At 37.2% G+C, this 57,671-nt stretch carries 58 protein-coding genes and 2 pseudogenes (2 of these 60 running past the window's edge); 54 read left to right on the top strand and 6 right to left on the bottom strand.

Annotated features, from left to right (window positions below):
• From ACSVDH_RS16985 to ACSVDH_RS16895, 19 genes are all read left to right on the top strand, one after another.
• Positions 1-577, top strand: partial view of a sulfite exporter TauE/SafE family protein gene (locus tag ACSVDH_RS16985; protein WP_439251436.1) — the 3' portion only. 314 nt of this gene lie to the left of the window's left edge; 577 of the gene's 891 nt are visible here — the last part of the coding sequence; its start codon lies off the left edge, out of view; it ends in the stop codon at positions 575-577.
• Positions 578-706: 129 nt separating this feature from the next.
• Positions 707-1,252, top strand: coding sequence for an NADPH-dependent FMN reductase (gene ssuE, locus ACSVDH_RS16980; protein ID WP_439251435.1), 546 nt, complete (start codon positions 707-709; stop codon positions 1,250-1,252).
• 123 nt (positions 1,253-1,375) lie between these two features.
• Positions 1,376-1,540, top strand: a complete 165-nt coding sequence (locus ACSVDH_RS16975; RefSeq protein WP_299095607.1) for a Fur-regulated basic protein FbpA — start codon at positions 1,376-1,378, stop codon at positions 1,538-1,540.
• Between the two features lie 166 nt (positions 1,541-1,706).
• The gene (locus ACSVDH_RS16970; RefSeq protein ID WP_439251434.1) at positions 1,707-2,078 is read left to right on the top strand and encodes a hypothetical protein; all 372 of its coding nucleotides are present in this window, start codon (positions 1,707-1,709) and stop codon (positions 2,076-2,078) included.
• A gap of 760 nt (positions 2,079-2,838) precedes the next feature.
• Entirely contained in the window at positions 2,839-3,027 is a 189-nt protein-coding gene (locus ACSVDH_RS16965; protein WP_299095603.1) for a YezD family protein, read from the top strand.
• Between the two features lie 251 nt (positions 3,028-3,278).
• Positions 3,279-3,917 (top strand): class I SAM-dependent methyltransferase, encoded by a 639-nt coding sequence (locus tag ACSVDH_RS16960; protein WP_439251433.1) that lies wholly within the window; start codon positions 3,279-3,281, stop codon positions 3,915-3,917.
• Between the two features lie 60 nt (positions 3,918-3,977).
• The gene (locus ACSVDH_RS16955; protein ID WP_439251432.1) at positions 3,978-4,901 is read left to right on the top strand and encodes a PLP-dependent cysteine synthase family protein; all 924 of its coding nucleotides are present in this window, start codon (positions 3,978-3,980) and stop codon (positions 4,899-4,901) included.
• Between the two features lies 1 nt (position 4,902).
• On the top strand, positions 4,903-6,042 hold the full coding sequence (locus ACSVDH_RS16950; protein ID WP_439251431.1) for a bifunctional cystathionine gamma-lyase/homocysteine desulfhydrase: 1,140 nt from the start codon (positions 4,903-4,905) through the stop codon (positions 6,040-6,042).
• A 390-nt stretch (positions 6,043-6,432) separates the two neighbouring features.
• Positions 6,433-7,200 carry an IclR family transcriptional regulator gene (locus tag ACSVDH_RS16945; RefSeq protein WP_439251430.1) on the top strand — a complete coding sequence of 256 codons (768 nt, stop codon included), beginning with the start codon at positions 6,433-6,435 and terminating at the stop codon, positions 7,198-7,200.
• Between the two features lie 64 nt (positions 7,201-7,264).
• Positions 7,265-8,164 (top strand): fumarylacetoacetate hydrolase family protein, encoded by a 900-nt coding sequence (locus ACSVDH_RS16940; RefSeq protein ID WP_439251429.1) that lies wholly within the window; start codon positions 7,265-7,267, stop codon positions 8,162-8,164.
• Positions 8,165-8,219: 55 nt separating this feature from the next.
• The gene (gene gucD / locus ACSVDH_RS16935; RefSeq protein WP_439251428.1) at positions 8,220-9,689 is read left to right on the top strand and encodes an alpha-ketoglutaric semialdehyde dehydrogenase GucD; all 1,470 of its coding nucleotides are present in this window, start codon (positions 8,220-8,222) and stop codon (positions 9,687-9,689) included.
• 355 nt (positions 9,690-10,044) lie between these two features.
• Positions 10,045-10,365 carry a UxaA family hydrolase gene (locus ACSVDH_RS16930; RefSeq protein WP_439251427.1) on the top strand — a complete coding sequence of 107 codons (321 nt, stop codon included), beginning with the start codon at positions 10,045-10,047 and terminating at the stop codon, positions 10,363-10,365.
• Complete coding sequence (locus ACSVDH_RS16925; protein WP_439251557.1) at positions 10,352-11,518, top strand: UxaA family hydrolase; 1,167 nt, start codon at positions 10,352-10,354, stop codon at positions 11,516-11,518. The genes ACSVDH_RS16930 and ACSVDH_RS16925 overlap by 14 nt, the downstream gene beginning before the upstream one ends.
• Before the next feature lie 230 nt (positions 11,519-11,748).
• Positions 11,749-12,024 (top strand): hypothetical protein, encoded by a 276-nt coding sequence (locus ACSVDH_RS16920; RefSeq protein ID WP_299090034.1) that lies wholly within the window; start codon positions 11,749-11,751, stop codon positions 12,022-12,024.
• 30 nt (positions 12,025-12,054) lie between these two features.
• On the top strand, positions 12,055-12,216 hold the full coding sequence (locus ACSVDH_RS16915; RefSeq protein WP_299090031.1) for a hypothetical protein: 162 nt from the start codon (positions 12,055-12,057) through the stop codon (positions 12,214-12,216).
• Positions 12,217-12,551: 335 nt separating this feature from the next.
• Positions 12,552-12,689 (top strand): hypothetical protein, encoded by a 138-nt coding sequence (locus tag ACSVDH_RS16910; protein ID WP_299090028.1) that lies wholly within the window; start codon positions 12,552-12,554, stop codon positions 12,687-12,689.
• A 162-nt stretch (positions 12,690-12,851) separates the two neighbouring features.
• Positions 12,852-13,682, top strand: coding sequence for a sugar phosphate isomerase/epimerase family protein (locus ACSVDH_RS16905; protein WP_439251426.1), 831 nt, complete (start codon positions 12,852-12,854; stop codon positions 13,680-13,682).
• Between the two features lie 298 nt (positions 13,683-13,980).
• Positions 13,981-14,229, top strand: a complete 249-nt coding sequence (locus tag ACSVDH_RS16900) for an HPr family phosphocarrier protein (RefSeq protein ID WP_439251425.1) — start codon at positions 13,981-13,983, stop codon at positions 14,227-14,229.
• A gap of 308 nt (positions 14,230-14,537) precedes the next feature.
• Positions 14,538-14,933: a hypothetical protein gene (locus ACSVDH_RS16895; RefSeq protein ID WP_439251424.1), complete on the top strand. Its 396-nt coding sequence runs from the start codon at positions 14,538-14,540 to the stop codon at positions 14,931-14,933.
• A gap of 82 nt (positions 14,934-15,015) precedes the next feature.
• On the opposite strand, the gene ACSVDH_RS16890 is transcribed toward ACSVDH_RS16895, so the two are convergent.
• Positions 15,016-16,377 (bottom strand): MATE family efflux transporter, encoded by a 1,362-nt coding sequence (locus ACSVDH_RS16890; protein WP_439251423.1) that lies wholly within the window; start codon positions 16,375-16,377, stop codon positions 15,016-15,018.
• Between the two features lie 424 nt (positions 16,378-16,801).
• Here ACSVDH_RS16890 and ACSVDH_RS16885 point away from each other — a divergent pair, with 424 nt between their 5' ends.
• From ACSVDH_RS16885 to ACSVDH_RS16820, 14 genes and pseudogenes are all read left to right on the top strand, one after another.
• Positions 16,802-18,184: a sulfatase family protein gene (locus tag ACSVDH_RS16885; protein ID WP_439251422.1), complete on the top strand. Its 1,383-nt coding sequence runs from the start codon at positions 16,802-16,804 to the stop codon at positions 18,182-18,184.
• 111 nt (positions 18,185-18,295) lie between these two features.
• A complete protein-coding gene (locus tag ACSVDH_RS16880; RefSeq protein WP_439251421.1) occupies positions 18,296-19,795 on the top strand; it encodes an ABC transporter substrate-binding protein in 1,500 nt (499 codons plus the stop codon).
• Between the two features lie 110 nt (positions 19,796-19,905).
• Positions 19,906-20,853 carry a carbohydrate ABC transporter permease gene (locus ACSVDH_RS16875; protein ID WP_439251420.1) on the top strand — a complete coding sequence of 316 codons (948 nt, stop codon included), beginning with the start codon at positions 19,906-19,908 and terminating at the stop codon, positions 20,851-20,853.
• Between the two features lie 19 nt (positions 20,854-20,872).
• A complete protein-coding gene (locus ACSVDH_RS16870) occupies positions 20,873-21,700 on the top strand; it encodes a carbohydrate ABC transporter permease (protein ID WP_299090010.1) in 828 nt (275 codons plus the stop codon).
• Between the two features lie 130 nt (positions 21,701-21,830).
• Complete coding sequence (locus ACSVDH_RS16865; protein ID WP_366945185.1) at positions 21,831-21,956, top strand: helix-turn-helix domain-containing protein; 126 nt, start codon at positions 21,831-21,833, stop codon at positions 21,954-21,956.
• 266 nt (positions 21,957-22,222) lie between these two features.
• A complete protein-coding gene (locus tag ACSVDH_RS16860; RefSeq protein WP_439251556.1) occupies positions 22,223-22,537 on the top strand; it encodes a sensory rhodopsin transducer in 315 nt (104 codons plus the stop codon).
• Positions 22,538-22,624: 87 nt separating this feature from the next.
• The gene (locus ACSVDH_RS16855) at positions 22,625-23,647 is read left to right on the top strand and encodes a Gfo/Idh/MocA family protein (protein WP_439251419.1); all 1,023 of its coding nucleotides are present in this window, start codon (positions 22,625-22,627) and stop codon (positions 23,645-23,647) included.
• Entirely contained in the window at positions 23,644-24,468 is an 825-nt protein-coding gene (locus ACSVDH_RS16850; RefSeq protein ID WP_439251418.1) for a sugar phosphate isomerase/epimerase family protein, read from the top strand. Before ACSVDH_RS16855 ends, ACSVDH_RS16850 begins: the two co-directional genes overlap by 4 nt.
• 6 nt (positions 24,469-24,474) lie before the next feature.
• On the top strand, positions 24,475-25,875 hold the full coding sequence (locus ACSVDH_RS16845; protein WP_439251417.1) for a sulfatase family protein: 1,401 nt from the start codon (positions 24,475-24,477) through the stop codon (positions 25,873-25,875).
• A gap of 162 nt (positions 25,876-26,037) precedes the next feature.
• Positions 26,038-27,057 carry a Gfo/Idh/MocA family protein gene (locus ACSVDH_RS16840; RefSeq protein ID WP_439251416.1) on the top strand — a complete coding sequence of 340 codons (1,020 nt, stop codon included), beginning with the start codon at positions 26,038-26,040 and terminating at the stop codon, positions 27,055-27,057.
• 109 nt (positions 27,058-27,166) lie between these two features.
• On the top strand, positions 27,167-28,084 hold the full coding sequence (locus tag ACSVDH_RS16835; protein WP_439251415.1) for a helix-turn-helix domain-containing protein: 918 nt from the start codon (positions 27,167-27,169) through the stop codon (positions 28,082-28,084).
• 471 nt (positions 28,085-28,555) lie between these two features.
• A pseudogene (locus tag ACSVDH_RS16830) lies at positions 28,556-28,750 on the top strand (GMC oxidoreductase); the annotation flags it as partial.
• 146 nt (positions 28,751-28,896) lie between these two features.
• Positions 28,897-30,684: an oligoendopeptidase F gene (gene pepF, locus ACSVDH_RS16825; protein WP_439251414.1), complete on the top strand. Its 1,788-nt coding sequence runs from the start codon at positions 28,897-28,899 to the stop codon at positions 30,682-30,684.
• A 183-nt stretch (positions 30,685-30,867) separates the two neighbouring features.
• The gene (locus ACSVDH_RS16820) at positions 30,868-31,383 is read left to right on the top strand and encodes a DUF3189 family protein (protein WP_439251413.1); all 516 of its coding nucleotides are present in this window, start codon (positions 30,868-30,870) and stop codon (positions 31,381-31,383) included.
• A gap of 52 nt (positions 31,384-31,435) precedes the next feature.
• On the opposite strand, the gene dat is transcribed toward ACSVDH_RS16820, so the two are convergent.
• Positions 31,436-32,302 carry a D-amino-acid transaminase gene (gene dat, locus ACSVDH_RS16815; RefSeq protein WP_439251412.1) on the bottom strand — a complete coding sequence of 289 codons (867 nt, stop codon included), beginning with the start codon at positions 32,300-32,302 and terminating at the stop codon, positions 31,436-31,438.
• A gap of 363 nt (positions 32,303-32,665) precedes the next feature.
• On the opposite strand from dat, the gene phoD reads away from it, so the two are divergent.
• The 7 genes and pseudogenes from phoD (at position 32,666) to ACSVDH_RS16780 (ending at position 39,223) form a co-directional block, all read left to right on the top strand.
• Positions 32,666-34,420 carry an alkaline phosphatase PhoD gene (gene phoD, locus ACSVDH_RS16810; protein ID WP_439251411.1) on the top strand — a complete coding sequence of 585 codons (1,755 nt, stop codon included), beginning with the start codon at positions 32,666-32,668 and terminating at the stop codon, positions 34,418-34,420.
• 41 nt (positions 34,421-34,461) lie between these two features.
• Positions 34,462-34,680: a twin-arginine translocase TatA/TatE family subunit gene (locus ACSVDH_RS16805; protein WP_299089985.1), complete on the top strand. Its 219-nt coding sequence runs from the start codon at positions 34,462-34,464 to the stop codon at positions 34,678-34,680.
• Between the two features lie 150 nt (positions 34,681-34,830).
• The gene (locus tag ACSVDH_RS16800) at positions 34,831-35,244 is read left to right on the top strand and encodes a GNAT family N-acetyltransferase (protein WP_439251410.1); all 414 of its coding nucleotides are present in this window, start codon (positions 34,831-34,833) and stop codon (positions 35,242-35,244) included.
• 90 nt (positions 35,245-35,334) lie between these two features.
• Positions 35,335-35,860: pseudogene (locus tag ACSVDH_RS16795) on the top strand (methyl-accepting chemotaxis protein); the annotation flags it as partial.
• Positions 35,861-36,186: 326 nt separating this feature from the next.
• Positions 36,187-36,438 (top strand): DUF3892 domain-containing protein, encoded by a 252-nt coding sequence (locus ACSVDH_RS16790; protein WP_299090051.1) that lies wholly within the window; start codon positions 36,187-36,189, stop codon positions 36,436-36,438.
• 284 nt (positions 36,439-36,722) lie between these two features.
• Positions 36,723-37,607: an AraC family transcriptional regulator gene (locus tag ACSVDH_RS16785; protein WP_439251409.1), complete on the top strand. Its 885-nt coding sequence runs from the start codon at positions 36,723-36,725 to the stop codon at positions 37,605-37,607.
• Positions 37,608-37,720: 113 nt separating this feature from the next.
• A complete protein-coding gene (locus tag ACSVDH_RS16780) occupies positions 37,721-39,223 on the top strand; it encodes an alpha-glucosidase/alpha-galactosidase (RefSeq protein WP_439251408.1) in 1,503 nt (500 codons plus the stop codon).
• 147 nt (positions 39,224-39,370) lie between these two features.
• On the opposite strand, the gene glsA is transcribed toward ACSVDH_RS16780, so the two are convergent.
• Both glsA and ndk read right to left on the bottom strand, forming a co-directional pair.
• Positions 39,371-40,300, bottom strand: coding sequence for a glutaminase A (gene glsA / locus ACSVDH_RS16775; protein WP_439251407.1), 930 nt, complete (start codon positions 40,298-40,300; stop codon positions 39,371-39,373).
• 115 nt (positions 40,301-40,415) lie between these two features.
• Positions 40,416-40,871 (bottom strand): nucleoside-diphosphate kinase, encoded by a 456-nt coding sequence (gene ndk, locus ACSVDH_RS16770; protein ID WP_439251406.1) that lies wholly within the window; start codon positions 40,869-40,871, stop codon positions 40,416-40,418.
• A 239-nt stretch (positions 40,872-41,110) separates the two neighbouring features.
• On the opposite strand from ndk, the gene ACSVDH_RS16765 reads away from it, so the two are divergent.
• A complete protein-coding gene (locus tag ACSVDH_RS16765; protein WP_439251405.1) occupies positions 41,111-42,097 on the top strand; it encodes a ring-cleaving dioxygenase in 987 nt (328 codons plus the stop codon).
• 99 nt (positions 42,098-42,196) lie between these two features.
• On the opposite strand, the gene gdhA is transcribed toward ACSVDH_RS16765, so the two are convergent.
• On the bottom strand, positions 42,197-43,579 hold the full coding sequence (gdhA, locus tag ACSVDH_RS16760; RefSeq protein WP_439251404.1) for an NADP-specific glutamate dehydrogenase: 1,383 nt from the start codon (positions 43,577-43,579) through the stop codon (positions 42,197-42,199).
• Positions 43,580-43,750: 171 nt separating this feature from the next.
• Between gdhA and gltC the strand changes: the two genes are divergently transcribed.
• From gltC to ACSVDH_RS16745, 3 genes are all read left to right on the top strand, one after another.
• On the top strand, positions 43,751-44,668 hold the full coding sequence (gene gltC, locus ACSVDH_RS16755) for a glutamate biosynthesis transcriptional regulator GltC (RefSeq protein WP_439251403.1): 918 nt from the start codon (positions 43,751-43,753) through the stop codon (positions 44,666-44,668).
• Positions 44,669-45,019: 351 nt separating this feature from the next.
• Positions 45,020-46,075 (top strand): M14 family zinc carboxypeptidase, encoded by a 1,056-nt coding sequence (locus ACSVDH_RS16750; protein ID WP_439251555.1) that lies wholly within the window; start codon positions 45,020-45,022, stop codon positions 46,073-46,075.
• 151 nt (positions 46,076-46,226) lie between these two features.
• Entirely contained in the window at positions 46,227-46,418 is a 192-nt protein-coding gene (locus tag ACSVDH_RS16745; protein ID WP_439251402.1) for a YbxH family protein, read from the top strand.
• A gap of 87 nt (positions 46,419-46,505) precedes the next feature.
• Here the strand turns inward: ACSVDH_RS16745 and ACSVDH_RS16740 are convergent, their stop codons facing one another.
• Entirely contained in the window at positions 46,506-46,679 is a 174-nt protein-coding gene (locus tag ACSVDH_RS16740) for a hypothetical protein (RefSeq protein ID WP_299089962.1), read from the bottom strand.
• 193 nt (positions 46,680-46,872) lie between these two features.
• Between ACSVDH_RS16740 and ACSVDH_RS16735 the strand changes: the two genes are divergently transcribed.
• From ACSVDH_RS16735 to ACSVDH_RS16690, 10 genes are all read left to right on the top strand, one after another.
• Positions 46,873-48,048 (top strand): GntR family transcriptional regulator, encoded by a 1,176-nt coding sequence (locus tag ACSVDH_RS16735; protein ID WP_439251401.1) that lies wholly within the window; start codon positions 46,873-46,875, stop codon positions 48,046-48,048.
• Positions 48,049-48,239: 191 nt separating this feature from the next.
• On the top strand, positions 48,240-49,415 hold the full coding sequence (locus ACSVDH_RS16730; RefSeq protein ID WP_439251400.1) for a GntR family transcriptional regulator: 1,176 nt from the start codon (positions 48,240-48,242) through the stop codon (positions 49,413-49,415).
• Positions 49,416-49,991: 576 nt separating this feature from the next.
• Positions 49,992-51,308, top strand: a complete 1,317-nt coding sequence (locus ACSVDH_RS16725) for an ABC transporter substrate-binding protein (RefSeq protein WP_439251399.1) — start codon at positions 49,992-49,994, stop codon at positions 51,306-51,308.
• Between the two features lie 74 nt (positions 51,309-51,382).
• On the top strand, positions 51,383-52,321 hold the full coding sequence (locus ACSVDH_RS16720; protein WP_299089951.1) for a carbohydrate ABC transporter permease: 939 nt from the start codon (positions 51,383-51,385) through the stop codon (positions 52,319-52,321).
• 16 nt (positions 52,322-52,337) lie between these two features.
• Positions 52,338-53,171, top strand: coding sequence for a carbohydrate ABC transporter permease (locus ACSVDH_RS16715; RefSeq protein WP_299089948.1), 834 nt, complete (start codon positions 52,338-52,340; stop codon positions 53,169-53,171).
• 39 nt (positions 53,172-53,210) lie between these two features.
• Positions 53,211-54,089, top strand: coding sequence for a sugar phosphate isomerase/epimerase family protein (locus ACSVDH_RS16710; protein ID WP_439251398.1), 879 nt, complete (start codon positions 53,211-53,213; stop codon positions 54,087-54,089).
• 22 nt (positions 54,090-54,111) lie between these two features.
• The gene (locus ACSVDH_RS16705; protein WP_439251397.1) at positions 54,112-55,218 is read left to right on the top strand and encodes a Gfo/Idh/MocA family protein; all 1,107 of its coding nucleotides are present in this window, start codon (positions 54,112-54,114) and stop codon (positions 55,216-55,218) included.
• A 60-nt stretch (positions 55,219-55,278) separates the two neighbouring features.
• Entirely contained in the window at positions 55,279-56,253 is a 975-nt protein-coding gene (locus tag ACSVDH_RS16700; protein ID WP_439251396.1) for a Gfo/Idh/MocA family protein, read from the top strand.
• Between the two features lie 24 nt (positions 56,254-56,277).
• Entirely contained in the window at positions 56,278-57,375 is a 1,098-nt protein-coding gene (locus ACSVDH_RS16695) for a Gfo/Idh/MocA family protein (protein WP_439251395.1), read from the top strand.
• A 280-nt stretch (positions 57,376-57,655) separates the two neighbouring features.
• A protein-coding gene (locus tag ACSVDH_RS16690) for a phosphotransferase (RefSeq protein WP_439251394.1) crosses the window boundary here: on the top strand, positions 57,656-57,671 show its start. It continues 1,019 nt past the right edge of the window; 16 of the gene's 1,035 nt are visible here — the first part of the coding sequence; the start codon lies at positions 57,656-57,658; its stop codon lies beyond the right edge, outside the window.

Here is a 57,671-nt window from a genome sequence, read left to right as displayed (position 1 = left end):
TTTTCTGTTATTATTAGGTGTTTATGTACTTATAAGATTTCTTTTTAAGTTTCGTCAAATTGAAGGAAAAGAAAGAGTTACCTTATCACGAAAAAAATCAATTCCATTAGGATTAATTGCAGGCTTTGCTGATGCAACAGGAGGGGGAGGATGGGGTCCGATCGCCACACCTGTCTTATTATCACAGAAAGGAATGAGTCCCCGCAAAGTCGTTGGCACAGTTGATACAAGTGAATTTGCTATTGCAGTTTCTGCGACACTAGGCTTTTTGATTTCCTTAGGATGGGAAGAAGTCAATTGGTTATGGGTTGGTGCCTTAATGGTGGGCGGCATTATTGCTGCTCCGATTGCAGCATGGCTCGTTCAAAAAATACACGCTCAATTAATGGGTGTCCTTGTCGGCGGATTTATCATTTTAGTAAATGCAAGAACAATCTTACAAACATGGGTTGAAAATACTGCCGTTTATCCAGCAGTTTATATAGGAATTACGATTCTCTGGATTATAGGTATTGTATATGTGTTATTAAAAATAGGAAACGGTAAAAAAGATCAAAAAATCGAATTAGATTCATAAGCCGACTAGAAAGCTAGAGGCTCTCAGATTATGTGATTCCTATTACGTAAAATGGGAGTCTTTTTGCAGATGCTTTTTGTGATATAGAAAGGAAAACTACTTAAACTATATAAAAAGGAGAGGATTTAATTGGCAAAAGTAGCTATCATTACAGGTGCACCTAATGATCATTCACGTTTAAATGGCATATTAAATTTTGCAATTACTACACTTGGAAAAGAAAAGATTTCCTTTGATATTATTAAAGTTCATACATTGCCAGCAGATGATTTATTAACCGCTAAATTTGATAGTGAGGTAATAATTAATGCTAATAGAATAGTAGAAAAAGCAGAAGGAGTTATTGTTTTAACACCAGTATACAAAGCATCGTATTCCGGGATCTTAAAAACCTATCTTGATTTACTTCCTCAGAAGGGTTTTGAAAACAAGATTGTTCTCCCCCTTGTTTTAGGAGGATCATTTGGTCACCTCTTGGTAATTGAATATGCATTAAATCCCGTCCTATCCTCATTAGGAGCTAAACACATCGTAAATGGCGTATATACAATTGATCATCAAATAGAACGTGTCGATAAAAATCAATTCTCACTTCATGAAGAGGCTCAACAAAGATTAAACAAAGGTCTGGAGTCATTTATCAATACGATAAAAAAAGATGAGATTGTTTATTAACGATATGTTTAGTTATTTTTTGTAAATGATACATGGAACTAAACCAACTGGATAACTAGAGGTTAAATGTACTGTAAGTCTCTTTGATTTAAGAAATACGAATATTAAGGGGAGGTACAATCAATGAGCCAGTTGCGCGAAGCAGTTTTTCGCAGAAAAGAGAAATTAATTCAAAAGCTATTAGCGTTAGGAATTTATAAAAAGGAAGAACACCATTTATATGAATTAACATTATCTGAAATTGAAACAGAATACCTCAATGAAATAAAAAGGAAAAAGCCTAACTGAAAACAAAAGAGCTTGGTTAGAATCATTAAATAAAGTTATGTTCATTCTTTCATTATATAACTTGGATGGATAAGCAGGTCGTTTTCAAGTGGACATGGAAGACCATTTAACCGGGAACAACGCCTACTTTAACTACCTAATAAATCCGGAAGGAGGATATTTTTATATGGCAAAAAATAATTTAAGCATATTTGATATACCTCAGGACAAAAGGAAAAAGAGCTTGCTAGAAAATGAGTATTTGAATTTGCCTGATTTAAGCTTTTATAACAGATGCAAACAGCAATTTCATATAAATAAAGGGGTATACAACACAATTGATAACTGGTTTTATGAATACGGCATTATACATGTCGTTTATAGACGAATTTACATTTTAGCTTTTTTGGGATTTGTAAAAGAAAACAGTCCTGAGTTAGACTCCCATAAATTTATTAGATTTGGCCATGGCGGGCTGACTATGAAACTAAAGGAGTTTACATCCGCCTATTTCCGTTATAAAGAAAATGGTTATACAGATATTTTTTCTATAAAATAATGTGACTAGATGACTAAGGACAGGGCTAAAACAAGAATCGAAAGAGGGAAAATAAAACGAGAAACTTTATTAAGGATCAGCTGCAATAGACCATTTTCAAGGATAGAAAGTATGTCCTTGGAAAAATAAATCACCTCAAAATTCCGACTAAATTGATAAGATAAATCAATGTTATTCAGATGATGATGGTGATGAACAAGCTTATTCCTTATATGTCGAGTTATTTGGAGAAAGGAACTAGAAAATTAAATAATTTCGTTAAAATGAAGCGGCTGTCTCAAAAGGAGTAATCTTTTTGAGACAACCTCTCTCTTTGGTGGAGAATGTTGTACTATCCAAAAAAAGTTGTTCAAAAGAATTTTAAGGAAATTTTTTGTTTTTTGTGGTTGATTTATCCATTAATACATAATATGATTATTGAAAAACAAATATATCCTATCGTAATACTTGGTTTTATACTGTTGCAAACATACTCAAATATATTTCATTATATCATTCTATTATCCATAACAATTTATTAAAAATAATTTAATGTTGACCTAGTTACTCGACATTAAAAGGAAAATGAAATCAATATCTTTGAGGTGATACGTAACTTTGAAGGTCCATTATTACAAAATATAAACCATGTCTGTTAGAACAAGGAATTAATACCACTTTGGTCTTTAGTTAGAAATACCATGGCATATGTACTCGAACACACAACCCGTGAAGATTTACTTCTAAACCATATTTTTTTTTTTGGAAGGGGAGAACCTCATTGTCTACAAAAAATAAGATCGATCAAGAAATCATCGATAAAATTATTTCGCTATTGGAAAATATTGAATATGGGACGGTGCAAATCACTGTCCATGATTCACAGGTAACACAAATCGAGAAAGGCGAGAAATATCGATTTGCCTTAAAGAAAGGCAGTGAGAAGCTAAAACGCATAAATGGTCATTAGTTTTTTACGTGTTTACACATCAGATGTATTTTTCCTTCGAAAGACTAACTTAAATAATACCAATTATTTGAGTTAGTCTTGTTCCTCTTAAACTATATTTTCTTACATAAAATCATTTTTCCAACGCTCACTGAAAAATAAAACGTGACAGTTTTAAAAGGCCATCATCAAACTAAACGAAGAACCGTTTTGTTCATAAAATCATACTATACCTATATGATTAATCAATATACGCTGAATAGGTGATAAATATGGGTAGAGAATTTATTGAACTTTTTGATGAATGGTCAACATCGTATGACAATTCAGTCACAGGAAATGAAATTGAATATCGGGAAGTATTTAAAGACTACGAGCACATTCTTGAGAGAGTTGCAAAGCTTTCGTATGGCCATGTATTAGAGTTTGGTGCAGGGACAGGAAACCTGACGAAAAAATTATTTGCATTAGGATGTAAGGTTACAGCGATTGAACCGTCACACGCAATGAGAATGATAGCTAATGATAAATTAAATGGAAAGGTAAAAATAGTTGATGGTGATTTTTTGCATTTTCCAAAGCCTGAATATGTTGATTCCATTGTAAGTACGTACGCATTTCACCATTTAACAAATGAAGAAAAAGCAATAGCAATTGATGGATTTCAAAGACTATTAAAACCAGGTGGGAAATTGGTATTTGCGGATACGATCTTTACGACTAACGATGATTATAAAAAAGCGATTAAGGAAGCAAAAGCGGCAAAATTCTTAACACTTGCTGAGGATTTACAGAGGGAATACTATACAACCATTCCTTTCATGCAACAAACTCTTGAAATGAATAATTTTCAAGTTACCTTCCATAGATGCAATCGGTTTGTCTGGATTATTGATGCTGTAAAAGTTTAGCATACAAGTAGATTTGATTCTCAGGAAAGTTATAAATCTATAAAAAAGAGGTGTGACTTGATGAAGGTAGTTCACAGCATTCACGAATTAGTCGGTCAGACCCCAATGCTGGAAATAACACAGTTTCCAATTCCTAAAGGAGTAAGGATCTTCGCAAAGTTAGAATTTTTTAATCCTGGCGGAAGTATTAAGGATCGGCTGGGACAAGAACTCCTGAATGAGGCACTAAAAAGTGGTGCACTTAAAGAAGGCGGGACTATTATTGAAGCCACTGCAGGGAATACCGGAATTGGTTTAGCCATGGCAGCAGTAAATAAAGGAATTAACGTGATCTTTTGTGTTCCGAAAAAATTCAGTTTTGAAAAACAAGAATTAATGAGAGCGCTTGGAGCAACCATTATCAATACCCCGACAGAGCTTGGCATGGAGGGAGCGATTGAAAAAGCGAAAGAGTTAAGAAATGACATTCCAGATGCTTATTATGCGAACCAATTTGAAAACCCTATAAACCCAGTTGCTTATTATAAAACATTGGCTCCTGAAATTTGGCAGCAGCTTAATGGAAAGATTGATATTTTAGTAGCTGGTGCTGGTACGGGAGGAACGTTTATGGGAACAGCAAGGTATTTAAAAGAAAGAAATCAGAGGATAAAAACAGTCATTGTTGAACCAAATGGTTCCATCTTAAACGGCGGACCGCCTGGCCCTCACAAAACAGAGGGCATTGGAATGGAATTTCTTCCATCTTATATGGATCGAAGCTACTTCGATTCTATTTATACAATTGATGATAAGGATGCTTTTTCTATGGTTAGACAACTGGCGGTTAAAGAGGGATTGCTTGTTGGGAGCTCTTCCGGGGCTGCATTTTCTGCAGCAATAAAAGAAGCAGAACAAGCAAAAACGGATACCAACATAGTTGTGATTTTTCCTGATTCAAGTGAGAGATATGTAAGCAAAGCCATTTACCAGGGGGGAATGTAGAATGAAGAAAAAGACAAAACTGATTCATGCAGGTATTGTTGGAGACAAACAGACAGGCGCAGTGAGCACACCGATCTATCAAGTAAGCACCTTTAAGCAAGATGGTCCCGGAAATCATCGAGGGTTCGAATATTCTAGAACAGGTAATCCTACAAGGCACGCACTGGAAGAATTGATAAAAGAATTGGAAAATGGGAAGAGAGGATTTGCCTTTAGTTCTGGGATGGCTGCGATGACGGCAATCATGATGTTGTTTAATCATGGAGATCATATTTTACTGACAGATGATGTGTATGGCGGTTCATACCGAGTGATGACGAAGGTGCTAAACCGATTTGGACTTGAGGCAACATTTGTTGATACAAGTGATCTAAACAACTTAAAGAAAGGGATTAAAGAAAACACAAAAGCCCTTTTTCTCGAGTCGCCAACCAATCCATTATTAAAAATCACGGACATAGAAGGTGCAGCAAATATTGCAAGAGCCAATGGTCTATTAACAATCGTAGATAATACCTTTAGTACGCCATACTGGCAAAATCCGTTGGCATTAGGGGCAGATCTTGTCCTTCACAGTGCAACAAAATATTTGGGAGGACACAGTGATGTCGTTGCAGGACTTGTTGTTGTAAATGATGATATTCTGGGTGAGGAGCTTCATTTTATTCAAAACTCTACAGGGGGTGTTCTCGGTCCACAGGATTCCTGGTTATTAATGCGGGGGATTAAGACGTTAGGCATTCGGATGGAAGAACATGAAAAAAATGCTAAGGAAATCGTTGCTTACTTATTAAAACATCATAAAGTTTCAAAGGTATATTATCCAGGAATAGAAACCCATCCGAATTATGTAATCGCAAAAAAGCAAGCTTTAGGCTACGGCGGTATGGTTTCATTTGATGTCGGAAGTGCTGAAAGAGCGAAAAAAATACTGGAAAATGTAAAATTTTTCACTCTGGCTGAAAGCCTTGGAGCTGTTGAAAGCCTTATCTCAATACCAGCTTTCATGACACATGCCTCCATTCCGGCAGAAAGACGAAAAAAACTAGGCATAACAGATGGGTTAATACGAATCTCTGTTGGTTTAGAGGATTCAGAAGACTTAATCGAAGATTTAAAACAAGCATTAGAGGATGCCTGACCAATAACGAAGGTACATCTTTACGCCGGAAATATCCATTTCCGGCCTTTCATTAATTGTTTAAGTCTAGAAATAAAGCAAGTTTGTTGCCGGATTAAGTGTTAAATACAAAGAACATTCTGACAAATGAATTGACTTATGTAAGTGTTTTCAAATATAATGCAAGTGTAGATTATTATAATAAACGACGTTTTATAATGTAAAACAATAAGGCGTTTCTTACCTTAACATTAAGAAAGCGTTGTTAAAAAAGCGCATGATAATAGGAGGTGGTCGACGAGTCAACATAATAAAAAAATATTGACTAGTATACTCCTTTTAATACTTGATGCAAAAAATGTATACAAGATCATCCGTTGAAGGAACGCATGTTTATAAGGGGGTATACCATTGCCTATAATTCAATCTGTCGAAAGAGCATTAACAATATTAGACCTATTTAATGAATATGAAACGGAATTAAAAATAACCGATATAAGTGAACGAATAAAACTACATAAGAGTACCGTTCATTCCCTGCTTAAAACATTACAGGCACATCATTATATAGAACAAAATCCTGAAAATGGGAAGTACCGTTTAGGAATGAAGCTATTTGAGCGTGGTCAGTTTGTTATTCAAAGTATGGACCTTCGACCACTTGCGAAGCCCCATCTTGATAAACTTTCAAAAGAAACGCTGCAAACAGTTCATCTTGTTATTCTTGACGGGAAAGAAGGGGTTTATATTGATAAAGTAGAAGGAGTTACTTCCAGTGCACTTTATTCACGAATTGGCAGAAGAATTCCCATTCATTGCAGTGCGGTTGGAAAAGCGCTGGTAGCCTTTAAATCAAGTGCAGAAATCGAGGAAATTCTGGATGGATATGAATTTGTCAAGCGGACTGACTATACCATCACAGAAAAAGAAAGCTTTCTAAAGGAGCTAGAAGGAGTTCGGGAAAAAGGATATTCGCGCGATCAACAAGAAAATGAACCAGGAGTTAATTGCGTAGCTATTCCGATCTATGATTATTCTAAAAAGGTGATTGCGGCTATCAGCATTTCCAGTCCTTTTTTTCGCTTTAATGAGAAGGAAATCTCCATGCATATCGAGCTATTAAAAAGAGAAGCAAAGGAATTGTCAAAAAAATTAGGGTATGGGTGCATGGATAAATAGGATTTTTACTTTATCCATTTATGAAAACGTAGTTTTATATGATAAAACAAATGGAGGGGTAAACATGAGATTGATCCGTTTTAAAAAAGAAGAACAAGTGATACTTGCAGCAGTAACAAATCAAAATAAACTTTTCTCACTCCCTTATGAAAATGCAGTTGATTTAGTGGAGCATGCTAAAAAGAGAAAATTGTCAGCAGTTGAACTAATTAACGAAATAATTGAAGATAGTCTGCCTTTAAATGATAGGATAGAAGATATACAGCTTCTCGTCCCCATTGAAGCACCAGAGGTTTGGGCATCAGGGGTAACTTATTTAAAAAGCAAGGAAGCCCGCAATTATGAAGCTACAAACGGCAAGCTTGACGTAACGACCTTCTATGATAAAGTTTATGACGCCAAGAGACCGGAAATCTTTTTTAAATCAACAAAAGAACGAACGATTGGTCCAAATGGTGAGCTTTTCCTACGAAGTGATTCAAATTGGCAAATTCCAGAACCGGAATTGGGGCTTGTCATTAATTCTGATGGCGAAATCATCGGATATACAATCGGCAACGACATGAGCTGTCGTGATATTGAAGGTGAAAATCCGCTTTATTTGCCACAAGCAAAAATGTGGTCACGATCCTGTTCTATTGGACCGGCCATTCTTCTGGCAGAAACTGTAGAAGATCCTTATCAATTTGAGATTTTCTGTAGGATTTTTCGAAATGAAGAACAAGTATTTGAAGGGAAGGCAAATACAAATCAGTTAAAACGTAAATTTGATGAACTTGTTAGCTTTTTAAAAAGAGACAATATCATTTTTCCTGGTACGGTTTTACTTACCGGAACTTGTATTGTTCCGCCGAATGAATTTAGCTTAGCAGATGGGGATCGGATTGAAATCGAAATATCTGGTATCGGAGTTTTACGTAACCCAGTGAAAAGTCAAGTTTCAAAAGTAATAACTAGTCATTAGAAGTTGTTTTCCTATTGAAAATATACCACTAAATAAATAGAGGAGGAATGGCAAAATGGCAACGAAGACGGAGGTAAAAACCTATCTTAATTTTGTGAATGGTCAATGGGTGAAAGCATCCAATTCAGAAGTTGATGCAAGTATTAATCCAGCAGATTGTAATGAAGTTGTGGGATATGTACAAAAGTCAACACGTGAGGATTTAAATGAAGCAGTTGCAGCAGCAGCTGAGGCACAAAAGAGCTGGAGAAAGCTCTCAGGGGCAGAGAGGGGAAATTACTTATTTAAAGTAGCCGATATTCTTGAATCACGTATCGATGAAATTGCTGAAACAATGACCCGTGAAATGGGTAAAACTCTTCCAGAGGCTAAAGGAGAAACCGCTCGAGGTGTCGCAATTTTGCGTTATTATGCTGGAGAAGGAATGAGAAAGGTTGGCGATGTGATTCCATCCTCAGATGCAGAAGCGCTTATGTTTACAACTCGGACCCCGCTTGGTGTAGTTGGAGTGATCACACCTTGGAATTTCCCAGTCGCAATTCCAATTTGGAAAATAGCCCCAGCATTAATTTATGGTAATTCAGTTGTATTGAAACCAGCACAGGAGACAGCTGTAACTGCTGCGATGGTGATGGAATGCTTTGAAGTGGCACAACTGCCGAACGGAGTAATCAATATGGTAACAGGTTCAGGAACGGTGATTGGTCAAGGGATTGTAGATCATAGAGGCATCAATGGCATCACCTTTACTGGTTCTGACGCTGTTGGTAAGCTTGTTGGCCAAGGAGCTTTGGCACGCGGAGCTAAATACCAGCTTGAGATGGGTGGTAAAAACCCGGTAATCGTTGCAGATGATGCCGATCTAGATTTAGCAGTAGAAGCTACCATAAGTGGAGGTCTTCGTTCAACTGGACAAAAATGTACAGCAACAAGTCGTGTGATTATCCATCGCGATGTATATGATGTATTTAAAGAAAAGCTTCTTGCAAAAGTCAAAGAAATAAAGGTTGGAAATGGTTTGGAAGAAGGCGTTTGGATGGGTCCATGTGCCAGCGAAAACCAGCTTAAAACCGTGTTATCTTATATCGAAAAAGGGAAGGAAGAAGGTGCCAGGCTGCTTCTTGGGGGAAACCGTTATGTAGATAAGGATGGTGCAAATGGCTTCTTTATTGAACCAACTGTATTTGATGAAGTGGATAACCAGATGACAATTGCCCAAGAAGAGATTTTTGGACCTGTTCTTGCCTTAATTAAGGTGGATTCAATGGAAGAAGCAATAAAAGTCGCGAACGATGTAAAATTTGGTTTAAGCGCATCAATTTTTACAACCAATATTCAAAAAATGCTCCATTTCATTGAAGATATGGATGCCGGTCTTGTGAGAATTAATGCTGAAAGTGCAGGTGTTGAATTGCAAGCACCATTTGGAGGGATGAAACAATCAAGCTCCCATTCCCGCGAACAAGGGCAGGCAGCGATTGAATTTTTCACATCTATAAAAACTGTTTTTGTTAAGGGCTCTTAAATTAGGAAAGGCTGTCTCATTGTCGGATAGGAACGACACATTAAGACAGCCTTTGCTAATTCATCATGATTAATTCACTTTTCCATAAAATTGTTTAGCCCGTGAAAAGTTAAGGTCAATTGTTGTATCATGATCAAATGCATGATAATAAACTTTACTTGATTAACACTTACAATCAAAAATGTAAGCGTTTTTAATGTGATGTCAGTTGGGTTAAGCAATAGAGTAGAAGTTTAATAATTTTGGTGCTGCCACATCACAAGTGTAAAAGCTCAATCATTCATGTTAAAACACAATATTTCATTCTTAAGTAAATTGATGAAAGGTGAAGACCAACAAAGGGAGTTGATAGACTTTGAGTATAGATAGTTATCGAACGATTATAATGAAGCCAATCGATAATGTTGCCGTAGCACTTGAAGATATACCTTCAGGAGCAAAGATAGTGCTAAATGTCACTAAAGAGCGGACTACTAGAATTACGCTTCACAGTAAAATCGCTTTTGGGCATAAATTCGCAGTTACAAACATAAAAAAGGGCTCTGATATTTTAAAGTATGGAGAAGTTATTGGCAGAGCAACAAGGGATATCCAGCAAGGTGAACATGTTCATGTTCATAATCTAGAAGGTACGAGAGGGAGAGGTGACATAGTTGGTACAAATGAAAGAAGCTAAGTTTTTAGGGTATCGACGGCGTGATGGAAAGGCAGGTGTCCGCAATCATGTGTTAATCTTGCCGACCATTACGTGTGCGACACAAACAGCACAAAGAATAACAGAGCTTGTTCATGGCACAGTTACATTCATCCATCAGCATGGATGTGCACAGGTGGGCGTTGATTATGAGCAGACTTTTCGTACATATGTTGGCTTAGGGAAAAACCCAAATGTTTATGGAGTCGTTGTTTTAGGACTTGGCTGTGAAACACATCAGGCCAGAAGTGTTGCTGCAGAAATAGCTAAGTCAGGAAAACCGGTTGTGACGATATCAATTCAGGATCATGGAGGTACATTATCAACAATAGCTGAAGGTGCAAAGGCAGCTGCTAAGCTTGTTCAGGAAGCTTCAGCTCAAGCCAAAGAGTGGTGTGATTTCAGTGAATTAATCATTGGAACTGAATGCGGGGGTTCTGATGCATGTTCAGGATTATCAGCAAACCCAGCTGTTGGTGCAGTAAGCGATATGATTGTTGAAAAAGGTGGTACCTCCATTTTAGCTGAAACAACAGAATTAATTGGGGCAGAACATTTACTAGCAAACCGTGCAGCAAATGACAAGGTGGCAAAACGAGTATATGAAATCATTAATGCTATGGAGAATCGCTCGATTATGATGGGAGTTGATATAAGAACGGGCAACCCAAGTCCGGGGAATATTGCAGGCGGGCTTAGTTCATTAGAAGAAAAGTCGCTTGGTGCAGCAAATAAAGCAGGGAAAAGTATGTTAAAGGAAATTATTGATTATGCTGAGGAACCAACCGAGAAGGGGCTGGTTTGGATGGATACGCCAGGCCATGATATCGAGCAGCTGACAGGGATGGTTGCAGGAGGTGCACAGGTGGTATTGTTTACGAGCGGCAGAGGTACTCCAACAGGTTCACCTATTGCTCCTGTTATTAAAATCTCTACTAACACCCCAATGTTTCAAAGAATGGAAGAAAATATGGACTTAGACGCAGGCACCATTATTGAAGGGAAGGAAACCGTTGAGGAGGTTGGAAAAAGGATTTTTAATGAAATCCGTTTAGTCAGTTCAGGTAAGCTAACAAAATCTGAAATTCTTAAGCAGCATGACTTTGGGATTTGGAGGATTGGCCCTACGTTTTGATAAGTGGTTAAGAAGCAGAGTTGAAACAATTTGTAAGTGATTTACAAAGCTGTTTGTTTGAAAAAATAGGTTAGTATGTAAGATGGCTTTAATAAGCTCCAAATATTCCTGCTTTATATTAATTGCAATTTCATTTTGCGTTTCCTATTGGTAACCACATTTTTTTTGTAAATTGGGACAAAATAAAGATGTTTGTTTATGAATGCATCATGAAATCAGGAGGTATTCTCATGACTGATCAAAATGGAAATCGTTCATCAATCGATGGTTCAGTACAAGAGAAAATGGAAGATATATGGGAAAAAACGTGTGGGACATGGGAGAACTGTAATGAATCAACAGTTCAGTCATTTTTAGCAGAATGTGAAAAGCATAGTATTGATCCGCAATTTTGCATGAGCTGGATCCAAGAACATCAAAATAGGATCCCTAATTGGCAAAATGTTACTGATGTAACTCGCGAATGGGTTGTTCAGCACACATCTACCGGATCACCGATTCAATAAAAGCAGAATAACAATGCTGGAGGGTAAGTCATGCAAAAAGAACCTAGTGCAAGACAATTTCAAGATGATTTGGAGCAATACAAAATGCCGGAAGCTGTAAAACAATCAAAAAAGGGAACTTATCAGGTAGGGTATGAAGCTTCGTCCGGAAATAGAACATCACCGGACCATGAAGTTGCAAAAAAACTTTAATAATAAGTAGAGATTAATAACTAACGAAAGGGTCTTTTCTCCACAACTAAAGAACAAAATGTTCTTCACTTTGGGGACAGATCCCTTTTACTGTTGTACTTGATAAAGTAAAACTAAAGACCATCCGTCCTAAGATTGGCGGGAATTTATTCAAAAACTAATTGATTCTTTACAATTAGCAAAAGGTGTTTACATGATGAAAGGAAAGGAAATGGCCAAGGTATAGGAATAAGTCAGTTGGGACCAGTATAATGGGTAAGAATGGAAAGCAGTATAAGGATATTCTTCAGTTTTAATGGTTACTCCATACCACCATCATGAAAGGAGTGTTTTCAATGGAAGTGTATGAACAAAAGGTTTGTGAAAACTGTGGAAAAGAAACGAAGCATGAAATTACCGAGGATATTATGTCAATTTATTACCATTGTTTAAATTGCGACCATACTTACGAAATGGTGAAAAATTTCTTTTAAAAATTAAATAGTATCTTAATACAATAAGGTTGTCTCACAGGGGTCTGCCCCAATGTTATTGAGATAACCTTTTTTCATTTGGATATTTCTTTTGTGTTAAAAGGAGGAACAGCAATTGAATTCGTTGAATGTACATATAACATTAAAAAGGAGGTTTTCAGCATGCCGCATTTATCATTAACAACCTGGAGTCTTCATAGAGAGCTTGGTCCATTAAAGTGGACATATTGGGATGAAAACGAAAGAAGTCAAAAAACAAGAATAGAAGAACAGCCTGAAAATATGACACTTTTAGAGTTACCGGATGAATTAGCAAAGCAAAATTTCCGTTCATTAGAAATATGCCATTTCCATTTTCCAAGCATAGAACCTGAATATTTGCATAAGCTTCACGATGCCTTTGTGAAATCGGGTATTACGTTTCATTGTCTGTTAGTTGACTATGGTGATATAAGCAATGAAGATTCTCAGAGAAGAAGCTCTGATCTAGAATTTATTAAGAAATGGATTGATGTCGCAGCAATTGTTGGGGCAAAAAGTGTTCGTGTCGTTGCAGGTGAGGCGAATCCTAAGAACAAAGAAGCGATCCAATTCGCAAAAAATGGTTTTCAACAACTAGTAGAATACGCTAAACCTAAAGGAATAAGAATTGTAACCGAAAACTTTAAACAACTTGCTTCCACAAAAGAAAATTGTCTGGATCTGCTCGACTCAAATAAAGGGGAGCTTGGTTTAACAGTGGATTTTGGGAATTTTTCACCGCAAGAGAAATATCGTTCTATTGAAACCCTTATGCCTTACGCAGAATCTGTCCATGCTAAAGCGAATTATGACAAGTCAGGGCAAATTGATGAAGAAGAATACAAAAAATCGTTAGACTTGGTAGCATTTAGTGGCTACGACGGCCCGATTACATTAGTTTATGATGGTCCAGGGAGCTTATGGGATGGAATCAACAGAATTAAGGCTGTTGTTGAACAATATTGTCACTAAGAATAGCAAGAGGCACTTCTAAAGGTGGAAACTTTTGAAGTGCCTTTTTTTGAACGAAAAATAGATGAATGTAACGTTTTATAACAGATAAACTACCTTTAACTAAAATGTGCGTAATGAAACATAACATACGTGTAGTTATTGGTAAAATTTTTCTGTACTCTTAAAATACAAAACATGATGTCATATGGAGCTTGCAGTATATTCACCCTCTTTTCAACTTTCAACCACAGATGAATTTTTCGACTCTTATCTGCTCCATATGAATTTTTTTGAAATTTAAGTAGGAGGGATTAAATTGATTGCTGCCGTGAATTGTTTACTGAGTAAAAAAATCGATCATAAAAAAATAATTCGGATTGTTTCTAAAGCAAACCAATTTGATAGCTATATCTTAATTGAGTTTGGAAAGAAGACATTAAATGCTAAAAGTTATTTAAGCACAAGCGAGCTTCATGATTTTTTAGGAAGCCTTAAATTATATGCAAAAGGACATGATTCCAAGCTAGCTATTGAGGCACTACAAACCACTTTGGCAGACCAATAGGGAATAGACAATGTTCGTGTAAAGCACTTCTGTCAAAAAGGCAGGAGGCTTTTTTTCTTTTACCATGTTAGAACCCCTTTCTTAATTGGAACGGACTAGCAAAGATTCATGCTGGGATTGCGGGACAGGATAGATCTACGCAAGTGCATGGAACTAAGAAAAATCCCAGACTTCTCTGTTAAAGACGTGAGCATTTTGCAGTATCAAAAGACAGTCTTAATAGGGGCTGTCATTAAAAAATGTGAAAGTTTAAAAAAACGTTATAACGAGAAAAATGATAAGAAGAATCCAAAAAAGAGGTGGAATTCATGTCGATTTATTATTCAGTGGAAGTCGGTGATCCGATCCAAAATGTTGTCATCGAAAATACGAATACCTATTTTAACTCCATATATGATGCATTAACAGATGGGTTGCATAAAGTCGAAAGATTAGAAGAAATTCATGGGAAGGAAATTACTTTCTCTGAAAAAGAACCGATAACAAAAGGAACGAAGGAGCATTCCCTGCATATTTGGAGAGGTTATTTAGATGGGGTAACAGAGCCTTTTTATGTTCAGTTGAATATTGAACAAGAGGATAATGATAAAATAATTGCCAACCCTAATATTCCAACTACAAAACTAAACAATGACCAAATGACTTTTATTTCAGAGCTCGAAGGGTTATTAAATAGGGCAAATGAAGATGGAGGGTTGTTTTAATGGCTGCGTATACAATAAAACAAGCTGAGTCGAATATGATTCAGCTTGTTTTGTTTAAAAAATAGTGAAGGATAAGTACAGATCAGCTGACACTTTCCCGCATTTCATTACTGGAGGTCTTCAGTTTAATAATACTCCAGTCCTGACGATAAAATCGGATCATGACCGCAACTCCAAAAAAGGTTAAATAAGTATATAATGAAATCCATGCGCCAACGCTTGAAAGCTCTAGGACAAATGTTAAAACATAGCTAAGCGGTATAAACAATAACCATCCTAAAATGAGAGATGTTTTTAGTAAGAAGGACGTATCTCCGATTCCTCTCAGACCGCCTGCATAAAAGTTTAGTAACCCATCAAACAGCTGTAAAAAGGCAGATATCATGATTAATTTGGATGCAAGCACGTAAACAGAAACATCATCGGTATAAATTTTTGCGATGGGTTCAGCAAGTATATATTGGATAATCCCTAAGATAAAAAGAAAGATACATCCCAAGATAGCTGTGTTTGTACCAGCTTTTCTGCCTGCCAAAGGTTTTCCTTTTCCGACTTCCTGCCCTACAAGAATCGTAGCCGTTGAACCAAAGGCAAATGCAGGCATAAACCCAAGACTCATCACGCTTAAGGCGACTTCATTTGCAGCTAACGCATTTGTGCCTAGCCGAGTTACAAAAGCAGTAAATACAAACATCGCCATACTCATTGAAAACTCCTGGATACCTAGCTTAGAACTTTCCCCAAATATGAGTTTTGATTCGGACTTATTAAACGGTACAATTTTACGGGTAGCAAACCTTGAATGAAGGCGGAAAAAATAGACATAAGCACATAGCAAAAATATAACAACTTCACCGATTAAAAACGCAAGCCCTGCGCCATCAAGGCCGATTTCCGGTAGACCAAAATGTCCGTACGTTAACCCGTAAGTAAGAAAAATCATGATCAAGTTTCCGATAACCGAGCTGATCATCGGTGTTTTTGTGTCGCCAATACCTCGGAAAAAGCCATGAAAGACAAAGATGAAAATCGAAAACATCATCGCAAAAAATCGTATCTGTAAATAGTTTTTTCCTTGCTCGATCATCTCAGTAGAGCTGCCCATGACTCTAAAAATATCGCCGGGAAATAGCAAGCCAACGACGAAAATGAATAGTGATGCGATCATACAAAGATAAAAGGCTATGTACGTTCGCTCAATCCCTTTTTTCATATTATTAGAGCCGTAGTTTTGTGCAACTAAATAATTTACTGTATGACCTATGCCTGAAAAAATCGCCCAAGCATTGTACATGATAATATTCGAAACACCAACAATGGCGATTGCAAGTGCCCCGAGTTGACCAACCATGATAAGGTTAATCGTACCAGTAAGTGTCATAGAAGCGAAGGAGGCAATAGAAGGAATGGCAAGCAGTAATATTTTTTTCCAGTCTTTTAACATCGTAGCATCCCCTCATTCTGACGAAAACTTAATATGGAAAAATGTTTGTAATGGCCCTTATAAAAATTGGCTGAAAGTTTACTGAGTAATCATTATTTTAATAACTATTTTTTTACTTGTCTATCATTATTTTGTAAACGATAACAAAGTTATTTTGTCGCAGATTTATAGTCAAGAAAAAATCGCTATGAATGGGTGTGGAAATATTGCCTGATTTCATGAGCGATTTCTTTTTGGCTTGATCAACCAATAACATGTCCGAAATGACCATGATTTCATATTGATGATAACAGTATGATTAAACATAAGGAAAGCAAAGAATTTATGATAAAAGATTGCTATATTAAGACAAAATGTTGATATCGCTATTTTCTTGATTGGAGCAGACAGTAATAGGCCATTAACAAAGACTAAGGGGGGGAAAATGTTGAAAATCATTTTTATTTCATTAGATACACTGCGTGCAAGAAGGCTGGGCTGCTATGGATATCAGCTTCCGACAAGTCCATATTTGGACAAGATTGCAAGCCAAGGTGCACTATTTGAGAATGCATACGCATCTGATATCCCAACAGAGGTTGCCCATACAAGTCTTTTTACAGGAAAAGTGGGACTAACTACTGGTGTTGTTTCACATGGTTCACCATCTAGTTATTTAAAAAAAGAAATCGCATGGCTGCCAGATATTCTTAGAAGAGCAGGATTTACCACTGCGGCAGTAGATAATTTATATCATTTAAAAGAATGGTTTGCGAGAGGCTATCAGTATTATATGAATACGATCGGAAAAACAAGATGGATTAATGGACAGACGATTAATGATCTTGCAAAGCCTTGGATTAGGGAACATAAAGATGAGGATTTCTTTCTCTTTCTTCATTACTGGGATCCTCATACACCATACTTACCACCTGATAAACATATTCCATTATTTTATGATGCAGGTAAAGACCCATATGATCCTTCAAATAAAAGTATGGAGCCAGCACTTAATCATCCCGCCTATCCATTTTTTAAGTATCATCATTATGATTTGCTTGGAAATATTACCGATACCGAATATGTAAGCGCTTTATACGATGCGGAAATTCGATATTTAGATGATTTGCTTGAAGATTTAGATGAATTTTTGTTGAATCAAGGTATTCTGGATGAGACGATGCTGGTTTTATTCGGGGACCATGGAGAAAGCTTAACAGAGCATGATATTTATTGGGATCATTGCGGACTTTATGAGTCAACAGTCCACATTCCGTTAATTATTCGCTGGCCTGGTATGATTTCAGAAGGTGTAAGACCAACAGGATTAGTTCAACATGTTGATTTAATGCCGACCATTTTAGAAGCGATTGGCCTTGAGTTGCCCGAAGGTCTTGATGGAAAAAGCTTATGGCCGTTAATTGAAGGGAAAAAGTCCGAGCATCACTCTGAGATCTACTTAAGCGAATGTGCATGGCAGGCAGCAAGAGGCATTCGAACAGCAAGGTATAAATATATTGAAACCTACGATTCAGGACCTTTTACGAGACCTATTTCTGAGCTTTATGATTTGTCTAACGATCCAAGTGAAGAAAGGAATCTATCCGCTCTTTTGCCAAGGAAGGTTGAGATATATAAACAGAAACTAGCAAATTGGGTTGACGCGAAGCTTGGAGGTCACGAAGATCCCATGAAGGTGGTGTTACGAGAAGAGGGACTTCCTTTCAAAAGAAGGATAGTAAAAATTCTTTCGGAATATGGCCTCACATGGGATGAGTGGAAATTAAATCCCAAACGCGAAAGGATTGATATGAAAGTACAAAGATAATCTCTTTTAATAATAAGGCCATTATGTCAATTAAAATCAGAATATTAAAATTATTAAAATATCGTTGTTTCATTTTTTCTTATAAAATTTCAGATTAATGGGGGGATCGCAGTGAAGAGATTCAAGAAATTTTGGTTCGTTTCATTTATTACGGTATTGATTACTTCGTTGTTAACCGGCTGTATTGTGCCAAGCTCTTCTCCTGAAGAAACTGGTCAGTCTAATGAAGAATTTAAAGGAACAATTAAAATGTATGCAGGAACCTATAGTCCAAACCGAGTATTAAATGCCAATCAAAAGCCTGCGACAGTATTAAAGAAACTAGCTGAGGAGTATGAGAAGGAAACAGGTGTTAAAATCGAATTTATTAAAGGCTTACCCGCTGATCAAGATTATATGACATGGGTACGAACGAAAGCATCTGGAGGACAGCTGCCTGATATCATTTGGACTCAGTGGTATGATGCAAACACAGCATTGGCCAAAGGAACTTTGACCGATTTATCAAAATACTTGGACAAGCCCAACCCATACGCAGACAATAAACCATGGAATGAACTTTTAAATAGTCAAATCATTTCTGACACAAAATCAGCAGATGGAAGTACCTATGTCATCAACGGGGATTATGTCGGTACAGCTACTTATTACAATGTTGAAGCATTCAAAAAAGCTGGTATTACAGAAATGCCTAGAACCTGGTCAGAGTTTATTGAGGCATGTCAGAAATTAAAGGATGCTGGGTATATTCCTTTTGCATGGAATCTTGCATCAACTCCTACAGGTACTGATCGTATTACATGGCTTACCAGATTGTTCTTTACAAATTTCTTTGCGGATGAATATAACGATCTTCGATATACAGGGAATGAGGGGATTACCAATCAGGATCAGGTGATTGCGATTAAAAAGGGCGTTTTTGGATCAGAGAATGAAAAATGGATGGCGATTTGGCCAATTCTAAAAGATTTCTCTCAATATTGGCAGCCTGACTTCACTGGCGGAGATTCAAATGGACAAGGCACCATGCTTGCATTTTTAACTGGTGAAGTTGGAATGTATTTCGATGGTTCTTGGGCTTCACAGCAAATCAAATCAGCAAATCCTGATTTTGAATGGTCATCCTTTAAGAATCCATTTCCAGATACAGCAACATCAGAATTTGCCACTGATTTTGATTCGTCAGCAGCGATCGGAGGACCTAGTGCTTCATTCCAATATGCTGTTTCATCAAAACAAGCAAACAATTCATTAACACCTGCAAAGGAAAAGGCAATTGTTGATTGGTTAATGTATATCACAACACCTGAGCACAATGAAGAAATCGTCAATGAATTAGGGGAAAATGTTCCTACAGTTGCAGGAACCAAACCGATTGAAGAGCTAAGCGAACTATCAGATCTTGCAAACAAACCGCTGCAAAGCGTTTTTGGCGGGATAAACCTCGAAAAGAAGGAATTAGATGCCATTTACCGAGCGTTCCAAAGTTATATTTTGGGGGATACCTCTTTAGAGGAGTTTGCAAAGATAGCAGACCAGGAAATGGAAAAGACAGCTGATTCACTCATTCAGCAAAACAACTGGGATTTATCAGAATATCTCGATAAATAGTGAAACAAAGCTGGTTTAAAAAAGGCTTATAAGATAGGTTAGCTTGGGATTTCCCTACTGCAAAAAATCTTATAAGCCTGCTTTCTGATTAGAAAGGAGAGGTTAAAAACATGCCCGATACAGTCCAGCAAATTGAAAATAGAAGTGTTTTAAAGAGGAAAAAGAAAACAGGAAAATTACGATACAATTGGAAGTCTGGCTACGGAATGCTGATTCCATCTTTTATTCTCTTAATTACATTTATGTACTATCCCGCATTAATTGCTATTGGTTTTTCATTTACAAACTGGGATGGGTTTAATCAACCGCAATTTACAGGCTTTCAAAACTATATACGATTATTTAAAGATGAGATCTTTTTAATCGCGATGAAAAATGTTGGTATTTGGACAGTGATAAAGGTCATCGTGGAATTATTGGTTCCGTTGCTTGTTGCAGTTATGATTTTCCATTTAAAGAGCAAACGTATGCAATATATTTACAGGGTATTATTTGTGATTCCTGTAGTAGTTCCGGGAATTGTCATGTTTATGATCTGGAGTTTTATGTATGATCCAAATGTAGGAGTATTAAATACATTATTGAAAACATTGGGCTTAGAAGCGATGATCCAAAACTGGCTTGGTGATCCAAATATTGCTTTATATGCATTAATGTTTGTTGGCTTCCCATTTGTTGTGCCATTTAATCTCCTTATCTTTTATGCTGGTCTTCAATCCATTTCAGAAAGTGTATATGAATCAGCCAAGCTTGATGGAATTACAAGGATTAGGAGATTTTTCCAAATTGAAATTCCATTAGTAATGGGACAAGTTAAATTGATTTTAATATTAACAGTTATTCAGCTTCTTCAGAATGTAACGCTGCCATTGGTTATGACAAATGGAGGTCCTGGATATTCATCATACGTGCCTGGCTTATATATGTATTTCCTTGCTTTCCAAAATGGAGAATTTGGGTTAGGAATGGCAGTATCAATGATTATATTTGTTATTGTTCTCATTTTAACTTGGGTTCAAATGAAATATATCAACCCTAGCACTGAATACAAAGCATAATATTTGAAAGGAGAAAAACATGCTAAAAACAATAAGGCAGGATCTATGGAGTCATCTTTTCCTCATTTTTTTAGCTTTTATTTCGCTATACCCATTTTTTTATATGATCATCACCTCGTTTAAAACAAATGGTCAATTTTATAGTAATTTCTTTGGCATCACATTTCCCCTGCACTTTGAAAATTATGCAACCGCATGGGAAGCAATCGGAGGGTATATTTTCAACTCCGTACTTATAGGGCTGGTTAGCGTAATCATCATAATTGCCACTTCCGCCTTAGCAGGATATTCATTCGCCCGCTTACGATATAAAGGGAAAAATTTCCTTTATATGTCTGTTGTTGCTTTATTAATGATCCCAGGTTTATTAACGTTAATTCCGCTTTTCTTATTAATCAAGAGCTTTGGTTTGTTAGATTCCTATATTGGTCTAATCATTGCTTTTGCAGCAGGCGGCCAAGCTTTTACCATCTTTGTTTTCCGACAATCGTTTGCATCCTTGCCAGAAGAATTATTCGAGGCTGCTCGCATTGACGGATGTGGGGAGCTTCGTGTATTTTGGCAAATCGTCCTGCCATTATCAAAGCCAATTATTGGAACGATGGCCATCTGGAATTTACTTTCGATCTGGAATGAATATATGATGCCTCTTGTCTTAATGAGTAATCCTGATAAATTTCCGATTACAGTTGGACTTATCCAATTTGAAAGCCAATTTGTTTCACAAACTCTTTATGGGCCAATGTTTGCGGGCTATACAATTGCATCATTGCCATTATTAATACTGTTCCTATTTACGATGCGCTTGTTTATGAAGGGCTTAACTTCCGGTGCTGTAAAAATATAAGTACTTTATATCTAAAAAAGGCGCAATCACAAGATCATCTTGCGCCTTATTTTTTTATATTTTATACGCTAAAAGAGGGAACAACCCATTTTGTAATTTTTCATCTTTTGTCAGGTTTAATGGATCTGAAATGACATGTGGTTCAAGTAAAGTGGGCTTTGAGGATATTAGCCATTTTTATCGCACATTTAAGGAGGTAACAAAAACGTCGCCTTCAAAGTACCGGAAAAAGTATAGGATCAGAAGACTGAATTAGTTGTATTTTTTAATTTTGTAACATAAAAGAAAAGGATAAGATCAAAGGTTGAATTCAAAATGGCCAGATTGACCATTCGTTTTGGCGGGATGGGCTATGATGTATAGGCATGAATGAGCTATCATTTAATTAATTCAACTATGAAAAACTTATTTTTGTAAAAATAGCTGTTCCATTTTTCATCCAAAAATACGGGGAAGGGAGATGTGGATTTGATTGGAAAACAGACTTGGATTATCCCTGATGGTTTTCTTTAACCGAAAAGTATAGGTGATCAAATCAGTCATGAGGCAGTTTGCGTGTTAAATTTAACTGAGCGTCAAGCAGACATTCAACTTACATTCTATTTTGAAGATCGAGAGCCTATGGACTCTTTTATAACAGAATGCGGGTTAAATAGGACGCATCATATTCGGCTGGATAAGATTAGAGACCAAGAAGGAAATGAAGTTCCTAGAAATGTTCCTTATGCCATCAAAGTTGATAGCAATGTGCCAATAATTGTTCAGCACAGCAGATTGGATACCTCACAAGCAGCGCTTGCGCTTTTTACGACAATGGCTTATCCGTTAGAAATCTAGAAGATTAATGTTATATGTTTTTAGTCTAGTATTCATATAGATTTTTTCTTTTGATTAGATAGCAATTCATTTTTTGGAGGGTGAACAATGACTTTAAAAGTTGCGATTGTAGGAGTTGGGAATATCGGAAGCATACATGCTTCTGTCTACAAAGAAAATCCAAATACTGAAATTGTAGCAGTTTGTGATATTGTAAAGGCAAAAGCAGATCAAGCTTCAAACAAGTTTGGCGGAAGAGCATTTTACAGTGTGCAGGAAATGTTAAATAGCGATATTGAGCTTGATCTTGTAAGCGTTTGCACTAAAGGGGAGGAAAATGGCGGAGAACACTATTTGCCAACAATAGAATTACTAAAAGCCGGGATTCCTGTACTAGGGGAAAAGCCGATCTCTAACAATATCGAAGAAGGTAAAGAAATGGTTGAGCTTGCCCGTCAAAATAAAATCCCATACGCGGTTAACTTGAACCATCGCTTTACACCTGCTGCTGAAAAAGCAAAGGATTGGGTAGAAAATGGGCGTCTTGGCAAGCTTCATATGATCAATATGAGAATGTGGATCAACAATCCGGTCGAAACTTCGCCATGGTTCCACATGCGTGCATTGCATCCGCATTCCTTTGATGTTATTCGATACTTTTGCGGTGATGTAAGAAGAGTAGGTGCCTTCATGATGAAAGGTGAGGGCCGTTCGATATGGTCAAATGCTCAAGTAATCCTTGAATTTGAAAATGGTGCGATCGGAAATTTAGTTGGAAGCTATGACGCAGGTGCAAGCTATGGTTTAGAGCTATGTGAAGTAGTTGGCTCTAAAGGTAGATTTGTTCTTGAAGATGCTTGTGAACAGCTTACCTTCTATCCGCGAACAAGTATCGAAACAGAAAGCTACAGCTATCTTGGAGGAATGAGAGCATTTCCGGAAACCTTTAAATCCCGCATCAATTCATTCGTGGACCAGTTAATTGCGGGTGCTTCATATGATCAGGTCGATGGTTCTGGAGAAGATGCTCTTAAAGCACAATTGATCATTGAAGCGGCAATACGATCATTTGAAACAGGTGAAATTGTTGATGTTAAAGATATAGAGCTCATTTCAGGAGGGATAAAATGATTAAACTTGGCGTTAACTCAGTGTTATTTAAAGATTTTGATTTTGCAACTGCGGCAAGGCAAATTGCCTTATGCGGCTATGATGGCGTAGAAATTTCAGCAATAAAAGGCATGTGTGAACATTTAGAATTAGACCGTTGGAAGGAACAGGCTGATGACATAAAATCAATCGCCCTGGAGAACGGCCTTGAATTGTTATCAATGGAGGTTGCTTCACTTGATGAAGAGAGATTACGAAAGGCATTTGAGGCAGGAGCAGAAATCGGGATCCCTGTCATCAATGTAGGACCTGGCGGAAAGTCGGGCGTTGAAGGCGATCTCCAGCAGTCTATAGAAACTCTTTACAGATTATCTAAAATAGCAGAGGGCTATGGTGTAACCCTTTGCGTAAAAGCACATGTCGGAAACGCAATTTTTAATACACCAACTACATTAAGGGCAATGAATGAAATATCCTCCCCGGCATTTGGCATTGATATGGACCCGAGTCATATTTATCGAGGAAATGAAAATCCCGAGGAAGAATTAGCAAGAGTGATTAAACGAGTAAAGCATATTCACATTCGTGATTGTAAGGGTCGCACACAAGGCCCTGGTGACATTCGCACCCAAGCTTGTGGAAGAGGGGATATTGATTTATTTGCCTATTGCAAAGCAATGGTTGATGGGCAGTATTCCGGTCCCGTTTGTTTAGAGGTAATCGGAGCAAATCAACATTCCTTAGCAGATGTTTCCATCGTTGCTGCTGAGAGCTATGGTTACTTAAATGCATGCTTAAAAGCTTTAGGTGTCAGAGAGTCAAATTTTGCTCAGAAAGGATAAAGTCAAATGAAGAAAAATGCAAATATTATTCTATTTGGAATCGACAGCCTAAGAAGAGACCGGATGAGTTCATATGGATATCACCGGCTAACAACACCCCATATTGATAAAGTCGCTGAAGAAGGGATTTTATTTGAAAACCATTTTAGTCCAAGCATTCCTACCACTCCAGGCTATGCTTCGATGTTAACTGGAATGGACTGCTTTGGCACTGATGTAGTCGCTCTTAGACATAAGGGACCTTTGGGAGGCCATGTAAAGACTCTGCCAGAATTGCTTGGAGAACACGGATATAATACAACCTGTGTTGGGTTTAGCGGCAATCCATCCTCTAGAGGGTTTCAAAAATACATTGATTTTGAATCATGGATGCCAGACGAAACTGGTCGTTGCCCAAAGGCGCAAAATTTAAATAATGTGGCCATCCCAGAATTAAAGAGACTTGCTGAGGATGAAAAACCATTTTTCTTATTTTTACGGCATATGGACCCCCATTCACCATATTTGCCTCCAAAACCGTTTGAACGAATGTTTTATGATGGGAATGAATTTGACCCTGAAAATGAATCTCTAAATGAGATGAAGGAATTTAAGCCATTTGCTGATTTCTTAACTTCATGGATTCCTAAAGGTTGTACAGATGCAGACTATGTTGACGCACAATATGATGGTGCAATTGCCTATATGGATGCTTGTATCCAAAATATTTTTACAACTGTTGAGACACTAGGAATTAAAGAAGAAACGTTAATTATTATTACATCTGATCATGGTGAAACCTTAAATGAGCATCAATGCTGGTATGATCACCACGGTCTTTATGAACATAATTTAGTTGTGCCGCTAATCATGAAATATCCTAAGAAATTGCCTGAAGGGAAAAGAATCACAAGCAACACATTAATCAAAGATATCATGCCGACAATATTAGATGTAATAGGTATTGAAACAGATATTCGATTTGACGGCAGAAATCTTATGCCGCTTATAAAAAAAGAAAAGGAGATATTCGTTCAGGAATCTGAATTTTATATAACCGAATGTACATGGATGCGCAAGCATGGCTGGCGTACACCTGAATGGAAATTGATCCGCGCGCTTGAACCAGACTTTCATTTTAAACCGGAAATTGAATTGTACAATCTAATAAAAGATCCAAAGGAAGAAACAAATGTTGCAGATCAAGAGCCTGAAATCGTCCATTTGCTGTTAGGAAGAATGGAAGCTTATATAGCAAAACGTGAAGCTGAAACTGGCAGAACAAATCCAATGTATACGAATTTGAATTGGCATGGATTGGAGCAAGGAGCTTTTAAAACATCTCAGGAAGCATACGATTCCATGTATATTGGTTCGATTGATACAGCACAAAGGCTTCAAGAAAAGGAAAAAGAAGAAAGCGTATAGAATAATTAATATGTGAAAATGGGGCTGTTTCAATTCTAGAGTTTGACTCTCCAAACAAAATATATCGAGCCTAAAACATTAGTGAGTTCTGTATTTTGGTATGTAGGAGGGGGCAGATTCTTCCTGATGCAGTCCCTTTTCTTTCAGGAAAGGATGGTTGTTGTGATAAAAGCAGCGGTTGTTGGTGTGAATAATATTGGGAAAATTCATTGCCGCTATTATCATGAACATGCAGATGCTGAATTAGTTGCTGTGTGTGATTTGAATGAAGCATTAGTAAATGCTGTGGCAATGCAGTATAATATAACCGGTTATACGGATTTAAAAACAATGCTTCAAAATGAAGAAATCGATGTGATAAGCATCGCCACTGGCGGGAAGGAAAATGGTTCACATCATTATGTACCAGCTATGCTTGCTATGGAAGCTGGGAAAGATGTTTTAGTTGAAAAACCGCTTTCCAATAACATCGAAGAGGCAAGAGAAATTGTCGAGTATGCCAATAGAAAAAAGGTTCGCTTGGGATGCAACCTAAACCACCGATTTGTACCATCAGCTGAATATGCAAAAAAATGGATTGATTCTGGAGAGCTTGGTTCCCTGTTGTTTATTAATATGAAATTGACCATTGGCAATCCAAATGAATCAAGCCCTTGGATTCATTTACGGGCTCTTCATCCGCATTCAATCGATGTGATCAGGTATTTTGCAGGTGATATTAAACGAGTTCAGGCGTTCATGACAAAAGCACCTGGAAGAAAAGTATGGTCAACGGCATCGATTAATCTAGAATTTGAATCAGGAGCGGTTGGTCATCTCACCGGGAGTTATGATATGGACAATCTTCATCCAATTGAATATTGTGAAGTAGCAGGTAATAGAGGGAGATTAACAATTGATAATGTATTTGAAAACTTAACCCTTTACCCACACAAAAGCAACGAACTTAAAGTTGTTCGAAATTCAGTATTAAATGGAATGAATGGATTTAACGACACATTCAAAAATAGAATTGGCACGTTTATTCAAGAAGTTAACGATTCAGTACCTCCAGAGAAAATTACGGGCTCTGGTATGGATGCATTAGCAGCCCAGGAAGTCATCGAAGCGGCCATTCGTTCACAAATGGAGAATGGAGCAGTAATTGAGGTACCTAATTATTTGAATAAGCAAAGACTCTAGGTTCAAAAAAAACTTTTTTTTATTTGTTCGAATATGTAAGCACTTACACGTTGCGATTGCTACAACCTTAGAGGTAAATGTTCAATCTAGATCTAGGGGAGGAATCTAAATGACTGCAACAACCTATCAATCAAGTGATTACATGAAAACAAAAGAATTTCCGTTCTGGATCCAGCGTTTTTATCATGATTATGATAATATTCCGCCGGCCCATGCACATGAATTTGTTGAATTGGTTTATGTTGTACAAGGAGAAGCAAAGCACCTATTTGAAGGACAGTCCTATATGATCAAAACGAATGATGTGTTTATCATTAATCCTGGAGAGGTTCACACCTTTTCGATCGAAAAGGGCCAAAGTTTAGAAATTATTAATTGTTTATTTTTGCCAAGCCTTATTCAGGATTCATGGTTAAAAGAAATGGGTGTATCACAATCGATGGATTATTTTTACATTCATCCATTTTTAGATAAAAATGAGCGATTTCATCACTTATTAAATTTAACTGGAAGCAATTCTGCGAGGATTCTGTCGTTACTTGAAGGTATGATGCATGAATATTTAAGGGAAAATCCTTGTTATCCCACATTAATCCGTTTGCAGCTTGTGGAACTATTGATCCAATTATCCCGGATATATAACGAAAGAAAAGGGATGGAAAATCATTCTCATAGGAGAAAAAGTGAAAATGATCTCCTCATTCAACGAATATGTGGGTATTTATCAAGAAACTATGATCAAAAAATAACGATTCAATCCTTGTGTCATCTATTTAATCTTAGTCCCCGGCATTTAAACAGATTATTTAAACAAGAGACTGATCAAACCGTAGTCGAAATGCTTCATAAAATAAGAATCGAAAAGGCAAAGCAGTTTTTGCTAGAAACAGATGATAAAGTAATTAATGTTGCGATTAAAGTTGGGTATGATGATCCCGCTTTCTTTAGCCGTTTATTTAGAAGGATTGTAGGTTGCTCACCTGGAAAATATAAAGCGCAAGAACTAAGGGATTACTCGCCAATCTAGTTGATTTACATATGAATTCCCGCTTAGTTTAGTTAAGAATTGGGACTCTGTTTAAAATCGGTGATGAGCCGATTTTTTTCTAACTCTGATAGTTAGTGATTAACCACGCCGAGTACTATCTAATTTCTCCCTTTTTAACAAAGTAACCATTGTGAAAAAAAATAATGGTATAACTAGAAAAACCAATAGAAGCAAAGGCATTCCCACAAATACGGCTTCCCCAAATTCAATTTCATTCGAAAACATTGTTAGGGTAAGAAGTAATGATATAAAAGCAAGCGGGAAAATAACCATCCGTTTATCCTCTAATTTGAAGAACTTGTGAGAGAGTCTCTTTAAGAATAAAGAGCATAATCGTTACTTTCATATAGGAACCTACAACTAAGGCAATTCCAATAAAAGCTTAGACAAATGTTTACAGCGATGCAGGCTACAAGAGTAGAAAAAGAATTTGGCGAATTAATTGAGGCGATTCATGATGCCGGAACTTGCAGAATGGGCACAGATCCAGACACCTCGGTAACAAATCCGTACGGTCAGGTCCATGGTATAACAGGACTATTTGTTGCAGACAACAGCGTAATTCCAACAAGCGGTACAGCGAATCCCACACTGACAATCGTAGCGTTGGCCATCAGAACAGCAGATTATATGATGCGGAATTGAAGTGGTTTTTTCACAACCAGTGCGCAGCTGATATCAACATGCAGTTTAAAAGTGATTATTAATAACATTCTCTTAGATTAGCAATAAAGGAATTTGTTAATTTAACTTAGAATATATATTTTTATTATGAAAAAAGGAGTGCTTAAATGACAACGTACAATTCTAGAAATGAAGTACCTCTCCAGGAAAAATGGAATCTGAAAGATATATACTCGGACCAGCAGAAGTGGGAAAAGGATTATCAGCAAATAGAGGAAATGGCAATAAAGCTTAAAGCATCCGACGGAAAAATAACTGACGGCAACACTTTATATCAATTTCTTAAGCAAAAGGAAGAGTTATCCTATAAATTGAATAAACTATATGCATTTGCCATGCTTTCAGTTGATGAAGATACTCGAGAAACGAAAGCACAATCATTGTTAGATCGGGCAAAACAACTGAATGTGAAAGTTAGTTCTTCAACCTCCTTTTTTATGCCCTTTTTATTAAATCTTGATGAAGAAACGTTAAAGTCATACATAGCAGAAGATGATCGATTAACTTATTTCGAACAAGATCTTTTAGAATCATTTCGCTACAAAAAACATGTATTAAACAAGGAGCAAGAGGAGATCCTTTCCCAATTAAGTGAAGCACTGTCTGCCCCTGGCCATACATTTGGGATGATGAATAATGCTGACATTAAGTTTGGCGAGGTTACGAATGATCATGGAAAACAAGTGGAACTTACAAGAGGCATGTATGCAAAATTAATTGAAGATGAGGATAGAAACAAGCGAAAAGAAGCTTATAAAGCTTACTATAAGCCATATGTGCAGCTTAGAAATTCGATTGCCTCAACTCTTTCCGCAGCAATAAAAAACAATGTAACATTAGCTAAAATTAGACAATATCCATCAGCATTGGAAAAAGCCTTATTTGGTGACAATGTACCAAAAGAGGTGTATGAAAATCTTATTGCGACAACGAAAAACAATATTGCACCACTGCATCAGTATTCAAGAATTCGCAAGGAAAAGCTGCAAGTAGAGGAGCTGCGTCAATATGATTTAAGTGTTCCGCTTGTAAAAGGGATAAAGCAAGTCATTTCATATGAAGAAGCTTATGAAATCATGTGCAAGGCCCTCGCGCCTCTAGGACAGGAATATATTGCGACCTTAAAGGAATTTAAGAAATCCAGGTATATTGATGTAAGGGAAACCCCAGGGAAACGTTCTGGCGCATACAATCTTGGTATTTATGGTATTCATCCTTATATTTTGTTAAATCACCGAGATGATTTAGACAGCTTATTTACATTAGTTCATGAATGCGGCCACGGTGTTCACAGCAAGCTGAGCTCCCAACATCAGCCGCAAATTACAGCACGGTACAGCATCTTTGTTGCCGAGGTCGCTTCCACTGTCAATGAAGTATTATTAATAAACTATTTGCTGGAAAATGAAACAAATCCTGAAATTCGTAATCATCTACTTAACCACTTCATTGATCAATTTAAAGGTACATTCTTTACACAAGTGATGTTTGCTGAATTTGAAAAGAAAACACATGAGATGGCGCAAGCAGGTATGCCATTAAATGTGGAGGTATTTAATCAAACATATGAAACGTTATTCAGGGAATACAACGGAGAAGATATAGTTTTTGATGATGAGGTCAAATATGGCTGGTCAAGGATTCCACACTTTTATCGACCATTTTATGTGTATAAATACGCAACAGGATTTGCTTCAGCGATCCATTTAGCAACGAAGATTCTTGAAGGAGATCAAACTACACTCAGTTCCTATTTGGAATTTTTAAAAAGCGGCAGCTCGGATTATCCGCTTGAACTGTTGAAAAAGACGGGTGTCGATTTAACAACACCATATCCGATCGAAAATACACTTTGCCGCTTTGAAGAATTGGTAAATGAATTTTCATTATTGTAAGTCAAAAAGAAATCTTTATCCTTACGGGTGAAGATTCTTTTTTTCTTTAAAATCTTCAACATATCGTTCATAATAATTGATTTACAAGGAAATGATGATAAAAAAGGAACCAAATTCTTAATTTCTTGGAAACTCGCTTTATCCTTTTTAAATAAAGATGATCATAAAATGGAGGAACCGGTAATGATTTATATTTATCATGATTTTGGTGGTACTCATACGACAGCACTTGCTGCTGCATACCATTTAAACATTTTAAAACCATCAACAAGAACACTAACAAAAGAAGAAATTTTAGCGGTTCCATTCTTTAATAAATTAACCAAACAAGATTCCGGTAAAATTATTTTTCATGGAATAGATGATGAAGGCCATTCAGTCTATACGATTGGAAGAAGATCTTCAAAATTGGTTGTACCAGCATTAAAAGATTTATGTCAAATCCTGCAAAATAAATATCCTTTTGATGAGAAAATTATTTTTTCAAACACATCTCCTACCGTTCCTTTTGCAATGACAATGGGAGGGTTTTTTTCAAGGGGGTTAAAAATCGATTTTATCGGTGTCCCGTTACTTGTAAAGGGTGCTCAACAATGTTGTGATAATATTTACCAGTTGGTTAAAGCAACAAAAAAAATAGCCAAAGAGACAACTGATCAGCAATTTATTATCCTTGAGAATCAAGCCTATAAAGCATAAAAGTTGAATAAAGAAAAAATCCGGTCCTTTATGATGAACCGGAAGAGAGATGTTATTGTGCTTTTGTAGGTACAGAACAACATTCAGCAACCTTTTCTTTGAAGTATCTTTGCAGCTGTTTTGTTATTGTTCCAGGAGTGCCGTTACCAATCTTACTCTTATCGATTTCGATGATTGGCATAATTTCTGTTGTTGTTCCAGTTAAAAAAACTTCATCTGCTTGAAGCAATTCTTCAATAGTAAACGTTTCTTCTTTTATTTCAATATTATATTGTCTGCATATTTCAAGCATGACTTTACGCGTAATCCCATTTAAAATTAAATTCGTTGCAGGATGCGTTTTTATGATTCCATCTACTACAATGGAAACATTTGATGAGCTTCCCTCTGTCACAACTCCGTTCCGATGTTGAATCGCTTCAAGGCAGCCTGCTTCAGAGGCCTTTTGCTTTGCTAGTAAATTAGGAAGTAAATTTAAGCTTTTAATATCACAACGAAGCCAGCGAATATCTTCTACTGAAATAGCTGATACACCTTTCTCCATTGCTGCAGTCGGGCGCTGCATTTCTCGTGTATAAGCAATAAATACTGGAACTGTATCAGCACTTGGGAATAGATGATTTCGTTGTGAAACACCCCGCGTAACCTGAAGATAAATAATTCCAGAACTAAGCTGATTAACTCGGATAAGCTCATTGAGCTGTGTTTTTATCTCAATTATGGAGAAAGGGAGTTTCATTCCAATACTTTCAGCACTTTCCATCAGTCTTTGCAAATGTTCATCTCCCGTAAATAAATGGCCGTTATACACCCTGATGACCTCGTAAACACCATCTCCAAATTGGTAGCCGCGATCTTCAATATCAACCTTTATTTTTGCTCGTTCGCTTAATTTCCCGTTATAAATTATTTTTTCCACGTTTCTAACTCCCTTCATCTAAGTAGTAAGCTATTTTAATGTAGCACGGATTTCATTCAGATGGAATGTGAATCAACAAAATTTCCCTGTTTTTGTTATCTTTGTATAAAGAAAATGTAAAAAAATATAGGAAGGAAAGTCTGGAAATTGTTGAGGAATTTGTCACAATTTATATAATCGTGCCTTGAAAAAGTTTACTATTTATAGAAAAATAGATTTTCTACTATAAAAGTCTTGTTACATTTCGCTTATTTTTATTGAAAGCAACAAGCATGACTCTTAACAATTCTTTATAAATCCTTAATAAATCCGCTCTATAATGTATCTCGAATCAAAGTTTTATTGAGAGAGGGGAAAATAAGGATGACGGAAAGACCTATTGATGAATTGATTAAGAGATTGAATTTGGACAGTTTGGAAAAGAAGGAGTTTAATCGCCGTAACTTTTTACAAGGGGCAGGAAAAATTGCCGGTCTCTCACTAGGATTAACGATTGCCAATTCGATTGGATTAGGTGATACAAAAGTTAGTGCTGCTCCAAAATTTAAAAACTATCCTTTTACACTTGGTGTAGCTTCCGGTGACCCGCTTTCAGATAGCGTTGTTTTGTGGACAAGACTAGCTCCAGACCCACTTAATGGCGGAGGGATGTCTGACGAATCAGTACGTGTTAAATGGGAAATTGCAAAAGATGAGGATTTTCGTAAAATTGTAAAAGAAGGAACAGAAATTGCAAGACCAGAACTTGCCCACTCTGTTCATGTCGAAGTTGATGGACTTAATCCGAATAAAGTCTACTATTACCGTTTTAAAGCAGGAAACGAACTTAGCCCTGTAGGCAGAACAAAAACATTACCAGAAGCTGGTGCTAATGTTAAAAGCATGTCATTTGCATTTGCTTCTTGTCAGCAATATGAGCATGGATACTATACAGCGTATGAGCATATGGCAAAAGAAGATCTCGACCTTGTTTTCCATTTAGGAGACTACATTTATGAGTATGGTCCAAACGAATATGTTTCTGGAACAGGAAATGTTCGTACTCATAGCGGCCCGGAGATTATTACTCTTGAAGACTATCGAAATCGTCACGCACAATACCGTTCAGATGCAAATCTTAAAGCTGCCCATGCCGCATTTCCTTGGGTTGTAACATGGGATGACCATGAAGTTGAAAACAACTACGCGAATATCATTCCTGAAAAAGGGCAGTCTGTTGAAGCATTTATAAAACGCCGTGCAGCAGCATATCAAGCCTATTACGAGCATATGCCGCTACGCAGATCCTCGTTGCCAAATGGTGCGGATATGCAATTATATCGTGATTTCTCATACGGCGATTTAGTATCATTTAATGTATTAGATACACGCCAATACCGTGATGATCAGGCAAATGGAGACGGTAACAAAGCACCTTCACCGGAATCTACGGACCCTAATCGTACTCTTCTAGGAAAAGAACAGGAAGATTGGCTGCTGCGCAACCTAGGCGGTTCGAAGTCTCACTGGAATGTACTTGCACAGCAGATTTTCTTCGCAAAATGGAATTTTGGGACAAGCACTGCGCCAATTTATAGCATGGATTCCTGGGATGGCTATCCGGCTGCACGCCAGCGAATTGTTGATTTCGTAACCAGCAAGAACATGAATAACCTAATCGTCATTACAGGTGATGTTCATGCAAGCTGGGCTTCGAACCTATTATCAGATTTTAACAATCAAAATTCTAAGAAAATTGGTGCAGAGTTTGTCGGAACTTCCATCACATCTGGCGGAAACGGATCTGATGAAAGAGCAGATACAGATCATATTTTAGGTGAAAACCCACATATTAAATTTTTCAATAATTATCGCGGCTATGTCCGCTGTACAGTTACACCGGATAAGTGGCAAGCTGATTATAGAGTTATTCCATTTGTTACAGAACCGGGTGCCGCTATTTCAACAAGAGCTTCATTTGTTTATGAAAAAGATGGCTTGGGCTTGAAAAAAGTAGAAGCAAATGAGGTTCCATATGGCGTGAAAAAATCTAATGAAGTCGAGGAAGACCGAAATCGTGCACATGGTCGTGCTCATGAAAAGCAAAAGGGTAAAAATCGTGAAAAAGTGATGAATTAATCTATTATAGGAAAGATCATTAATAATTTGGGAGTGTCAGGATGATTTCAAATATTGGAATTCCAGGCTTAATTCTCGTTCTTGTCATCGCGTTGATTATTTTCGGTCCTTCTAAGCTTCCTGAAATTGGCCGAGCCTTTGGACGTACTTTAACAGAGTTTAAGAGTGCGACAAAAGGTTTAGTAGCAGATGAAAAAGATGAGAAAGAAAAGCATGAACAAACTTCAATTGAGAAAAAACAACATAAATCTGTTATTTAACCAAATAGGCGGGAGAATCCCGTCTATTTTTGTTATAAAAAAGAATGAAACTTTTCCTAATTTTTCATTGAATTTTTATTCATTATGATGTATAAATAAAGATATATATTTGACATTTGAATTTGAAATCTTTTTTTAAAGGTGATTATAATGAATTTTTTCATATCAGATAAACTTCCTACATTTGAGCAATTTGCGAACCTTCATGAAGCAAGCGGCTTAATAAAGAGCAAAAAAGGAAATTATACGAGAGAACAGCTTTATCAAGCAGCGAATAATAGCTGGTATCATATTTCGATTTATGATCAAGATCAGCTTATCGCCTTTGGTCGGATGATTTCTGACGGTATTTACCAAGCACTAATCTGTGATGTCATGGTGGATCCTACATATCAAAAACAAGGACTTGGCAAACAGATCGTTGAAGAGCTTATAACGAAATGCAAAAACTGTGGGATCCATTCAATTCAGCTTTTTTCTGCAAAAGGCAAACAGCATTTTTATAAAAAATTGGGATTTGAGGAAAGGGAACTAGATGCACCGGGAATGTCTCTTATATTATAAACTGCTCAGTGGAAAATAAAATTCTGCTGAGTTTTTTATATCCCTCAAAACGGTGGTCGATAACATAAAAAATTATATTTACATATTAATATTACAGGAATATCTGACCAAACAAACCTGCTTGCATTAAATGCTGCAATTGAAGCAGCCAGAGCAGGAGAAGCTGGTAAAGGAATTGCAGTTGTTGCGGATGAAGTAAGAAAACTGGCAGAACAATCACACTTTCAGCACAGCAAATTTCCAAGCTAATTCAAGACATTCAATATGATATCGAAAAGACGATTAAGAAAATGCTGAAGGCTACGGAAGATGTTCATGGTGGACTGACCATTTCTAAAAAAGCGATTCAAAAATTTGAGGATATTTTAGCAGGTATGAACGAAATTACCCCTCAAATGGAGTCCGTTTCAGCAACGGCACAACAGATGTCCGCTTCTGTACAAGAGGTTGGAGCTACAGCTAATGAAATTGCTGATTTTGCACAAAGAAATGCTGCAACCTCGCTGCATCGACAGAAGAGCAATCAGCCTCTATGGAAGAAATTGCTTCCTCTGCAAAGTCCTTATCTAAAATGGCTGAAGAATTGCAGGATGTGATGAAACAATATAAATACTAGTTGAAAAAAGGGTGACACTTTAGGTTGTTGCCCTTTTTTAGATTTGCTATTTAAAGATCATTGTTGATTCGGCAACATGATGTTGGAGAGGATATCCGAGACTCCTGAGGTTGGCAATGGGACAAGAGGGAGCTAAGCAGACAAAAGCGCTGAGGAGAGTCCTGGACCACAAGTGGAAAGCGAGCGAAGGTAGTTCAAAGCTTTTTATTTTTCTATTAAGAATAATACGAACTGTTTGAGGAAATACAAATAATGAGGTGATATCTTTGGATCGTTTCGAGCAGGCTTATAATCAGTATCGAAATCAAACAGATGCAAATGAAGTGATGGAAGAAAACGAAAACAGTAGTAGACCAAACCAAGAAAAAATCGTTGCTGTCAGAAAAAACGATGATGGCGATTTAATTGCTTTTCAAACAGAATCAGGAAGAGAGTTAGATTATTTAGAAGCTTTAGAAGAAGCGAAAGCAGGAAAACTTGCTCATGTCGATGTCTTTCATAAATATGGTCGAGATATCTTGCGAAGTGAGCCAGATGGAATTCGCGAAAATAATTTGGATCAGCTGCCTGAGTTTTAACGTTCTAAGCAATTTTTTTAGCAATTCATAGCATTTGGATTGCTATTTTTTTATGTAAAATCATCTATATAGATGAAAAAAGGGTACTTAGCTGTCAGACACCGTCCAAATCTATGGCCACACTTTTTTGAGGAGTGGAAACTGGTTTCGAGCACTCTTAAATCGGACCGTCCAAGTAAATTTAAGCTGTTCTTCATCTTGCACCAGCAAATTTAAAAATTTATAATTATTCCAATCTACTTATCTGCTTAAAAGCAATTTTTTTGGAGGCTGCTATGCACACTATGAGTTTATACCAACGTGATTTAGTATTGAATGATTATCATCCTAAGGTTTTTGCATATTATTTTAAAACGTGGGAAAAGCATGATATGGCCTTTCATACTCATAAAGAGGTAGAAATCATGTATGTAATTGATGGGACATGTACAGTTGTTGCTGAGAAAAAGTCAGTCGCAATGAAAAAAGGTGACTTTATTTTACTAGATTCCAATATTCCTCATCGGTTAATAGTTGACCAACAATCTCCCTGTCGCATGCTGAACATCGAATTTTCGTTTATAAAGAAGACAGGTTGTTTTCCATCAATTAAAGATTTAGCTAATCAAAACAAAAAATTCGCTACTTTTTTATCACTGAATCGTCCGTATATTGTGTTGAAGGATACAAATGAAATTTATCATACATTAAAAAATTTAGTTTTAGAATTAGACAAAAAGGAATCAGATAAAGACATCATGATCCAGCTTCATTTGGCTCAACTTTTCATGCAATTAGCAAGAATTACTGCTGAAGAAATGAAAGAAACGCATACACATTACCAAGCAAATGTATACGTAAATAAAACGATCAAATATCTCCATCACAACTACGACTGTGATATTCAAGTAAAAGATGTTGGTCAAGCTGTAAATCTTCATCCAGGATACCTTCATCGAATTTTCAAACAACAAACCGGCTCTACCATTATGGAATACTTAACCTCCCTTCGAATGGAAAAAGCAAAAATGCTTTTGGCAGATACAGAGATACCAGTTACTGAAATTTGTTTTTATATAGGCATTAACAGTCGTCAATATTTTAGTGCTCTTTTCAAAAAGCATACAAATCAAACACCCCTTGAATACAGAAGAGCTTTCGAACAAAATATTGCGAAATTTAGAAGTTGATTCATTTAAAAGTTAGGATTTTATACATACCTTTCATTAAATAAGTTATTAAATTGAAAACGTTTACTACCTGAAGGTGTTACAATGACATAAAAAAAGGAGAGTTGAATAAAATGTCATTTAAAATCGCATTTATTGGGGCAGGTAGTATTGGTTTTACAAGAGGACTTTTACGGGATCTGCTTTCTGTACCAGAATTTCAACACATAGACGTCGCGTTTACAGATATTAATGCTCAAAATTTAGAGATGGTTACACAGCTATGTCAACGAGATATCGATGAAAATGGACTAGATATTAACATTTATTCTACATTAAATCGAAGAGAAGCGTTAAGAGATGCAAGATATATTTTTTCTGTTGTCCGTATAGGTGGACTTGAAGCTTTTCAGCATGATGTTGATATTCCACTCAAATACGGCGTTGATCAATGTGTAGGAGATACACTTTGTGCAGGAGGGATTATGTACGGACAACGCGGAATTCCTGAAATGCTCTCGATTTGTAAAGATATCCGGGAAGTAGCAGAACCTGATTGTTTGTTGTTGAATTATGCAAATCCGATGGCCATGTTGACATGGGCATGTAATAAATATGGCGGTGTAAGAACAATAGGCTTATGTCATGGCGTGCAAGGCGGACATAGACAAATTGCGAATGCATTTGGTTTAAAAAAGGAAGAGGTTGACATAATTTGTGCAGGAATTAATCATCAGACCTGGTACATTAGCGTTAAGCATAACGGCGAAGATCTTACCGGGAAAATGTTAGAGGCATTTGAAAACCATCCTGAATTTTCGAAAACTGAAAAGGTAAGAATTGATATGCTAAGAAGGTTTGGCTACTATAGTACAGAATCAAACGGGCACTTAAGTGAATATGTACCATGGTACCGTAAGCGTCCAGAAGAAATAAATGATTGGATTGATCTTGGAAGCTGGATCAATGGGGAAACAGGCGGTTATTTACGAGTCTGTACAGAAGGAAGGAACTGGTTTCAAACAGACTTTCCAAATTGGTTAAAAGAACCAGCGATGGAATACAAGCAAGAAAATCGCGGGGAAGAACATGGCTCTTATATAGTTGAAGCATTAGAAACCGGACGTGTATACAGAGGCCATTTTAATGTTGTTAATAATGGCGTTATTTCAAATCTTCCGATTGACGCGATTATCGAAGCACCTGGATATGTGGATCGTAATGGGATCAATATGCCGCATGTAGGTGAGTTACCACTAGGATGTGCAGCTGTCTGTAATGTTAGCATTTCCGTACAGCGACTTGCCGTTGAGGCAGCAGTAAATGGAGACGATGTTCTTCTTCGTCAAGCAATGATGATGGATCCGCTCGTTGGTGCTGTTTGCAATCCAAAGGAAATTTGGCAAATGACTGATGAAATGTTAGTTGCACAAGAACAATGGCTTCCTCAATATAAGCAAGCAATTGCCGAAGCAAAAGAAAGACTATCAACAGGGACCCTACTCCCAACAAAAGATTATCATGGTGCAGCCCGCCTTAAGGTAAAATCGGTAGAAGAAATGGCCCAAAACAAAGAGGCTGCACGGAAAAACGCCGGGGAATCTGACAAAGCTAAAGAACGCCCTGCGATGAAATAGCTGAAGAAAAAACATAGCAAAAAAGAAATATTGGCCCTTAAAGGGGCTTTTTTTATATCAAGAAGCAACCGGTCATTCACAGGTTGCTCTGTACCAATTCATATCATGGACAAGAATGTTTGAAATAACAACTTATACAGCTGATCGTTAAAACATACTCAACTTATATGTTTTAGACAACAATTCTAATAATCTTATCCCTGCAATGCTGTTTCCTTTTTCATCTAGAGCAGGTCCAAATATTCCTATGCCAAATTTCCCTGGAACAGACCCCATAATTCCGCCTGAAACACCGCTTTTTGCAGGTATTCCGATTTTTATCGCAAATTCTCCTGAAGCATTATACATTCCACATGTCACCATAAAAGTTTTGCAAATTCGTGCTACATCAATTGGGATGATTTGTCTGCCGCTCTGAGGGTCACGTCCATCCATTGCAAACACCAAACCAATACGAGCTAAATTTAAGCAATTCATTTCAATCGAGCATTGTTTTGTGTATAAATCGATCAGCTCCTCAACATGTTCATCAATGATCTGATGCTGTTTTAAAAAAAAGCATAAAGCCCGATTCAAATAAGCTGTCTCAAATTCAGAACTGGCTACTTCCTCACACAAATTAATCGTTTTATCATTTGCCAACTCGTGAATAAAAGATAAAAGCCGGTGAAATCTATCTTCAACAGATGTCCCTTTGATCATATGGGTCACAACAAGTGCACCAGCATTGATCATTGGATTCAATGGCTTTCCTGGTGCCATCGTTTCTAATTTTGCAATTGAATTGAATGGATCTCCTGTTGGTTCCATTCCTACACGTTCAAAAACATACCCCCGGCCTCTATCCATTAAAACGAGCGCCAGGCTAATGACTTTAGAAACACTTTGAAGAGTAAACTTTTTTTGAACATCACCAGCAGATATACATTCACCATCAGGAAAGTGAATCGCAATTGATAAATCATTAGGATTTGCCTTCCCAAGAGCAGGAATGTAGTCTGCAACTTTCCCTTTTGCAGTGCATTCTTTTGCACTTATGACCATCGTATTTAATTCTTTATTTGATCGACATGGCATTTTCATCACCTGTTATTAGTATGAATCAAAAAAAGTTACTTATGTCTATGAAGGATAATAAAAAAAGTCCTTCGTTGTGGAACAACAAAAGACTTAGTTTTACTATTAAACTTGATTAACCAGATTTTCGCTCGCCATAATGATTGTCATCTGAACGGACATCCAGCAGGTCAAAGAAGTTAGCGATTTCTCTTTCAGCACTTAAGAGTGAATCAGATCCATGGACAACATTTTCCGCTTTTGAATTTGCGAAATCACCGCGAATTGTGCCGGGAACTGCTTCTGAAGGACTTGTTTTGCCTATCATCATTCGGGATACTTCAATAATATTTTCCCCTTCCCAAACCATGGCAAAAACTGGGCCAGATGTAATAAAATCAACCAGTTCTCCAAAAAACGGCTTTTCTTGATGCTCCATGTAATGCTCTTCTGCTTTTGCCCGATCGATCGTCATTAGTTCGGCGTTTAATAAAGTGAATCCCTTCTGTTCAAAGCGTTTAACAATCTCTCCAATTAAACCGCGCTTGACACCATCAGGTTTTACCATAATAAACGTACGTTGTAATGTCATATTGATATCACCCTCTGCAAAATAGTTAGCCATCTTACTAATGGCATTCGTACTATATAGTATGCCAAATTTTGCAAAACTTAAAACGATGCTACATATAAATCAAGTTGCATTCGAATCATAAGAAGCATATTGTTGACAGATAATCATAACTATGATAAATTTATTTTGAATTAAAGATATTTTAATTAAAAATAAAATACTAAAGAACCTTGATATATTTTATTGGAGGAATTCACATGAACGGATTAAAAGGAATCCATCACGTAACAGCAATTACAAGCAGCGCAGAAAAAAACTATGAATTTTTTACCTATGTATTAGGAATGCGTTTAGTTAAAAAGACAGTCAATCAAGATGATATTCAAACATATCATTTATTTTTTGCTGATGACAAAGGCAGTGCAGGTACAGATATGACGTTCTTCGACTTCCCTGGTATCCCTAAAGGTGTACACGGGACAAATGAAATTTTCAAAACCTCATTTCGTGTGCCAAATGACGCAGCAATAGAGTATTGGAAAAAGCGGTTTGATCGTTTAAAAGTGAAGCATACTGGCATAAAAGAACAATTTGGTAAAATGACTCTTTCTTTTGTGGATTTCGATGATCAGCAATATCAATTGATTTCAGATAAAAACAATCAAGGTGTTGCGGCAGGTACGCCATGGCAAAAAGGGCCGATTCCGCTAGAATATGCCATTACAGGATTAGGTCCGATTTTTATTCGTATCGCAAACTTTGACTATTTCAAAGAAATGATGGAAAAGGTGCTTCAATTTAACGAAATTGCCCAAGAAGGATCATTCCATTTATTTGAGGTAGGGGAAGGTGGAAACGGGGCACAGGTCATCGTCGAAAACAACCCGGTTCTTCCACAAGCCCAACAAGGCTTTGGTACAGTCCACCATGTAGCCTTTCGAGTGGAAGACCGTAAAGTGTTAGAGGAATGGATCAATCGTATGGAAAGATTCGGTTTTAATACATCCGGCTATGTAAATCGACACTTTTTTGAATCCTTATATGCGAGAGTCGCTCCGCAAATTCTATTCGAGTTTGCTACAGACGGCCCAGGATTTATGGGAGATGAGCCTTATGAAACACTTGGAGAAAAACTATCATTGCCTCCATTTTTAGAAGAAAAACGCGATCAAATTGAACGCTTAGTTCGCCCGATCGATACTGTAAGAAGCACTAAAGAATTTGTGAAAGAATATGAGGATTAATTATTAAATTAAGAAGGAAAAGAGTATAAACCATACTATACTAGTTGCGGTAGAGAGACTAGATTTAGTATGGTTTTATTTGTTTCATTCTACCTACTATTAGATAACCCCTTGAGCAACCATTGCGTCTGCTACTTTTACAAAGCCGGCAATATTTGCACCGACAACGAGGTTGCCTTGTGCACCATATTCTTCAGCTGCTTTCATGCTTTCACGATAGATGTTTTTCATGATTTCATGTAGTTTTGCATCAACTTCTTCAAATGTCCAAGCAAGTCTTGCACTATTTTGCGCCATTTCTAATGCAGAAACAGATACTCCGCCTGCATTCGCTGCTTTAGCAGGAGCAAAAAGCACATGATTGTTTAAGAATATTTCAACCGCTTCAAGAGTTGACGGCATATTTGCCCCTTCACCAATAGCGATGACACCGTTTGAAACTAAACGTTCTGCTGACTCCTTGTCAATTTCATTTTGAGTCGCACAAGGTAAAGCGATATCACATGGTATCGACCAAATTCCAGTAAACCCTTCCATGTAAACTGCTCCAGGATGCTCTTTTACATATTCACTTATTCTTTTGTTCTCTACTTCTTTTAGACGTTTTACAGTTGAAAGGTTAATGCCGTCTTTGTCGTAAACATATCCGTTCGAATCACTGCACGCAACAACTTTAGCACCTAATTGAATGGCTTTTTCAATAGCATAGATCGACACATTTCCAGAACCTGATACAACCACTGTACGATCTTTAAAGCTTAATCCTTTATCAGCCAGCATTTCTTCAACAAAATAAACGGTACCGTATCCAGTTGCTTCCTTACGTGCTAAACTTCCGCCATAACCTATGCCTTTACCTGTTAAAACGCCTGCTTCAAATCCGTTACGCATTTTTTTATATTGTCCAAACATATAGCCAATTTCTCTTGCTCCTACACCAATGTCACCCGCTGGAACATCGATATAAGGTCCAATATATTTGCTTAGCTCAGACATAAAACTTTGCGTAAAACGCATGATTTCTGCATCTGATTTTCCTTTAGGATCGAAGTCAGAACCCCCTTTTCCACCGCCGATTGGTTGACCGGTTAAAGAGTTTTTGAAAATTTGCTCAAAACCTAAAAATTTAATGATACTTGCATTAACGGATGGATGAAATCTAAGACCGCCCTTATATGGTCCGATTGCACTATTAAATTGAACGCGATAACCGCGGTTCACTTGTACATTTCCTTGATCATCAACCCATGGCACACGGAAAGAAATTAGCCTTTCTGGTTCTACAATTCTTTCCAATATCGCTTGCTTAATATATTGAGGATTTTTAGCAAGGACAGGAACTAACGAATCAAATACTTCCTTAACTGCTTGAAGAAACTCAGGTTCATTTGGATTTCGCTTTTTTACTTTTTCATATACTTGATTCACATAATTTTGGACATTGTTTACAAATGTTTTTTCTGCTTGTTCAATTGTTTTCATGTTATCATTCTCCCATGTGTCAGTCTCAAAAAAACATAAAACGAGGAAAGTCATCCGTTTTTGTTAGATTTATTGTTATGTTGTATTTTATAATTTAATAAATGATCGAATCAATATTAAGAATCGATAAAGTTAATGCGTTTTTCGCATGAATTGAAAAGGGGTAGCAAGATGGAAATTAGACAAATACGGTATTTTATGGAAGTGGCGATGCGTGAACATGTAACAGATGCGGCAGATGCCCTTCATGTTGCACAGTCCTCAGTGAGCAGACAAATATTTAATTTAGAGAGTGAATTGGGGGTAGATTTGTTTATCCGGGAAGGACGCAGGGTAAAATTAACCCCGATTGGAAAAATCTTTTTAGAGCGGATGCAACATGCAATGAATGTCATTGATGATGCGAGAAGAGAGGTAGAAGAGTATCTTGATCCTGAAAAGGGAACAATTCGCATTGCTTATCCGATTAGTTTGGCTGCGCATACAATGCCAACTGTCATTTATGCTTTTCGGATGCGTTATCCGGATGCTAAATTTCAACTAAAACAAGCTCTCTATCGTGACATTATTGATGGGGTTATAAAAGGTGACTTTAATCTTGCATTAATAGGTCCGCTGCCAATGGAAGAAAAAAAAATAGATAGGAAAATACTCTTTACAGAACATATTGTTGCACTTCTGCCAATTCATCATCCACTAGCAAAACGATCCTCTATAAAGCTTAGGGAACTTAAAGATGATCCCTTTGTGCTTTTGCCGGAAGGATTTGTGTTTCGTGATATCGTTGTCAATGCCTGCAATGAACTAGGATTTTCACCGCATGTAGCCTTTGAAGGTGATGATATCGATGCGTTAAAGGGATTGGTTTCAGCCGGACTTGGGGTAGCACTTATGCCTGAGGTCACATTGGTAGAAGCCATTCCAAGATCAACCGTGAAAATCCCTTTAACTGAGCCAAATGTTACCCGAACTGTTGGTGTTATCACACCAATCCACCGTTCATTGCTGCCAACAGAGAAATTATTTTATGATTTTCTCAATGAATTCTTTGTTAGATTAGATCACTTTAATAACTTGGAAAATTTCTAAGTAGTAATGGAAACGAATCGATTAAAATAATAAATAAAATGATTATTTTAGTAGAGTTTATTATAACTCATAAGTTGATTGGAACCAAGGAGGCTCCCAGACCACTCGCGAAAAGCGAACACTTGGAACGGATATCAATAGTTAAGTATAACGTAGTCTTTATGAATCATCCGTAATCACTATTTCCTATAAACTTACAATTTATGTAAAAAAACAATCCTACCTTCACATATTTCGGATATCGAAATATGTCTAAACAATAGGTAGCCTACTCTATTAATTCTATCAACGTGAACCAGTAAGATAGAATGGTAACTAAGTTGTAGCGAAGGGGAGGAATTGTAAGTGAGTATGAAAAAGAAAGTTTTGTCTATTTCATTATCTAGTTTAATGGCAATAGGGGGAGTTACAGCTGTTTCAATTCCAGCAAACGCAGTAGGCAATGGGCCAAACACGGGGAATGGTTCTATTCAAACATCGAATTTACATACATATGAAAGCATGGTTGATTATTTGAAAACACAGGATTCTAAGCAAGCTGCGATGGAGCTTGAAGTCATCGGTAAAACGGTTAAAGGCCGTGATATTTACATGTCCAAATACTTATCAAACCCTGACAATCCAACGGTTTTATTTTTAACCCAGCAACATGGCAACGAGCAGCTAACGACTGAAGGGGCGCTTGAATTTATTAAACACTTAGGCACGAACAAACTTAAAGATGTCCTGGATCATGTAAATGTGCTCGTAATCCCAATGCTAAATGCTGATGGTGCAATGGGTGATGTTAACTTCTCACTTGATAACTATTTAGCTGACGGTGACCGTCACTTAACTCGATATAATGCAAATGAAGTTGATTTAAATCGTGAACATGATAAACCTGTCAGCGAAATGGAGGCAGAAGCAAGAGCACTTCATGAAAATGTGTTTGCGAAGTATGATATTGATTATATGATTGATTTACATCATCAAGGAACACGCAGTGAAACAGACGGCGAGCTCGTATCAGGCTCAATCCTCCATCCAACAAATTCGCAGGTGAAACCAGAAGTATTAGAAGGCTCTAAAAAGCTGGGGGCAATAGTATACAACGCCATTGAAGTTACAGGCTGGGGCCATATTGGAAAATACAACGGAGGGAATGGCGCCAATATCGGTCGTAATGGAGCAGCAATACGATATGATATCTCAACATTACTTTTTGAGATGCGCGGAATGTCAGATCATTATATTGAGTCCTATGCACTTGGTCAAAAAAGCAATGGTTATTTAATTAAACAAACGATTACGACTTTAGAGACAGCTGTAAAAGCAATTGCAGACGGCTCAATTGAAACGGCTGATACAAGCTTCTGGGATACTCTCCCGACGCAAACAAATAGAGCAGAAGAGGAAGACGAATAAAAGTGAGACTTCCATCAGTGGGAGATATACTCCCCGTTAATATGAGATAAAAAACTGCATCTCCTTTTTTGTCGGGGATGCGGTTTTTTTAACGGCTTTTAAGAAATAGTAAGGAGGTAAACAATTAGCCTGACAAGGAGCTGAGAAAAAAATGGGCGCTGTTGAAAGAAATGGCTACCGATTTGAACCCGAATATAGTGTGATTAATCAAAACGGTGCAATTCATGTATTAAATCAAGGAAAGTATATTGAGGAAATAAAATTCACATTTTCTGGAGAGTATCCGGAGTTGGATCAAATAGAACAGATCATTGATAAGTATTGCGAGCAGCGGGGAATTTAAATTCCCCAATTTAAAAAAGGAGGGATGGCTCCTGAGTTACCCGAAATAAAAAAGAGTGAACAACAATAGAATTCACTCTTAACAACATTATTGGCTATGGCTCTTTGTTGTCGTACTACTTGGACCTTCAGCATTATTATATGGCTCACCATAGCCCTCAAGATGATCAGCATGCTTTATATGATACTCTGATCCCGACCCTTTTTCTTTCTTCATTGAACCCATTTGTGGCATATTTTGATCATTATTTTGCTTAGACAACATTTTCACCTCCTAAACAAATATTAGAATGCTTAGATTTAGTTAAATTATACAAGAAGCCATCGATAACTTTCCTTTGCTGATGAAGTAGGACATTTGACTGGTTACGTAAAGCTAATTACTTGTTCTGTCTGTTTTAGGATGTTATATTTTATATAATATATATAACAACCAGAAAAAGGTGAACCTAAAGATGAATACTCCTTTATATGAAAAAATATACGAACACATCATAAAACAAATAAAGCAAGGACTTTTAAGGCAAGGTGACCGTGTACCTTCAGAAAAAGACTTAGCTGATGAATTTCAAGTAAGCAGAATCACCTCAAAAAAAGCGTTAGATTTACTTGCACAAAACAACATCATTGAACGGATTAGAGGAAAAGGCTCATTTGTTGCTAAACAGGAGAGTGTATTAAGGGAATTACCCTTAACAGAAGAAGAAAGGCATGAAAACAAAAGAACGAGTAAACTAATCGCTTTAATGATCCCGGATTTCGATAATGCCTTTGGATTAAATCTTGTTAAAACAATTGAAAAAGTTTGCCTGCAAAATAATTGCAGCTTGATTATCCGCCGGACACGAGGACATATAAAAGAAGAGGAGAATGCCATCAAAGACCTTGTAAAATTGTGTGTAGACGGAATGATCATTTTTCCTGTTCACGGAGAACATTATAATACAGAATTATTAAGGTTGGTCTTAATGGATTTTCCACTAGTATTAGTTGATCGATATTTAAAGGGAATTCCAGCTAGTTCAGTTTGTACTAATAATCAGGCAGCATGTGAAGAATTAACAAATTATCTTTTCACTCTGGGTCATACGAATATCGCCTTTTTGTCACCATCTCCAAGTGGAACATCTACGATTGAAGAAAGACTCCAAGGCTTTCATATTGCTTACACGAAGCGCGGGTTAAAATTAAATCCGAACTTTCTATTGCTTGATTTGATTAGTTCCTTGCCGCAACACATTGAAGATGGACAGGGGAACTCCAAACTAGAAATAGATTTTCTAGCCATTAAACATTTCATAGAAAAACATTCTTCCGTTACGGCCTTTATTGTCAGTGAATATTCATTGGCAGTAACACTTAAGTATGTATTAGAAAAGCAAGGAAAAAAAATTCCTGAGGATTATTCCATTGTCTGCTTTGATTGTCCTGAAAATCGCTTAGAGGAACCGGCTTTTACCCATATCCGTCAACACGAGGAAGAAATGGGGGAGATAGCGGTTCATATGTTAATGAAGCAACTAAAGGGAGAAAAAATCCCTAAGCATACTGTGATCAATTACACTTTAGTTGTAGGGAAATCGACAACCTCTAAATCATTTGCAGAGAATGTGAAACAATTCATTGAATAGGATTGTTTTTTGTTAAGCTGGAACTAGTATGGCCATTATTATTTTTCCGATTTCAGCATAACTTTGAGAAAAGCAAGCTCCAATAGATGTCTGCAGTTATTGTCATCAAATATTTTAAATTTGAATAGTTGTCAAAGCACGGTTTAGTTGTTATATTAAATATAACAATTTAAACTTTGTAAGGAGCTAAAATGAGCCAATTATATAAGAAAATATACCTTGATATTTTAGAAGAAATTAAAAATGGAACATTAAAAACCGGTGACAAAATCCCCTCGGAAAATGAACTAGCTGAAAAGTTCAATGTAAGCCGAATTACAACAAAAAAAGCATTAGATATGTTAGCGCAGAGGAATATTATCGAGCGTTACCGAGGAAAAGGGTCCTTCGTTTCCGAAATGAACCAAGCTATTATTCAATCAACAGTAGAAAAAGAGAATCATTTATTACTAGCTGATTCAAGTTCCAAACAGGATTTAGTCGGTTTTATTCTTCCGGGATTTGGCAATGATTACGGCTCAATATTACTTGATTCAATTGAGAAATATTGCTCAAAACAAAATCTATTGATGGTCATGAAGCAAACATTAGGAAAATCAGAACTGGAAGAAGAAGCGATCAGTTCATTAGTAAGGCTTGGTGTTAAAGGATTAATCTTTTGTCCTTCTCCGGGAAAGCATTATAACAATGCCTTATTAAGACTTGTAATCGATAATTATCCGCTAGTTTTAGTAGATCGATATTTAACAGGCATACCATCAAGCTCAGTTTGCATTAATAATAAAATGGCTTCTATTGAATTAACAAATTATATGCTAGAACTCGGGCATGAGCATATTGGCTATCTATCACCTTCAACAGATGGAACATCCTCCCTGGAAGATAGACTGATGGGTTTCCATGTCGCAATGGCTGAAAAGGGTGTAAGAATAAAACCAGATACGGTCTTGTTGAATATTGAGAGTACCAAACACCACCATTCAAATTTAAAATTTGAAAAGCTGAAAGTTGATGAAAAAGATAGAAGTGAGATTCGTCGTTTAATTGAGAATAACCCTGAAGTCACGGCATTTATAACAAGTGAATATTTAGTCGCTGTTTTACTCTATGAAGTGCTGGTTTCATTAGGTAAGAAGGTACCTGAAGATTATTCTATCGCATGCTTTGATTCTCCAACCGATATTATCGACAAACCATTTTTCACACATATATGGCAAGACGAAGAAAAAATGGGTTGCCTTGCAGTTGATATATTAATTAAACATATTCGTGAAAATGATACACCGCCTATTCACTCAGAGGTAGGATTTAAGCTCATACATGGCAGATCTACGCAAAAGAGAGTAATAAAAACTAAGCAAGTTTAAATGGGCCAAATAAAACAAAGGGTCAATCCCCCTAAAAAACACAATATATAGAAAAAAATGAAGTTTAGGTTTCTATATTTGTGTATGTTTGGAGAGGGACAGTCCCTTTTTTATTTTGTCATCTACTACCAAATGAACAGGATACTATTTTGGAGAGAAATATACATATATTTGTTATATTATAATTATACATATAATTTGTAACCCTAAAATATTTTAAAAAATTAGAAAAATATTATTGACATGTTTTATTTCACATTGATATACTAATCTTGTAAATATTAAGTTGTTATAACATTTGATATATTTGTAGATTTTATATGAATAATTGATATGAAAATATACATGATTAGGCACTAAATCTTTCATAACATTTTAATACAGATTACATCTCGCACACAATCATGGTGCAAAAATATTTTACAACTTGTTGTAAGCGTATTCATACAAAGGGGTAAAATCATACCTAAACAGGTTTGATTTACATATATAAAGTTTTTAAATAAGGGGGATGGCTATCAGTTATTTATTTAGAAAGTGATAAAAAATTTTCAAACTAAGGGGAGGTAAGGTCTTATGAAATGTAGGGGTAAAAAGGTTGGTATTTTCACATTAGCGATTTTTCTCATATTAAGTATCGTATTGTCTGCTTGTTCTTCAAAGGAATCAGGTTCTTCAGACGGAGGCGGAGATGGAAAAGGACAGACACAAATCACTTTCTGGCATGGAGCCACTGACATTGGATTACAAGCACTGAAGAAAATGGTAGCTGCATTTGAAGAAAAACATCCTGATATTAAAGTTAAAATGGTCTATACCGAGGCTAGTGAAGGAGCAGACCAAAAGCTGTTAACTGCTGTTGCTGGTGGAAACCCGCCTGATGTTGCGCTTTTTGACAGATTTAAAATTGGTTCATGGGCTGCACAAGAAGCTTTGACTGATATTACAGATATGGCTAAAGCTGACGGTATAACGGAGGACCTTTATTATCCATATGCTTGGAAGGAAGCAAATTACAAGGATCGTTTATATGGACTACCATATACAACAGATTCACGTATGCTTTACTACAATAAAGACCACTTTAAGGAAGCTGGATTAGATCCAGAAAATCCTCCTAAAACAATTGAAGAATTGGAAGCAGCTGCAGAAAAGTTAACGAAAAAAGAAGGCAAGCGTTTTAAACAAATTGGATTTATTCCATGGTATGGTCAAGGTTGGCTTTATGGTTGGGGATGGAGCTTTGGAGGAAATTTCTATAATGAAGAAACTGGTGAAGTAACAGCAAATGATCCGAAGGTAGTTGAAGCATTAACATGGATGGCGAAGGTTGCCCAAAAATTTGGTGTAGAGGATATTGCAGGGTTTGAAAGTTCTGCAGGTTCCGGAGCAATGGATCCATTCATTTCAGGACAAATCAGTATGAAAGTTGATGGAAACTGGACGATTTCGGCGATTGAAAAATACAAGCCTGACTTAAATTATGGTGTAACTCCAATCCCAACACCAACTGGAACTGACTTTACAACTTGGTCTGGCGGACATGCTGTTGTTATACCGAAAGGTGCAAAAAATGAGGAAGCAGCTTGGGAATTCGTTAAGTTCTTTGGTACGGAAGAAGGACAAGAGGTATACTTCTCTGAACTTCCTGGTGACCTTTCTGTTATCCCGGCAGTTAATGAGAAATTAGGCCGTGGAGAGAATGAAAAATTAAAGCCGTTTATTGATATCTTACCGAATTCACATAGTAGACCGGTAATCCCTGAAGGTCAATTATTGTGGAATGAAATTGTCGATGCAAGAGAAAAAACAGTAAGAGGAAATGGAACTGCACAAGAAAACCTTGATAAAGCGACAGAAACAGTAAATAAAGCCCTCGAGAAGTATAAATAAATGTTTCGGGGTGACTCGGGCGAGAGCTATTTTGAGTCACCCTCCTTACTTAACTAGTTGAAAGGGGGATCTATATGGCGGAAGTAACGAAACAAACTCGCCTTCAGGAACCTGTTGTTGTGAAGAAAAAGAAATTATCGAACAATTCAAATCTTCACGGATGGCTTTTTGCTTCACCTTGGATTATCGGTTTTACAGTGTTTTTTGCTTTTCCGCTTATTGCTTCAATCTATTTCAGTTTTACAACGTATAGCATCCTGCAACCTGGGGAATTCGTTGGTTTTAAAAATTACCAAGATCTTTTCAAGGATGATTTATTCTGGAAATCAATTTATAATACCGTTTATTTCACAGTATTATTCGTTCCATTAAGTATTATATTCGGTGTCGCGTTAGCAATGATGTTGAATATGAAAATAAAAGGAATGGCTATTTACCGGACAATTTTCTTTTTACCGACACTCGTACCGCATGTAGCTTTAGCGGTTTTGTGGATGTGGCTATTAAATCCTGGTTTTGGTCTTATAAACGGGATGCTTGATATGATTGGTATTCAAGGACCAAACTGGCTTGGAAGTGAATTATGGTCAAAACCTTCCCTCATTTTAATGTCACTTTGGGGAATTGGTCAATCGGTGATTATTTATCTTGCTGGACTAGGCGATATTCCAGAGGAACTCTATGAGGCAGCTGAGGTTGATGGTGCAAATTGGTGGCAGAAAACTAGAAACGTAACATTGCCATTACTGACTCCAGTTATTTTCTTTAACTTGGTCATGGGTGCAATCGGGGCATTCCAACAGTTTACCTTGCCGTACACAATGACCCAGGGGCAAGGAACTCCAGCCAATTCATTAACGTTTTATGTCATGCATCTTTATGATAATGCATTTAAATTTTTCCAAATGGGATATGCTTCAGCAATGGCATGGATCCTTTTCGTTATTGTTATGGCCCTAACCGCTGTAATCTTTATTACTTCTAACCGTTGGGTTCATTACCAAGGGAAGTAGAAAGGAGTCAGATGAAATGAGTGCAAAAGGGAAGATTAAATTTCAGAAAACCTTGTCACATTTATGCTTAATTATCGCATCGTGCTTCTTTATTATTCCATTTATCTGGATGGTATCAACATCCTTGAAACCTATTACTCAAGTATTTTCTTACCCGCCGGAATGGATTCCGAAACCGTTTCAGTGGTCAAATTATTTGGATGCAATGGAATATATCCCGTTTTTTACTTATTTAAACAATACGGTTGTGATTACGCTAGTAAGTACACTTGGTGTTGTTCTAACATGTCCCCTGGTAGCTTACAGCTTTGCGAAGTTGGAATGGAAGGGACGTAATGTATTTTTTTTCATTACCATTGCGGTCATGATGATTCCTGGTCAGGTAACGATGATTCCATTATTTTTGATCTTTAACAAAATGGGATGGGTCGGAACACCGCTTCCTTTAATTGTACCTGCCTTTTTCGGCGTACCCTTTTACATCTTTTTATTACGTCAATTCTTCTTAGGGCTGCCGAATGATTTAAGGGATGCGGCTAAAATTGACGGAGCTAGCGAATTTCGAATTTATTGGCAAATTATGCTTCCATTGGCAAATCCTGCCGTTCTAGCCGTAGGGTTATTCCAATTCATGGGCAGCTGGACAGATTTTATCGGTCCATTACTCTACTTAACAGATGAAACCCAATATACATTGTCATTAGGACTTCAGCAATTCCAAACGCAAATGGGGACTGAGTGGGGATTAATGATGGCTGTATCAACAATGATGACACTACCAATTATTATCTTGTTTTTCTTTCTACAAAAAACGTTTATTCAAGGAATCACGTTTAGTGGAATTAAATAGTTTTATAAAAATATATGATTATAGCAGGAGGTTGTTGGCATGACGAAGAAAATAGGTATGAGAATTCCACCAAAAATTGGTGCTGACGGAATTGAATCCGTAGCAAAGTGGGCTTCTAGCATTGGCATTGATGTCATTGATGTCCCTTATTATAACGAAGAAGTGAAAGCGGTCCTTGAGGCAAACGGACTTGAAGTAGGTTCGATTGATGGTGTTGGAGCTGTTGGACAAACGAAGCTTTTAAATAAAGATAAGGATGCACGGACAGAAGCTGTGGAAGCGCTTAAAAACCAAATAACAGAAATCTCTCGTCTAGGCGGGAAAGTGATGTTTATATGTCTTGTTCCTGAGGATATCACGATGTCACGCAAAGATGCTTTTGAAATTTGGAAAGAAACGTTTCCTAGTATTGTCGAACATGCAGAACAAGAAGGGATTTATCTTGCATTAGAAGGTTGGCCGGGACCTGCGCCATACTATCCAACTTTGGGCAGTACACCTGAAATGTTAAGAGCCATGTTTGATGCGATCCCTTCGAGACATTTTGGGATTAACTATGACCCATCACATTTAGTTAGACTTGGGATTGATTATCTAAGAGTCATGAGTGATTTTGGCGACAGAATTAATTACTGTCATGGCAAAGACACCGAAATTTTATTTGATGAGCAATATGAATGCGGTAACATTGCTGCCACCTTTGGCGTTCACTATGATTTTTCAGAAGGGCCTTGGAGATATACAATTCCGGGACAAGGGGATGTTAATTGGGCGAAAGTAGCTGTTCGTTTGGAAAAGATCGGTTATGAAGGACCAATTAGTATTGAATTGGAAGATCATCGTTATTGGGGTTCCTTGGAGAAGGAACAGCAAGGAATTATAAAAGCTAAAGAACATCTTGAAATTTACTTTAAATAAAGAAATCTAGGAGGAAATGAAAATGACAAGAACAGTAAAGGTAGCCATTATCGGGTGTGGAGGAATCGCAAACGGTAAGCATATGCCAAGCTTATCAAAATTAAAACATGTTCAACTAGCAGCATTCTGTGACATTTTAGTAGAAAGAGCAGAAAAAGCGGCGGCTGAATACGGTACACCAGATGCAAAGGTATATGACGATTACCGCGATCTTCTTCAAGATAAAACAATTGAGGTAGTGCATGTCCTTACGCCAAATGATTCCCATGCAGAAATTTCTGTAGCGGCGCTTGATTCAGGTAAGCATGTAATGTGTGAAAAGCCAATGGCAAAAACATCTGCTGAAGCAAAAGCAATGCTAGAGGCTGCAAAACGTTCTGGTAAAAAGCTGACAATCGGTTATAACAATCGCTTCCGTCCAGATAGCCAGCATTTACATAAAGTATGTGAACGCGGAGATTTAGGTGAAATTTATTATGCGAAGGCACATGCGATTCGCCGCCGTGCAGTTCCGACATGGGGCGTATTCTTAGATGAAGAAAAACAAGGCGGTGGACCATTGATTGATATTGGAACACATGCACTTGATTTGACCTTGTGGATGATGAATAACTATAAGCCTAAATCTGTTATGGGTTCGACATACCATAAATTAAGCCAAAAGAAAAATGCAGCAAATGCATGGGGACCGTGGGATCCTGAAAAGTTTACTGTTGAAGATTCTGCATTTGGCTTTATCACAATGGAAAATGGCGCAACGATTGTGTTGGAATCAAGCTGGGCATTAAATTCTTTGGATGTGGATGAAGCAAAATGCTCACTTAGCGGAACAGAGGGTGGCGCTGATATGAAGGATGGACTGAGAATCAATGGTGAAAGCTTCGGTAAGCTTTACACGACAAAAGTTGATCTTGGACCAGGCGGAGTGGCCTTTTACGATGGAAAGGCAGAATCAGATGCAGATTTAGAAGCCCGCCTTTGGATTGATAATATCATTCATGACACAGAGCCTGTCGTAAAACCTGAACAAGCTTTTGTTGTTACACAAATTTTAGAAGCAATCTATGAATCTGCTAAAACAGGTAAAGCTGTTTATTTTGAAGAACAATCCTCTTTCGTTACAAATTAATAAAAGTTTGTTTCGCTTCCAATCTGCATGTCGGAAAAGAATGTTAACGGGGTGATCGAGATGTTAAGAATAAGGTTAGGTATTATTGGCACAGGCGGCATTTCTCACTTGCATGTGAAACAATTAGGTGAAATCGAACATGCTGATATTGTTGCAGTAGCTGATCCGAATGAGAACAATCGGAAGACGTTAATTGAGAAATTTCACCTTGAAGGTGTTAAAGAGTTTGATAGCCATCAAGACATGCTTGAGAATATCCCGATGGATGCGGTGTTAATTTGCTCACCGCATACCCTTCATTATCAGCATGTAGTTGATAGCATCAACCATGGTTGTCATGTTCTGATTGAAAAGCCGATGGCCTGTTCATTAAAAGAAGCAGAAGAGCTTATCGAGTTAGCGAAGGAAGCAAACAAGCTGCTCCAAGTATCCTACCAAAGACATTTTGAACCGGCTTTCCTTTATATACGCGAAGCAATTGCTAACGGCAAAATTGGCAAGCTTACATCAATCACTGCTTCTTTATATCAAGATTGGAAACATTTAACAAAGGGGACTTGGCGGCAAAATCCTTCGTTATCAGGTGGAGGCATGCTGATGGATTCAGGCAGTCATATTGTTGATGTTCTTTTATGGACGACAGGCTTAAAAGCTCTTGAAGTTGAAGCGAAAATGGAGCTGCATCAAACACCTGTCGAGCAGGATTCATTTACCGCAATCCGCTTTGAACATAATGTAGTTGCTGGACTGAATATTATCGGAAATGCCCCATGCTGGCATGAAACCTATGTTTTTTGCGGGGAAAATGGAGCAATTTTCTATGATAATGGGAAGATTACGCTCAGGCTTTTAGGTCAAGAAGCGATTGAACCTGAGCTCCCAATGCAAACAACTAATTCGGATAAAAGCTTTATTGAGGCCATTTTAGGTAATCAAGAAGTAATGGTCCCAGGGGAATTTGCAAAAGAAGTCGTAACATTAACTGAAAGAATTTATCAAGCGGCAGGCTATCAACCGATCAATACTGTTAGCTGACCGAAAAGAAAGCAGGGAAAGTAGATGTCTAATACAATCAATATCGGTATTATTGGCAGCGGTGGAATTGCCGCTGCCCATGCAAGAGCCTATAAGCAAATGCCGGATGTAAGAATTGTCGCTGTAGCCGATGTCATTCCGGGCAAGGCAGAGCAATTTATTGAACAGCTTGAATTAAAAGAAGCAAAGGGATTTGATGATCACCTGGAGCTATTAAAAATGGATATTGATGGAGTCAGTATTTGTACACCAAATGTTGCCCATCACAACACAAGCATTGATTCTCTGTTTGCTGGGAAAAACGTGCTTGTTGAAAAGCCAATGGCTGTTACCTTAGATCAAGCAATTGAGATGGTTGAAGCTTCACAAAAGTCGAATAAGATCCTTTCAGTTGGTTTTCAACCAAGGTATGATCCGAATATGCAGGCAGTAAAAGAGATTGTTCAATCTGGCCAATTAGGGAATGTTTATTATGTTCAAACCGGCGGGGGACGCCGACGCGGGATGCCAGGTGGAACATTTATTAATAAACGATTAGCAGGAGCAGGAGCTATGGCGGATATCGGTTGCTATTCACTGGATCTTGCCTTAAATGCGCTTGGCTATCCTAAGCCACTTACTGTATCAGCTTATACGTCTAACCATTTTGGAACAAATCCGCTCTATCATCCTGAAGCGAATAAGTTTGAGGTAGAAGATTTTGGAGTGGCGATGGTCCGATTAGAAGGCGGCATCGTGTTGAATTTCAAAATATCATGGGCAATGCATATGGACTCTCTTGGACCTACGATCTTCCTTGGAACTGACGCCGGCTTAAAACTAACTCCTGCAGGCAGCGGTCCTTGGAGCGGTGTATGGGATGGGGGAATCGGTTCAATCAGCCTATTCCATGATATAAAAGGCCATCATGCTGAATCAACGATTCCTGTACAAAATCATCAGCTAAATATTTTCTATGAAAAAGTTCGCGACTTTGTTGTGGCAATTAAGGAAGGAAAACCTGCGCCAATCCCTGGGGAACAAATTGTCATTAACCAAGCGATTATCGATGGCATCTTACGCTCATCTGAACAAGGCAGTGAGGTAAAAATTGAGATTCCTGAGTTTAGTATAAGTTCTTAAAAAGAAAGCAGGAATTAATATTTCGTCCAGAAAATAAGTCAGGATGTTTAAAATCTTATTGAGGCTGTTATACTAGCAGCCTTTTTCTTCGTTCACGAAAATATAAAATTCTTGAACTGTAGATAAGCGTTTTGACATCCAGCTCCTGCGCCTAGCCCCTCTAGGGTCTAGCCAAATTGGAATTGAAGGCAAAAAACGCCTTCTATTCCAATTCGGCTTATTTGCCCTAGGCTGATCAAGGCGCTTTCGCTTTTGTTCGTTTTTATAGGGGGGAGGCAATATGAAAAGAGATAACT

Origin of the sequence: Metabacillus sp. Hm71 (genome assembly GCF_051842955.2) — a bacterium.
Taxonomy (GTDB): domain Bacteria; phylum Bacillota; class Bacilli; order Bacillales; family Bacillaceae; genus Metabacillus.
This window is presented reverse-complemented; position numbering and strand designations above follow the sequence as displayed.

Bases quoted from the DNA above. Each gene is read 5' to 3' on its own strand.
- ACSVDH_RS16975 (WP_299095607.1), top strand. From the start codon at position 1,376: ATGAGCCAGTTGCGCGAAGCAGTTTTTCGCAGAAAAGAGAAATTAATT.
- ACSVDH_RS16970 (WP_439251434.1), top strand. From the start codon at position 1,707: ATGGCAAAAAATAATTTAAGCATATTTGATATACCTCAGGACAAAAGG.
- ACSVDH_RS16960 (WP_439251433.1), top strand. From the start codon at position 3,279: ATGGGTAGAGAATTTATTGAACTTTTTGATGAATGGTCAACATCGTAT.
- ACSVDH_RS16955 (WP_439251432.1), top strand. From the start codon at position 3,978: ATGAAGGTAGTTCACAGCATTCACGAATTAGTCGGTCAGACCCCAATG.
- ACSVDH_RS16950 (WP_439251431.1), top strand. From the start codon at position 4,903: ATGAAGAAAAAGACAAAACTGATTCATGCAGGTATTGTTGGAGACAAA.
- ACSVDH_RS16940 (WP_439251429.1), top strand. From the start codon at position 7,265: ATGAGATTGATCCGTTTTAAAAAAGAAGAACAAGTGATACTTGCAGCA.
- gucD (WP_439251428.1), top strand. From the start codon at position 8,220: ATGGCAACGAAGACGGAGGTAAAAACCTATCTTAATTTTGTGAATGGT.
- ACSVDH_RS16925 (WP_439251557.1), top strand. From the start codon at position 10,352: ATGAAAGAAGCTAAGTTTTTAGGGTATCGACGGCGTGATGGAAAGGCA.
- ACSVDH_RS16920 (WP_299090034.1), top strand. From the start codon at position 11,749: ATGACTGATCAAAATGGAAATCGTTCATCAATCGATGGTTCAGTACAA.
- ACSVDH_RS16915 (WP_299090031.1), top strand. From the start codon at position 12,055: ATGCAAAAAGAACCTAGTGCAAGACAATTTCAAGATGATTTGGAGCAA.
- ACSVDH_RS16910 (WP_299090028.1), top strand. From the start codon at position 12,552: ATGGAAGTGTATGAACAAAAGGTTTGTGAAAACTGTGGAAAAGAAACG.
- ACSVDH_RS16905 (WP_439251426.1), top strand. From the start codon at position 12,852: ATGCCGCATTTATCATTAACAACCTGGAGTCTTCATAGAGAGCTTGGT.
- ACSVDH_RS16895 (WP_439251424.1), top strand. From the start codon at position 14,538: ATGTCGATTTATTATTCAGTGGAAGTCGGTGATCCGATCCAAAATGTT.
- ACSVDH_RS16890 (WP_439251423.1), bottom strand. From the start codon at position 16,377: ATGTTAAAAGACTGGAAAAAAATATTACTGCTTGCCATTCCTTCTATT.
- ACSVDH_RS16885 (WP_439251422.1), top strand. From the start codon at position 16,802: ATGTTGAAAATCATTTTTATTTCATTAGATACACTGCGTGCAAGAAGG.
- ACSVDH_RS16875 (WP_439251420.1), top strand. From the start codon at position 19,906: ATGCCCGATACAGTCCAGCAAATTGAAAATAGAAGTGTTTTAAAGAGG.
- ACSVDH_RS16870 (WP_299090010.1), top strand. From the start codon at position 20,873: ATGCTAAAAACAATAAGGCAGGATCTATGGAGTCATCTTTTCCTCATT.
- ACSVDH_RS16865 (WP_366945185.1), top strand. From the start codon at position 21,831: ATGACATGTGGTTCAAGTAAAGTGGGCTTTGAGGATATTAGCCATTTT.
- ACSVDH_RS16855 (WP_439251419.1), top strand. From the start codon at position 22,625: ATGACTTTAAAAGTTGCGATTGTAGGAGTTGGGAATATCGGAAGCATA.
- ACSVDH_RS16850 (WP_439251418.1), top strand. From the start codon at position 23,644: ATGATTAAACTTGGCGTTAACTCAGTGTTATTTAAAGATTTTGATTTT.
- ACSVDH_RS16845 (WP_439251417.1), top strand. From the start codon at position 24,475: ATGAAGAAAAATGCAAATATTATTCTATTTGGAATCGACAGCCTAAGA.
- ACSVDH_RS16835 (WP_439251415.1), top strand. From the start codon at position 27,167: ATGACTGCAACAACCTATCAATCAAGTGATTACATGAAAACAAAAGAA.
- pepF (WP_439251414.1), top strand. From the start codon at position 28,897: ATGACAACGTACAATTCTAGAAATGAAGTACCTCTCCAGGAAAAATGG.
- ACSVDH_RS16820 (WP_439251413.1), top strand. From the start codon at position 30,868: ATGATTTATATTTATCATGATTTTGGTGGTACTCATACGACAGCACTT.
- phoD (WP_439251411.1), top strand. From the start codon at position 32,666: ATGACGGAAAGACCTATTGATGAATTGATTAAGAGATTGAATTTGGAC.
- ACSVDH_RS16805 (WP_299089985.1), top strand. From the start codon at position 34,462: ATGATTTCAAATATTGGAATTCCAGGCTTAATTCTCGTTCTTGTCATC.
- ACSVDH_RS16800 (WP_439251410.1), top strand. From the start codon at position 34,831: ATGAATTTTTTCATATCAGATAAACTTCCTACATTTGAGCAATTTGCG.
- ACSVDH_RS16790 (WP_299090051.1), top strand. From the start codon at position 36,187: ATGGAAGAAAACGAAAACAGTAGTAGACCAAACCAAGAAAAAATCGTT.
- ACSVDH_RS16785 (WP_439251409.1), top strand. From the start codon at position 36,723: ATGAGTTTATACCAACGTGATTTAGTATTGAATGATTATCATCCTAAG.
- ACSVDH_RS16780 (WP_439251408.1), top strand. From the start codon at position 37,721: ATGTCATTTAAAATCGCATTTATTGGGGCAGGTAGTATTGGTTTTACA.
- glsA (WP_439251407.1), bottom strand. From the start codon at position 40,300: ATGCCATGTCGATCAAATAAAGAATTAAATACGATGGTCATAAGTGCA.
- ndk (WP_439251406.1), bottom strand. From the start codon at position 40,871: ATGACATTACAACGTACGTTTATTATGGTAAAACCTGATGGTGTCAAG.
- ACSVDH_RS16765 (WP_439251405.1), top strand. From the start codon at position 41,111: ATGAACGGATTAAAAGGAATCCATCACGTAACAGCAATTACAAGCAGC.
- gdhA (WP_439251404.1), bottom strand. From the start codon at position 43,579: ATGAAAACAATTGAACAAGCAGAAAAAACATTTGTAAACAATGTCCAA.
- gltC (WP_439251403.1), top strand. From the start codon at position 43,751: ATGGAAATTAGACAAATACGGTATTTTATGGAAGTGGCGATGCGTGAA.
- ACSVDH_RS16750 (WP_439251555.1), top strand. From the start codon at position 45,020: ATGAAAAAGAAAGTTTTGTCTATTTCATTATCTAGTTTAATGGCAATA.
- ACSVDH_RS16745 (WP_439251402.1), top strand. From the start codon at position 46,227: ATGGGCGCTGTTGAAAGAAATGGCTACCGATTTGAACCCGAATATAGT.
- ACSVDH_RS16735 (WP_439251401.1), top strand. From the start codon at position 46,873: ATGAATACTCCTTTATATGAAAAAATATACGAACACATCATAAAACAA.
- ACSVDH_RS16730 (WP_439251400.1), top strand. From the start codon at position 48,240: ATGAGCCAATTATATAAGAAAATATACCTTGATATTTTAGAAGAAATT.
- ACSVDH_RS16725 (WP_439251399.1), top strand. From the start codon at position 49,992: ATGAAATGTAGGGGTAAAAAGGTTGGTATTTTCACATTAGCGATTTTT.
- ACSVDH_RS16720 (WP_299089951.1), top strand. From the start codon at position 51,383: ATGGCGGAAGTAACGAAACAAACTCGCCTTCAGGAACCTGTTGTTGTG.
- ACSVDH_RS16715 (WP_299089948.1), top strand. From the start codon at position 52,338: ATGAGTGCAAAAGGGAAGATTAAATTTCAGAAAACCTTGTCACATTTA.
- ACSVDH_RS16710 (WP_439251398.1), top strand. From the start codon at position 53,211: ATGACGAAGAAAATAGGTATGAGAATTCCACCAAAAATTGGTGCTGAC.
- ACSVDH_RS16705 (WP_439251397.1), top strand. From the start codon at position 54,112: ATGACAAGAACAGTAAAGGTAGCCATTATCGGGTGTGGAGGAATCGCA.
- ACSVDH_RS16700 (WP_439251396.1), top strand. From the start codon at position 55,279: ATGTTAAGAATAAGGTTAGGTATTATTGGCACAGGCGGCATTTCTCAC.
- ACSVDH_RS16695 (WP_439251395.1), top strand. From the start codon at position 56,278: ATGTCTAATACAATCAATATCGGTATTATTGGCAGCGGTGGAATTGCC.